This window comes from bacterium (assembly GCA_020444325.1).
GTDB lineage: Bacteria > Bacteroidota > Ignavibacteria > SZUA-365 > SZUA-365 > BM516.
In genome coordinates, this window is sequence record JAHLLD010000011.1 from 115344 (window position 1) to 167525 (window position 52182).

Sequence of the window (52182 nt, forward strand, 5' to 3'; positions counted from 1 at the left end):
AATTCGCCGTCGGAAAAATCCCGGCGTTGTTCACGAGCAGATCGAGCTTCGGAGTGAAAGAAGCAATCTCCCTGCCGATGCGACGAATTTCCTCCACGTTCTGCAGATCCCCCTGAACTGTGAACACGGTATGTCCCTCAGCACGCAGGGTATCCGCCGTTTCCTCCATCCCCGCAATCGAGGCATTGGCATGCAGTATCACATCGTACCCCTTCCCCGCCAGCGCGAAGGCGAGCTGCCGGCCAAGCCGCCTGCCCGATCCCGTGATGAATGCGATACGTGAAGAGGATGCCATCGTTGCGCTCTCAGCGTGATACATCTCTGTAGGGTAAAAAATACAGCAAATGCACACCGTACCCAATACGGCAAGACAGGATTAATGCAATTGTAATTCGGGTCAGGATTCGACGATAAATGTGCTGCCGTTCCCTTCCGCGGACGAATTCAGACTGTTGCCGCCATCAGCAAAAGCATGCCGCAGCAATGCGATTCCCCGCCAAGTGTTGCTTCGCGGATCAAGAACGAATGTCGTAAGAAAACCGGCGTTCTTTCCGTCACTGTAGAGCGTGTCCCCCACCGAAACCGCGGGGTCGCTTTCTCCGCTGTACGCGATGCTGCAGGGTTTGCGCTGTACCTTGTCGTAACTGTCCAACCTCGCGATGACCTCCTGCCCGATATAGCAGCCCTTTTCGAAATCCACCGCCTGCGCTGCTCCCGACTCGAGAGGGTTCGCGAGAAGGGACAGCTCATGTCCCACGGCCGGAACGAGGTTGTCGACGCGCCAGAGCGTGAATGCCGTGTCACCGATCACAGGTATCCCCATGGCATCTGTAAGCAGGCGCTCGGCATCTGTAAGCAGGCGCTCGGCGTCTGCGGCGGATGCAGGGTCACAGAGAATGCGGATGCAGCCCCCGCTGACGCTGGAAATATGCAGAAACTGCATATTTGTGTTTCCCAGGGACTGTTCTGCATGCGAACCCTGCGCAGGAAGATGGACACTGCCCAGTGCGTCTGCATCTCCGCATTGATAGACGGTGTACTGCAGAAGGGAGCTGCTCACATCTTCATACGTGCAGTCTTCCATGATGGTGTATTTCTCGAGCCAGGTGATGACTTCCTTCGCACGTCCTTCCGACAGCAGGAGAAGGACGTCAGCTCCCTGAACAACGACGAGCGCGGCATCGATCACCCGGCCTTTCTCATTCGTCAGCAGTGTTTCCCGAACCTGTCCCGCCTGCAGATCACCCACCGGCATCGTTGTCAGCCTGTGCAGCAGGTCAAGCGTGTCATTCCCCGTGATACGCACAGCCCCGCGGCCATGCTCTTTACAAAGAAAGGCGCCGGAACCGGTCGCCTTTACTTCGTCATGAATGCGTACAGCAGTGTCATGCGTACTCATGCCTGTTCCTTTTCCATCGCTTTGACAAAACCCGGAGCGGCCACGCCTGCATCGATCTGCAGTCCGCCGACCAGCTCCTGTATGTCCTCAACACCCTGCTCCCTGCAGAATGTTTCCATGCCGTGGATGATTTTCACCGCGGCATCGGGATCACGGAAGCTTGCAGTACCAACCTGTATGGCGGAGGCCCCGACCAGAAGGAACTCGATGGCGTCCTGCCAGGTGGTAATTCCTCCGATGCCGATGATGGGGATTTTCACCGCACTGTACACCTGAAACACCTTGGCGAGCGCTACGGGTTTAATGGCGGGACCACTGAGTCCGCCGGTAATCGTCGACAGTACGGGACGACGCGTCCGTATGTTCACGGCCATGCCGACCAGCGTATTGATAAGCGACACCGCATCCGCGCCTTCAGCCTCACAGGCCTTCGCAAAATCCGCGATATGCGTCACATTTGGCGTGAGCTTGATAATCAATGTGCGTTTCGTGCGCTTGCGAAGCTCCCGGGTGATCGTCTCGGTCATGTCGCAGCGGGTGCCGAAATTGAGTCCACCCTCTTTCACATTGGGGCACGAAACATTGATCTCGTAGGCCTCGATTCCGTCCTCATCCTCGAGCCGTTCCAGGATATCGATGTATTCGTCCGTACTGCTGGCGGCGATGTTGACGATGATTGACGTGTCGAGTTTGCGAAGGAAAGGCAGTTTGTCGGCGATGAAGGCGTCGATACCCACATTGGCGAGTCCGATGGAGTTCAGCATGCCCGCGGGCGTTTCCGCGATGCGCGTCGGAGCGTTGCCCTGCCGGGGCAGCCAGCTGACGGATTTCGTCACGATGCCGCCGAGTGCATTCACATCGGTGTAGGGCGCAGCTTCATTGCCATAGCCGAAGGTCCCGGAAGCGACGAGGACCCGGTTCTTCAGATGCATGCTGCCGAGGGAGTATGAGGTATTCATGCGTGATGATGCTCGTGGAATATGATATCGTTGGAATCGAAACATGGTCCGTCAGTGCAGACAAGCGAATACTTTCGTTCGCCTTCATGCTTTTCTATCGGACAACCCTGGCAGATGCCGATGCCGCAAGCCATTTCAGACTCCAGGGACAGTTCGCAGGGCAGCTGCTTCTCACGTGCATATTCCTGCGTCGCCTTCAGCATGGGATTGGGACCGCAGGCGAAAATCATCGGCCGATCGATCTCGTGCGCTGAGAGATACTCGTCAAGACATGCGATGACGGTACCGTGATGGCCCTCGCTCCCGTCATCGGTCGCGACCTCGAGATTGGTGAGTCCGTCACGAACGACGCGCGCCGTCGTACGGGCTCCGAGAAATGTGATGACGGGGATTTCCCGCCGCTGCAGCTCAGCCGTCAGATACGGAAATGGCGCGACACCAATGCCGCCAGCCACAATAATCGCGGTTCCGAAGTCTTTTTCGTATCCGAAGGTGTTGCCAAGGGGACCGACGACGCCGATATGATCACCCACGCGTTTTTGCGCAAGAATGTGCGTGCCCTTTCCGAGCAGCGAAAACAGAATTTCACATTCTTCACCTTCAACGCGGGAAATGCTGTAGGGACGGCGCAGCAGTGGCTCCACCGCTTCGCTTGTAAGGATGTTCATGAACTGACCGGGCTTGAGCCGGGCGGCCAGTTCCGGACTGTGGAAGCGCAGGGCATAGGTTTCTTCGGCTACCTGTGCGATCGATGTCACTTCCAGGTCGGCATTGATCAGGGACATGCTATTTTCTCTCGATAGGGACAGGTGGGGTAAGCCGGCGAAGCGTGTCGCCGGGCAGATTCTGCGGATCGATACTGTCGGGGTTGGGGCGCACGGATGGACGCGATTTCGGTGTCTGTTCTTCGCCGGATTCCTCTCCACCATCTTCGTCAGGCGGTGTGCTGCCCGGGAGGCGCAGCGGGAAGTCCTTATCCTTGGTCGGATCGACCTGCTTTTCTTCCGTGCGTACGGAGTCACGGCGCAGACGCAATTCCTCATCAAGTAACGGATTCTGATAGCGGCGCTCGATGCGCTTGCGCTCTTCCTCGGCCTTGCGCTTGCGCTCCGCTTCACGCGCAGCGTCAATTTTTTCCTGCTCCGCCCGGCGCTTGGCACCTTCTATAGCCTCAAGGATTTCATGGCCACGCTTGGAATACGGTGAATTCGGATGCTCTTTCACCATCTCCTTGTACATGGCGAGCGCCTCCTCACCTCGGTTCTCCTCGTACAGCATGGCGATGGCGAGCTGCGCACGCAGGGCGATCTCGGAATTCGGATAATCCGCCATGACCTGTTTCATCATGGCAATGCCCTGTTGACGATTTCCATTCTCCAGCACATCTGCAGCAGCGTCGTACGCTTCCTGCGCGATGGCGGTGGAATCTTTCGGCAGCGGCATGCCGCGCAGCTCCATGATGCTGTGTGCGTAGGGACTGGTGGGATAATTCCCGACGAGTTGATCCTCGAATTGCCGTGCTCCTTCTTCGTTCCCCGTGTTGCGCTCAATCGCTGCCATCGTATACAGCGCCTGGGGCCGCAGGGAATCACTGAGGTTCCCGTCAAAAGCTTTCTGATAGTACCATCGGGCGGAATCGACATTCTCGATGCGGTCGTACATCTGCCATCCCATTTCCATCTGCAGCGAGGCGATGACACGCCGGAGGGAATCCGGGTTGACTTTGGTCAGGTCGACGCGCCGGTACTCCGGTCCCGCCGCCTTCATCGCACCCTGCGTGTTCTGCAATCCCGCAGCCATGGCCGCCTGCTGTTTTTCCAGCTCCATTTCCCAGGGATTGACCCGGCCGGTATTACGGCCATGGGGACGGCGACGGCGGAAACGCTCCGCCATGCGCTGCTCATCGGTCATGTTTTTTTCATCCACGCCTTCGGCGATCTTTTTCTCGCGATCCAGCGAATCGGCGATGACCTTGAGACTGTCGCGCACTCGCAGCGAATCCGGATTCAGAGCAAAAAACAGCGTGGTGTCTTTCATCGAAATCTGGTTACGCAGCTTGCGGTAATCGCCAAAGATTTTCTCCTTCACTTCCCCTTTTCGAGCGGATTCCACACCCGGGAACGCGAGTTTCGCCTGACTGTAATTCTCGTAAGCATTGTCATAATCTTCGACATCATACTCGTAGATCCGACCCATTTCGTAGAAGGCGTCCGCCGCCTCGGCGGTGCCGGAGAACGTGGTATCCACGAACGTATACTGCTCGAGAGCAGCATCAAAGGCATCGGCAGCGAGACTGTCGTCGACGTCGAGGTAGCGCTCGTGGTACGCATAGTACAGGTGGGCGATCTCGAGCTGAATTTTCGCGTCATAGTCGAGGTATTGCGGATTCTCGAGCATATTGATCAGCGTATTGCTCGCATCGTCGAGGTCACCGCTCATGCGTGTGAGCTTCGCGTAATTCAGCTCTGCGATGAACGCCAGATCCGTCGACGGGTCGAGCCTGAAAATATCACTGTATGCTTTGGCCGCCTTTTCGGTCTCTCCGAGCCGCTCATACTCACGGGCGAGCGAGAGCTGTACCTGGAGAAGTTCATCGCGGTCCGCCGCAAACGTCACGGCTTCTTCGTAATCCGCGACAGCCTGGGCGCGATTCCCCTGCAGCAGATGCATTTTCCCGAGTTCATAGTAGGCGAGGGAAGCGACATCGGCCTCTTCCTCCTCGATCGCAACTTCCACGGCCCTGTTCAGTGTGATTTCCGCCTTTTCGTAATCCTCCAGCATGGTATACGACATCCCCAGCCAGAGAATGGCTTCCGGAACGAGGTCGCTGTCGGGATACCTGTCAAGCAGTTCCTGGAACTTCCGTTCGGCACGCAGCGGCTCTTTTTTATAGTAGTAGCTCTTCCCGATAAGCAGCAGCGAGTTGTCTACCCACTTGCTCTTGGGATAGTTGATCAGGATGCGGGAGCATTTTTCGATCACTTTGTCGAGAAGCACGATGGCGGAGGAAGGCACGCTGCCCTGCTCCATGGCCATGTCTCGTTGGATCTGCTTGCGCTGTGCCTCCGGCATCCCTTCGGGGATTTCGACCTGCGTCGCCTGTGCCGCATGCTGCGGATCAATCGAGCGCTCATTGCGGCGCTGCTTGATCTCGTCCTCAGCCTGCTCGAAAGTCCGGATCGCATTGTAATAGGTGTTGAAATACCCCGTTGCGTTCTGCCAGCGCGTATCGACAAAATCCCACACTGCGCAGCCCTGGAAAAACAGCACAGTGAGAAGGAGCAGTGGTATGAATCGAGCGTGTGATTTCACGTATGGACAATCAGTATTTTCAACATCGTCGCAACGGAAAAATTAGCCGCCGTACGCGCAGAAAAACAAGTCAGAACAAAATACGGCATTCCCGAAGCCCTGACAACCGTCAGCCTGCCGTTCCCGGGACGTGGTCTGCTCGAACGGGGCGAACTCAGGGCTGGTTGAGAATCCTCTGATAGAATTCCTCGTACAGCGGCACAATTTTGTTTTTCTCAAACACTTCCACCGCTCGTCTGCGGGCGGCCTGGGAGAATGCCCGGTACTTGGCGTCGTTCGTGAACAGTTCAATGGCATACCGCGCCATGCGGTCAGTATCGCCGATTTCCGCGATATACCCGGTTTCCGCATGGAGATTGACCTCGGGGATACCACCGATACTGGTGGAAATCACCGGCAGACCGCAGCTCATCGCCTCGAGGGCGGAGAGGCCAAAGCTTTCGGACTGGCTGGGAAGGATGAACAGATCAGAGGCGGCGAGGATGTCCACGAGTGCATCCTGTTTCCCGAGAAAACGCACGTCATCGAGGATATGCAACTCCCGGCACAGGGTTTCTGCCTCCGAACGGTCGGGACCATCGCCGATGAGCAGCAGCTTTGCCGGCAGTTGCTCGCGCACGCGCGCGAATGTCCGAATGACGTCAGGCACCCGCTTCACCGCCCGGAAGTTCGAGGTGTGCACCATGACTTTTTCCCCGTTCGGTGCAAACAGCTCACGGTACTTGCAGGCTTCCCGTGGCGCGTACACATCCGTATCGATGAAGTTCGGAATCGTTTCGATTTCCTTGTCGAGCTGATAGGTCGCCAGCGTTTTGTCCCGCAGAAAACGGGAGACCGCGGTCACCCCGTCGCTGTTTTCCAGCGTGAAACGCATCAGCGGCAGGAACGTGGGTTCGAGTCCCACGAGCGTCGAATCCGTCCCATGCAGCGTGGTTACCGTCTTGATATTGTTCTGACCCAGGATCTGGCGCGCCAGGTAGGCGCTTACTGCGTGAGGGATGGCGTAATGCATGTGCAGGATGTCGAGCTGCTGGTACTGCGTGACTTCCACGAGCTTGCTCGTGAGCGCGAGCGTATACATATCGAATTCAAACAGCGGATACTTGGCCATCTCCACGTCGTGGAAATACACACGGTCGTGGAAATGTTCGAGCCGGAAGGGCCTGTCATAGGTGACGAAATGAACCTCATGTCCCCTGTCCGCCAGTGCAAGCCCCAGTTCCGTTGCGACGACGCCGCTGCCACCGAAAGTGGGATAACAGGTAATGCCTATTTTCATGGCTGGGAGAGCTCCCCTGTATTGCGTAACTTCGTTCAGATGATTGTGTGTTTCACCATGCGCCGCCAATGAAACAGACCACGCCGCCAGAGAATGTACCGCAACGCGATGAATCGCATCGCGAGGATGACAGCTATCGGACCATTGCCGAACGCAGGGAAACTGAAATCAAAATACTGGGTTCGCGTTTCTTATCCTATGCCATTCCTGCCGACTCGGGTGAGGACTTCATCGCAGCGCTCGAAGCACTGCGGAAGGAGCATTACAACGCCACGCATCACTGTTTCGGCTACCGCGTGGGATATGAGGGGGATGACTTCCGCTACAGTGATGACGGGGAACCCAGTGGCACCGCGGGCAAGCGCATTCTCGGCGCGATAGACCGGAAAGAATTGACCGATTGCGGTATCGTGGTCGTGCGCTATTTCGGAGGAACGAAGCTCGGGGTCGGGGGACTCGCCCGCGCGTACACCGACGCCGCCGATGAGGTGCTGAATGCCTGCCGCATCGAAACGCGCTATCATCTCGCGCAGCTCACACTCACCTTCCCGTACGACATGACCAGCCAGGTGCATCACGTGCTCGAGATGCATGGAGTGGATGTCCTCGACCGCCGCTACCTCGAAGCGACGTCGTATGATATCGCTGTGCGCCTGTCGCTGCGCGATCGCCTGCTGAACGATCTCGATGATTTCACCCAGCGCAGTACGGTAGTCAAAACCACCTGATTCCCGTTCCCGGGACCCCTCCCTATTCCTCCCGTTCCACCACAAATCCTTCAAGGTACTGCTCATCTATCCCGTCGATGAAGCGCGACGGTTTACTGAGTATCGTGCCGGTGGCACGATCATAGATATTCGTTGGATACGTCAGGTAGAGACGCTGCTTTGCACGTGTGCAGGCAACGTAGAACAGGCGACGTTCCTCCTCCATCGACTCCATGCTCTCCGCTGCGGCGCTGACCGGGAAGCGCCCGTCGACCAGGTACATGACGAACACGCTGTTCCATTCGAGTCCTTTCGCTGAATGTATCGTCGACAGCGTCACGTACTCATCCTCATTCCCATCAGGCAGCAGATCCTCCACGCTTTCGTTCGGCGGTTCCAGCGCCATGTCGGTGAGCATGATGTTGAGCTGGCCGTACCGCTCGGCGATGGTCTGGAACATCTCGAGATCCTTGAGACGCTTCGGATGATCGTCGTAGCGGGACTTCAGGATGGGCGTGTAATACCGCAGAAGACGCTCGACTTTATCGCCGGGGGCGACATTCGGATTTGCGATGTCACGCAGCACATCGAGCATGACGGGAATTTCCTTCCCACGAACAAGCTGTTGCACGCGATCGTCCGCAGACTCGCGCAGCGGATTCATACCCCCCATGATGGCATCGGTCACCCGCTCGGCCGACACCGGTCCCACGCCGTCACAGAGCAGCAGAACCCGCGTCCAGCTAATGATGTCTTTCGGATTCTCAACGATGCGGAGATATGCCAGCATATCCTTGATATGCGCGGTCTCCATCAGCTTGAGTCCACCGAATTTCACATAGGGAATATTCGCGCGTGCGAGTTCGATTTCCAGGTCAAAACTGTGATATCCCGCCCGGAACAGCACCGCGATTTCCTTGAGCGCAACACCCTCTTCCCGCAGGTCCAGAATCTGCTGCGCGATAAAACGCGATTGCGTGTTCTCCCCTTCCATGGCAATCAGCGCCGGTGTCATCCCTTCGTCCCGCCGCGTATACAGCTCCTTGCTGTATTTCTCCGCGGCCAGGCGGATAATTTCGTTGGTGAAATTCAGGATGGGTTGCGTACTGCGGTAATTTTCCTCGAGCGTGATGACTTTCGTGTCGTCGAATTCTTTCGGGAAATCCATGATGTTCCGGAAGTTCGCACCCCGGAAGGAATAGATGCTCTGCGAATCGTCGCCGACGACCATCACGTTTCCATGCTCCGCGGAAAGCTGTCGAACGATGCGCGCCTGCAGGCGATTGGTATCCTGGTATTCGTCGACCATGATATAGCGGTATGTTTCGCTGAGCTTGCGCCGTATGCCCTCATGCTTTTCCATCAGCGTGACGAGATTGACCAGGAGGTCATCATAATCCATCACGTTGTTCTGCCGCTTGTAGGCAACATAGGCCTGCGCAAGTTTTTCGATATCCTCGATCTGCTCCGAGAACTGGGGAAAGTCTTTCGCGATCACGAGATCAATAGGCGTCAGCGTATTCACCGATGCGCTGTACATGCGAAGCAGCGTCTGTTTTTTCGGAAAGCGCTTCTGGCGGGATGAGAGTCCGAGACGCGTGCGCAACACATTGATGACATCCTCCGAGTCCCCCTGATCCAGAATGGTGAATTCACTGCTGTAACCGACCTCACCCGCGTAGCGGCGCAGGATGCTGTTCGCGAAGGAATGGAAGGTACCGCCGGAGACCCGCTCGGTGCGTTCGTCGAGCAGCAGAGATGCACGCCGCAGCATCTCCCGCGCGGCCTTGCGTGTAAACGTGAGCAGCAGCAGGGATTCCGGCCGCACGCCCTGTTCGATGAGCCGCGCCACGCGATAGGTGAGTGTGCGTGTTTTGCCGGTGCCCGCACCCGCGACGACGAGGGCGGGACCCTCGAGATGCGTAGCTGCGTCATACTGTGCTTCGTTGAGCTCATCGCGATAGCGAATACGAAAGCGATGCTCGTCGGATGTGATGAGCGAAAGGGAAGATTTCCTGAGCGATATTTTTTTGCTGCGTTCGGCCATTACGCCTGCCCCGCTTTCGCTCCCCCGTCATTTCCGTAGCGAAGGATGAAATCCCGTACAACCGGATCGTCCGAAGCCTGGAATTCCTTTGGCGTTCCCGTGAAATACATGCGTCCCTCATGCATCATGGCCACACGATGCACGATGTTGTAGACGCTGAACATGTCGTGGGTGACAACGATGGACGTCGCGTTGAGTTGTTCGGTAATGCGCGCGATCAGCGCATCGATCTGATTCGACATCACCGGATCGAGTCCTGTCGTCGGCTCGTCGTACAGGAGGTAGTCCGGGTCCGTCGCCAGTGCGCGCGCGAGTCCCACACGCTTGCGCATGCCGCCGGACAACTCGGAGGGCTTTTTGTTTTCGATGCCGGGGAGTCCGACCACGGCCAGCTTCTCCGCCACGATGCGCTGAAGCTCCGGTTCCGGGTAGTCGTAGTTTTCCACGAGTCCCAGGGCCACATTCTCCGCAACAGTCATCGAATCGAAAAGCGCCGCCCCCTGGAACAGGAAACCGAAACGTCCCCGGAGCGCGTAGAGATCATCCTCCTTCAGCCTGTGCACATCCTTTCCATCAATAAGCACCTCTCCCTCATCCGGCGTGAGCAGGCCGATAATATGCTTGAGCAGCACACTCTTCCCACAGCCGCTCTGTCCGATAATGGCGAGCGTCTCTCCGGTACCGATGGTGAGATCCACCCCCCTCAGCACATGCAAATCCCCGTTGAATGACTTGTGCAGATTCCGAATTTCTATCATGCCGCTAATATAGGCAGATTCCGGATAACAGATGACAGATCGCAGATTGCAGATTGCAAAGCAGACAGGAGCAGGGATTGCTTCCCATGATGTGTACCCGGATTTCTGCCATATATGAGGAAGCAATCCCTGATACACGGAATACCTTGTTTCCGGAAGCAATCCCTGATACACGGGATCATGGTGGCTGGCCAAGTATGGAAAGATGGAAAAATCGAAAAATGGAAATATGAGATCTACGGTATGTTTCCATCATTCGATCATTCCATCTTTCCATGCTTCGCCGATCGATGAGTGCTCAGCCGTCAACCGAACATCGTTCCACACACGGGGTGCAACTTGCGCGGGATGCTGTCGTATGCGTGGAGGAGTGCGGCAAGCGGCCGCGTTTTTTTGCAACAGACACCGGAGTTTCTCAGATGAAACTACTCAGCACACTTCTGCTGATTTCCGTTCTCTCACTGCCTGCTACTGCACAGCAGCAGAACACGTTTTTCGGATCTGACGTCGATCATGGTGGCTATGGTGCGGCGACAGCGAGACTGACTTCCATAAAGAATGCGGATGCCCTGCTGGTCGGCGGCTACGGCGGCTGGCTGATCGATCATCGCCTGATGCTCGGCGCAGGCGGATACGGGCTTGTCAACGAATTGCGTGCGCGTCCCGAGGCGGAGGCGCGGTACAGTTACGACGGCGAGCCGCTGTACCTGAATATGGGATACGGTGGCTTCATCATGGAGTACACCATTGCGCCAAACGACCTGATTCATTTCAACGTCCAGGCACTCATCGGCGGCGGCGCCGTGCACTACCGCGAGCACTGGTACGTCGGTTACGAACACCACAGCAATTCGTGGGATGATGATGAGGATTACGGTCCCTCCGATATCTTCTTCGTGATCGAGCCTGCAGCCAATGTGGAATTCAACATGACCTCCTGGTTTCGCATGGACATCGGCGCCAGCTACCGGCATGTCTCCGGCATTGATGTGCTCGAGGGGATGAAAAACGAGGACCTTCGAGGACTCTCAGGGAATCTCACCCTCAAGTTCGGTGCCTTCTAGCGCGCTCGCTCATCGTCCGTCTTGCGGCGGGACGCTGAGCAATGATGGAAAAATCAAAACATGAAAAGATGGAAACATGCGGCGCCCCTCATGTTTCCATTTTTTTATCCTTCCATTTTTCCATCCCGCTATTGGTGAAATCGCCGGAGTGATTTATCTTTTTCCCATGCCGTGAATAATGTCACGAATCCATCCAACGACAGGACAAGGAGAGACGCATGGGATCGAAAACCGTCCATTTCCCGCTGTTTCGTATACCGCTATTCGTTGTCTGCATCGCTGCGCTGCTGGCCGCATGCAGTGAGAACAACACCACCGCGCCCGGCGGTGGAGATTCAGGGATGATTACGCACGGCGACTGGACACAGGTTCTCAACGAGCAGGTCGGGAGTTCCGGCGGTACGGTCTCAGTCACCGACGCGGCAACGGCGCTTCAGGGAATGACGCTCACTGTCCCTAAAGGTGCGACCTCTTCGGGGATGTCCATTCGTATCGAGACAGCCGAGATCTCAGCCCATGAATTCGGAGAGCATTTCCATCCTGCCACCCCGCTGATTTCGGTTGACAATGGTGAGGTGTTCGCGGATATCCCGATGACATTGCATATTCCCCTGCCTGATCTTCAGGGTGCGTTTCCCATGGCGTTCTACTACAATCGTGTGGAGGGGACGCTGGAAGCGATTACGCCAGTGGGACGCGGGGACGACTACCTCGATGTGGCCGTGCGGCATTTCTCCGAGATCGTCGTGTCCACAACGCAGATTGAACTGCTGCGCGAAGGCGGAGGCTTCCACAGCCTCTTCGATCCCGCAGTCAATGGCTGGTCCTTCGTCAACTACGGTACCTGGCCGGAGTTCGGTGGCATCTGTGCGGGCATGAGCATCGGTGCAGCACAGTTCTTCAGGGATTTCACATCCTCCCCTGCCATTCGCGATCACTTCGACAATGACGGGTACTGGTTCCAGACGCCCAAGATCTGGCAGGATGATGCGACGGGACTGCAATACTGCACCGAACTGCAAAAACGTTTCGTGACTGACAGCAGGATATGGACGCTTGATGGTAAGTCCCCTCTCGATCCGATATGGCAGCGCAGCGAGGAAGATCATTTCTGGAGTCTCTGCTATGCACTGCTCGTGATCAACCAGCCGCAGTTCCTCTTCCTCTCGGTACGCAACGACGCAAACGCCCCGGCACATGCCATCATTGCGTATGCGTATGAGATCAACGGCAATACGGGCAGGCTACTCGTATACGATCCGAATTACCCGGGCAAGGAAGGTGTGATCACGTTCGACTTTTCTACGGGCAAGTTCCTGCCCTATACGTCCGCCGCCAACGCCGGCGCGCTCGAAGACGGCGACACCTTCGCATACGACGAAATCATTTTCATTCCACTCTCCACGGTCTGCGAACAGAAAGAGCTTGAAGAAATCTGGCAGAAGGTACAGTCCGGTACAATTGGTGATGGAATTTTTCCGGAATACGATCTGTACGCAGTACCAATCGACGACGAAAACCTGCAACGGGTCAGGTTTCTTGATGGTACGACGGGAAAAACGACCTACATTCCCTACCGTGATTTCCGTGTCGAAATCGAGGCCGCCGACAAATCGCTCGATTATGAGCTGGTGGCCTGGGTTGATCTGCCGGACATCGGTGAGGTTGAAAAACGCGATCCCCCGGGAGAGCTGCGTATTGAACACACGGATCGTGTGAATCTCGTCGGCATACAGGTCAACGTTGCACCGGGAGGAGACGAGGCGCCCGCATGGGCAGGTTTCCAGTGGTTCAAAATCCGCATGCAATCCCTCTGGATCGAACCTGCCGACACCAGTGTCGCACTTGGACAGGAACTCGAACTGGTGGCGCGCAGTAACGGCGCTGCTCCCGCACAGGCGCGTTTTGAGTGGGATTTCGGGGATGGGAACTCGCAGACCGTCAATGGCGACAGCGTTGTGACGCACGTGTACGAGCAGGCGGGAGAATATGATGTACAGGTACGCCTCTTCGATGGAAACGAAAGCACGCCCATTGAAAGTGCATACGCCACCGTACAGGTGACGGAGTTTCGCAGCGTTGGTATTTTCCTCCAGGGAATGGACAGCACACCACCCAGCACCATCAAAGTCACTGGTGGCGTTGATCTCCCAAGCATTGTCATCTCCAACAAAACCGGGAATGCACCCGTACTGACCTGGGAGGAACGGTCGTTTGAAGTCGACTACAGCTATACCGTCTCCGGCATCGATTTCAACACACGCATTTCCGGTCGTGTGGCGGAGGACGGAAAATCCTTCGAGACCATCACGGCCATCTCCACGGGCGTCGGCTTCGGTGGTGCCTACAATTCGACGATTGCCATGACGGTCGCTGATTTCCCCATTGAAGGAAACGGGGCAAGTGGTCCCGCCGGTGGCGAGCTGCGCGGACTCGCCGCCAAACCAAAGCTGACCAACGTCACACACCGCCAGGTCTCCACCGACGCGCAGGGCAACACCACCGTCACGGAGCTCGAATCCATCAACTGGAACAGCGACCAGACCCGCCTCTCGGTGTACCTGTACCGGTAAGATTCCAGATTGCAGATTTCAGATTGCAGATTGAAATTCCAGCAGCTCATCGTCCCCACGTCGTTTCGTGGGGACGATGGTGTTTGTCATCTGCAATTTGAAATCTGGCATCTGCCATCTATTTGGTTCCGGCACCCCATTGTCTTAATTTTGCTGAGACATACCTTTTTCGATTCAACGTACCATCCTGAAACGCCCCCATGTACGAATTCCAGTTCAAACCTTTTGAGGACATGACACCCGAAGATTATGCAACCGTCGGGTTCAAGTCCGGTCTCGAAGTACATCAGCAGCTGCTGACGAAGAGCAAGCTTTTCTGCCGCTGTCCAGCCGGTCACTACTCCAGGGAGTATCACGCGGAGATTCTCCGCCACATGCGTCCCACCCTCTCCGAGTTGGGCGAATATGACGGCACGGCGCTGATGGAATTCAAAACGAAAAAAGAAATCATCTACCGCGTCAACCGGGAAACCGTCTGCACGTATGAAATGGACGACACACCGCCGTTCATGATGGACGACGAGGCGCTCGATATCGCGCTCGAGATCTCCATGCTGTCGGGACTCACCCTGGTCGACGAAGTGCATATCGCCCGCAAGCAGTATCTCGACGGGAGTATCCCGACGGGCTTCCAGCGCACGGCGATCTGCGGTGTGCACGGCAAGATCCCATACGGCGACCGCGACATCTCGATGATTCAGCTCGGTATCGAGGAAGATTCCTGCCGGGAAATCAGCGATGTCGGACACCGGCGCATCTATAACACGGACCGCCTGGGCATGCCGCTCATCGAGCTGGTCACCGGACCGGATATGCGCACCCCACAGGAAGTCGCCGAGGTGGGACAGATTCTGCGTAAAATGATGCGCACGACGGGACGCGTCCGCCGCGGCATCGGGGCCACACGCGCCGATACCAACGTCAGCGTCACCGGCGGCACGCGCATCGAGATCAAAGGCGTCCCGAAAATCGGGATGATGCCCCTGCTCACTTTCAACGAGGCCCAGAGGCAGTGGAATCTCCTGCGTCTGCGTGAAGAACTCAAGCAGCGCGGTATTACAGAGGAAACCTTCACGTATACCTCCGAGGATATCACGCGCGTCGTGAAGAAAACACGCTTCATGCCGATTGCCAACGCCATCAAGACGGGACATGTGGTTGCCGGCGTCAAACTGCCGGGCTGGGTGGATCTGCTGCGCTGGCAGACGCAGGACAACACGGTGTTCTCACGCGAGCTTTCTGATCGGGTCCGCGTCATCGCCTGTCTGACCGTGCTTCCGAACATCATTCACAGCGACAGCATGAGCGAAACACTGTCCGGCGCCGAATGGAAGGAAGCCAAGCGCATGCTCGACTGTGGAACTGACGATACGATTGTCATCGTGTGGGGCGGCAAAGAAGATGTCGAGACGGCCATCAAGGAAATCGCCATCCGTGCGAAGGAAGTCACCATCGGCATTCCTTCCGAAACGCGTCAGGCCCTGCGTGACGGTACCACCGGCTTTGAACGCATTCTGCCGGGTCCCCAGCGCATGTATCCCGACACCGATCTTCCGCCCATCGGCATTCTCCCGGAACGCCTCGAGCGGCTTCGCGAGCGCATGCCCGTGCAGTACTGGGATCGCCTCCGTCAATTCAACAAACTCGGCGTCCCGAAGGATGCGGTTGAAGGACTCGCGATCTCGCCCCTTGCCCCGGTGTTTGACACGGCAGTTGAGGAATTCGGGTTCTCGCCCATGGAAGCAGCCATCATGCTGTGGCGCTATCCCCGCCGCCTCCTGCGCGAAGGCTACACCTATGACGAATTCGATCATGCGAAGCTGCGCGCTCTTCTCACAGCGGTGAAGGACGGGCGTATCACACGCGATGGTGTGCTGCAGTATCTCCGCATGATCGCGGAAGGCAGTTTCGACGAAACGCAGATTCCGCCCCGACTGGAACGTAAAGACCTCATCTCCTTCGTGGAGAAGGCAAAACAGCAGGTGCGCTACTCCGCGCTGTTTGACGAAAAGAACATTCCCAATCTCACACTGGACAAGGTTATGGATGAAGTCCGCGGCCGCATTCCAGGCGCAGTTGTCGCCGAGGAAGTCGAGGCGTATTTCGCGAAGGAGGTGCAGGCATGAGCGACAGCGAAACCTACAAAGGCTACAAGGGCGCGGCGCTCGAGGCACTGAAGAAATTCGGAATCCGTGTCTGGAGTGACGCCCGCATCAAAACTGATGAAGATCAGTTCGAGGGTATCGTCCTTCCCCGCTCTGAAACAGCGGACGGCGATCACATCGTTATCAAAATGATCACCGGCTACAATGTCGGCATCCGTGCCGATCGCGTTGTCGGCGCCGAAGAACTCGGTTACAAGGAAGCCCATTACAAAATTCCTGAAAAAGCCTTCCCTTACGATCCGAAGAAAAACCGCGTGGTGCTCTTCGGCACGGGCGGCACCATCGCCAGTCGGCTCGATTACCGTACCGGCGCAGTGATCCCGGCATTCACCCCTGGTGAACTCTATGGCTCCGTTCCCGAACTGGCCGACATCTGCAACCTCGAGACTGAAAAGCTGTTCGGCGTCTTCTCCGAGAACATGGGTCCCGAAGAGTACATGACACTCGCGACGCGCATTGGAGAAGAGATCGACAAAGGGGTGCGCGGCATTGTCGTGGGTCATGGCACCGACACCATGCATCACACCGCGGCGGCCCTGTCCTTCATGGTGCAGGACTCCCCTGTTCCCATCGTTATGGTCGGATCGCAGCGCTCGAGTGATCGTCCCTCATCCGACGCGGCTCTCAATCTGATTCACAGTGTAAAGACGGCGGCAGACTGCGACATCGCGGAAGTCATGGTCTGCATGTTCGGTCCAACCTCCGACGAATACGGATTGCTGCACCGCGGCACCCGGGTGCGCAAGATGCACTCCTCATACCGTTCCACCTTCCGTACCCTGTCCGACATTCCCCTGGCCATGGTCGACCGCGACAAGTTCTCTTATCTTCGCGACGACTACAATCACCGTCGGCACGACAAGGACGTCAAAATCAAGGCCGTGTTCGAGGAAAAAATCGGCATACTCTATTATTACCCGAACATGCAGCCCGACATGATGGATATGATGGTCGAGCGCGGGTACAAAGGCATCATCATCGCAGGTACCGGACTCGGGCACGTCAACAAGCCGCTCTATCCCGCGTTGAAACGCGCACAGGAAGCTGGTGTTGCGGTGTACATGACCGTGCAGACGCTCTGGGGCTATGCGCAGATGTACGTCTATGAAACCGGACGCGAGATGATGGGACTGGGCGTCATTCCCCTGCAGAATATGCTGCCGGAAGTCGCCTATATCAAACTCGGCTGGGCGCTGGGACAGAGCGACGACCTCGAGGTCGTGCGCGACATCATGCTCACCCCGGTCAACGGCGAAATCACCACCCGCGAACCGTACAACGGATACCTCGTCTTCCAGGGCGGCATTCCCGAGGTGGATGAATTCGTAAGTGAAATCCGGCGGTAACGTGTAATCAGCTGCATTCGCTCAAAGGGAACACCCGGCTTCGTCCCTTTGGGATTGCGCCGCGGCAGGCTGGATTCTCACGGCGATATTATTGCGTCCCTCGATGTAATCGGGGGACGTTCTGTATTTTCTCCTTGACAGAAGGATATTACCAATTTATATTATCCTTAGTAAAAGGAGAATGCAATGCGCGAACTTCTGCATCAGATGATTGTTGATTCTCTGGGGATGAAGCTGCAGCCTTCCACGAGAAGAGATGTGGTGCTTCCCAGGGTGGAAAACAAAGCTCATGCGATCATAGGGATGCGTCGCAGTGGCAAGACAACCTTCCTCATGCAATGTCTTTCCGAACGACTTGCTGCAGGTGTGCCGAGGGAGGCTCTGTTGTATCTGAATTTCGAGGATGAACGACTGACGGGACTTCAATCAAATGACCTGCAATGGATTTTGGAGGACTATTACCGTCTGCTTCCGCAGTGGCGTGATCAGAGAACGGTCACCTTTTTCCTGGATGAGATTCAACTCGTCGGCGGGTGGGAGCGTTTTGTCCGCCGCCTGATGGATACAGAGCGCATCGGCGTTTTCCTCTCAGGCTCCTCATCCCGCCTCCTCAGTCAGGAACTGGCGAGCAGTATGCGCGGCAGAGCGCTTCAGACGGTAGTTCTTCCCTTCAGCTTCCGTGAAGCACTCAGGCATCAGGGAATGGAGCCCTCCCGAAAATGGAAACGGCTGACTAAGGCCGAACGCTCTGTAATCGACGCTCACCTGCATGCATATCTGAAAGAAGGGGGTTTCCCGGAGGCGCAGGGACTTGAAACACGAGACCGGCGCCTTCTTCTGCGCAGCTATGTCGATGTTGCCGTTCTGCGCGACGTGCTTGAGCGGCACGGGATATCAAATCCAACCTCGCTGCGATGGCTGCAGCGTCAGCTCCTATCATCCCCTGCCGGCACGTTCAGCATACAGAAACACTATGACACGCTTCGCTCGCAGGGCATTGCCGTTGCGAAAGATACTGTGCATGCCTATCTCGAGTATCTGGAAGACGCCTTTCTCGTGCGGATTGTGTCGATGCATACGGGGTCAGAACGACAACGCATGGTCAATCCCCGGAAAGCGTATCCTATCGATCCGGGTCTCATCGAAGTCTACGAACGTACCCCTGTTCCGAATACAGGGCACGCATTGGAGACCGTCATCATGCTCGAACTCGAACGTCGCGGGTGCGAAATCGGCTACATCCGCACAAAGGAGGGATATGAGGTTGATTTCCATGCCTCTTTCCCGGATGGCACCTTTGCACTCATTCAGGTCGCGAGCAGTATCGCAGAGACATCAACGTATGATCGGGAAGTACGTGCACTTGAAAGCGCTGCCCGACTCCATCCCCATGCCACCCCGCTTCTCATCACACTCGATACCATCCCACCAAACCCGTCACTTCCCCCGGACATTCAATGGCGCTGCGCGGCGGATTGGCTCCTCAATTCGTCCTTTTAATAAGTACAATTATTTAATATATCGTACTTTATGCAAGGAGAATAGTGCGCACGAAGTTCAGACTTCCCCGGGTCCTTCAAAAAACTACCAGCCTTCAACCGTGAAGGGCAGGTGGGATTTTTCAGCTTCATATTGTGATTTGAAGAGCGTCATGAGGTTTTCGTCTTTTTCCAGTTTCGCCCAGAGGCGTGTGCGGATATCCTCATGTGAGACGCCTTCTTTCTGCAGGGCGACAAGGTCGGTATAGAACCAGGTGTGCACCGGTTCGAGCACCTTGTCGGCAGTATTCTCAATCACGCGCGGCGAAGCTGCTACTCCAACAGACTTTGCAGTTTTTCCGCCGTCAGGCGGGTTGGATGTCCGGTCCACAGTACCACGCGGTCGGCGCTGAGTACGAAGGTGCGCGGAATCACATGCACCCCGAAGACCTTGTGCGTCGTGCCCTGCTCGGTATCAACGCCCACGGCGGCACGCATGGGATGCTTCTTGAGGGTCTTCGCTGCAGTACTTGCGCGCTCCTGGGAGATGGCGACGAACTGCACCCGATCCCCGAATTCCTTCTGGAGTTCGTTGAGATGCGGAACGGCGTGCATGCAGGGCTTGCACCAGGTTGCCCAGAATTCCAGGAGCACGGGCTTCCCGTGAAATGCCTCACCGCTCTCCGGTGCGTTCGCCACCCACGACCCGATATAGATACCACGTACCGTATCTCCCACCGCCGGCATCTTTCGCTGCGCTGCTGCGTGGCCATCCACCGACACGCGAATCTGCGCCGACGCATTCCCCATCAGTATCAGTGCTGCGATGAAAAGATGGAAAAATGGAACGATGGAAACATGTTTCCGAGATGTCATATTTCGTTTTTTCAATCTTTTCATTTTTCCATTCTCAGCAATCAGGGATTGCTTCCACAAAGCCTGTAAACATCCGGGGACATGACAGGGGAAGCAATCCCTGCTCCTCTCCAGTTTGCAATCTGCAATCTGCAATCTGCAATCTGCAATCTCCAATCTGTAATCTGCAATCAGCTACTCCCGCGTGAGGCGTTGGTATTTGATGCGATGGGGCTGGTCGGCATCGATGCCGAGACGCTCCTTGCGGTGCTGTTCGTAGAGCTTGTAGTTGCCATCGAACCAGACGACCTGACTGTCGCCTTCGAAGGCGAGGATATGCGTGGCGATGCGATCGAGGAACCAGCGATCATGGGATACGACCACGGCGCAGCCCGCAAAGTTCTGCAGGGCGATTTCAAGGGCGCGCAGCGTATTGATGTCGAGATCGTTGGTCGGCTCATCGAGGAGAAGAACGTTGGCGCCTTCGCGCAGCGTTTTGGCGAGATGAACGCGGTTGCGCTCACCACCCGAAAGCATGTCTGTCTGCTTCTGCTGATCGGAGCCGCTGAAGTTGAAACGGGCGACATAGGTACGGGAATTCACTTCCCTGTCGCCCAGCTTCATGGTCTCTTCCCCGCCGGAAATTTCTTCCCAGATTGTTTTGCCGGGATCGAGGGGACGCTTCTGATCGACGTATCCGAGCTGCACGGTTTTCCCAATGTTGATCGAGCCGTTGTCCGCTTCCTCCTGTCCGGTGATCATGCGGAACAGCGTGGTTTTTCCGGCGCCATTGGGACCGATAACTCCGACTATCCCACCCGGGGGAAGTGAAAAATTCAGGTTTTCAAAAAGAATTTTATCGCCGTATGCCTTGGTGAGTCCCTCTGCTTCCACGACAATATCACCCAGCCGGTGTCCGGTGGGAATGAAAATTTCAATTTCCTCACGCGCACGCTCATGCTCCTCGTCCAGCAGCTTCTCGTACGCAGAAATACGTGCCTTGCTTTTCGCGTGGCGTCCCTTCGGATTCATCCGCACCCATTCGAGTTCCTCGGCCAGCGCGCGCTGCCGTTTGCTCTCCTGCTTCTCCTCGGTGGCGAGACGCGCCTGCTTCTGCTCGAGCCACGCCGAATAATTGCCCTTGAAAGGAATGCCCTCGCCGCGATCGAGCTCAAGAATCCATCCGGCAACATTGTCCAGGAAATACCTGTCATGGGTCACGGCGATGACGGTACCTTCATAGCGAGCGAGATGCTGTTCGAGCCATGCGACGGATTCCGCATCGAGATGGTTCGTTGGTTCATCGAGAAGAAGTACATCCGGCTTCATCAGCAGCAGACGGCAGAGCGCCACGCGACGCAATTCTCCACCGGAGAGAACGCTGATCTGCGTTTCGGGCGGGGGACAGCGCAGGGCATCCATGGCCATTTCCAGGCGGCTGTCGAGATCCCATGCGTCGAGCTGTTCGATGCGTTCCTGCAGTTTCCCCTGCTTGTCGAGCAGTGCGTCATAGTCCGCATCAGGTTCCGTGAAGGCAGCGCTGACCTCTTCGTACTGCCTCAGCAGGTCCACCGTTTCCTGCACCCCCTCTTCGACGATGTCGCGCACCGTGCTTTCGGGATCCAGCTGCGGTTCCTGCGGCAGCAGACCAAAGCTGATATCCTTGTTCGCGGTGACCTCACCGAGGATGTCGTCATCGAGTCCGGCAATGATGCGCAGCAGGGTCGACTTCCCGGCGCCATTGAGTCCGAGCACCCCGATTTTCGCTCCATAAAAAAACGACAGCGATATATCCTTCAGCACTGTCCTGTTGGGCTTGTGAATCTTGCTCACACGCACCATGGAAAAGATGATCTTGTTGTCCATTCTAATCTCGGATTTCAGATTTCAGATTTCAGATGACAAATCAGACAGGAGCAGGGATTGCTTCCTTTCGTGTTTTCAGGAATGCCTGGCTTCATGCCGGAAGCAATCCCTGATTTCAGATGGCAGATGGCAGAAATCTGCAATCTGCAATTTGCAATCTGCCATTTGTTAGTTGCTCCAGGGAATAGGCAGCTCGAGGCGGTGGAGTTTGGCTTCGACCTCTTCGCGTTCCATGTTGCGCTTGATTTCCTCACCACGGGGTGGAAGGATTTCGTGTTCGATAGCGATGTCGATCGCTTTTTCCAGATCGCCCGCTGCGACGGCGGAAACGATGCTCAGGTCGAGGCTGGTCATTTCCATGCCATTGAACTGATAGTCCATGAAGGCTTCCCAGGCGACGGGACACCAGCGCTTGACAATCTCATTGCCGATCACTTCGGCGTAGGCGCGGATTTCATACTGTGCATGCGATTCCATGCGCAGATAAAGGAAATGCAGGAGATTGTGGAGATCAATTTTCCAGTACGCCTCGGTATATGTCGCCAGGGGCAGATCCTTGCGGGCCTGTTCACGGGCTACGCCTGCTTCGATGCGCTCATTGTAGATACTGCGCGCAAGTTCATGCAGTTGGGTTTCCTGTTCGGTGAAATGCGCACCCTGCGCTGCGTCCACGGCACCTTCACTCCCCTGCCTGTTCGTCGTGGCCTGTATGCGCCATTCACCGGGCAGCGTTCGCTGTGCGGCGTCAATAGCCAGTGAATACCGCGTCGAATACTCATTGACATTGGCGGTGCGGTGACGGATCCACTGCCTCCAGGCGTCCATCGGAACGCGCACATGCAGCTTGATCTCGCACATCTCGAGTGGCGTCGTATGATGATGCCTCAGCAGATAGCGGATGAGCCCGCGGTCCTGCCGCAATTTCTTTGTGCCTTTTCCGTAGGAGACCCGGGCGGCCTGCACAATACTGCTGTCGTCGCCCATATAATCAACGACACGCACGAAGCCGTCGTCGAGTACCTTGAAAGGATGTCCGAGAATTGCATCGAGTTCGGGAACAACGGGGCGTTCCAGGTGTTCAAATTCCTGCACGTGATATCCTGTTTATTTCTTTTGCAGATGTCCAGAACCAAAAAATACGGATTCCGCAGGCGGGAGAAAAACGACCTCCCGGGAAATTTGGGGATGTCGATGCGCAGAAGTACATTTCAACATGTTTCACATTTCGTGGCAAGTCATGCGCTTTACAATATTCTCCTTCCTCTTTCTCTTTGCTCTGTCCCTCACGGCTTTCGCGCAGAACTCCGACGGGGTATCCGCTGCCGGTGATGTCTATGGCGGTTCCGACTCCCAGGCCGTCGAGATGAATGACGAATGGGCCATTTATGGCGAGCCGATGCCCGACGTTATGGAAAAATTCACGCTTTCGGAGCTGTCCAAGCAGAAAGACCCCGTCATCGGTGTGGAAATGCAGGTCACCGGTACCGCCGGCAAGATGTGCGGCAGCGATGAATGCTTCTTCATGCTTGAGGATGGCGGCAGTTCTGCCAAGGTTATTCGTATTGATCCTGCATCGAACATGCCCGAGGATCTCACGGGACGCAAGGTGACGGTGTTTGGTATGCTCGAGCCCATCGAGGATGCCGGAGAACCCAATGACGGTATGGAAAGGCAGGACGCTCCGAAAACCTACCGCATCATGATGCGCTCCCTCAAGGTGTATTTCTAAGTTCCCTGAACGGGAACACCCTATCAAGGGGAACGCTGATCACACTGATTTGTACGGATTTTCGCGGAGATGCGAGAGAGCGCTCGCAATAATCTCCGTGGAAATCCGTATGACCCGTGAAAATCCGTGTTCCCATTGATACAGACCATGCCTTCCACACTTACGCACATTCTTGTTATACGCTTCAGCTCCATCGGTGACATCATTCTCGTGACACCGATGCTGCGCGCACTGAAAACGCGGTTTCCGGACTGTGTACTTCATGTGGCAGTGCGGAGAGAATTCAATGAATTGCTCAGGCGCAATCCGTACATCGACCGCCTGATCAGCGTGGACACATCGACAGGGAATCGAAGCCTCCGCGCATTGAACCTGGAATTGACATCCGAACGTTACGATGCGGTCTTTGATCTGCAGAACAATTTTCGTTCGCGTATTCTGCGAAATGGACTTTCACGAAGCATACATGTCGTTGACAAGCGGCAATGGAAACGTCTCCTGCTTGTAAAGCTGGGTGTCAATCGCTATCCCCGCTATACCCCCGTACCCGAACGCTATATCGAAACCGCATTGCGATACGAGGTGAAGCCTGATGTGGAGGGTCCTGAGCTGCATCTGGATGAGGATACCAGGGGCAAGGCACGGCTCAAGCTGCGTGCCGCAGGACGAAAGGATGGCGTGCGTCTGGTCGGCATTGCGCCGGGCGCGAAGCATTTCACCAAACGGTGGCCGCTGCCTTCGTTCAGGAGACTGACGGAAAAGCTTCTCGACCTGGGATACACAGTTGCCGTACTCGGTGGGACTGATGAATACGAAACCGGCGAGCAGCTGCGAATACTGCGACCAGATCGCATACTGAACTGCGCGGGCAAACTCACCCTGCTTGAAACGGCCGCTGCGATTGAACAGTGCCGGACGGTTTTCGTCAACGACAGCGGACTCATGCACATGGCAACCGCGGTAGGCACGCCGGTCATTGCACTGTTCGGAAGCACCGTCCGTGAATTCGGCTTCTTCCCTTATCAGAGTGAAGCCGCAGTGGTGGAGGCCGCAGGGCTCGGCTGTCGTCCCTGCACGCATATTGGACGCGCGGCGTGCCCGAAAGGTCACTTCGCCTGCATGCGACTTATTACGGCAGAGGACGTGCTTCAGAGCTGGGAAATGATGCAAACCAGTGGTGTCAGAAAGGACGCGGCGCCGGACCTGACCTCTGACGATATTGGGACATGAATCGCCGTAGTTTCATCCCTGAGGCGATTTTGCTACATTGATGAATCCACTGCGACTGTGTAATACAGCACAGACATAGCACCATCAGTAACGGAGTTTTTTCCCATGAAAATCAGGAAAGAAGACGCCCTCGATTATCATAGTCGTGGACGCAAGGGCAAAATTGAAGTTATCACGACAAAGCCCTGTGTAACGCAGCGTGATCTTTCCCTGGCCTATACGCCGGGCGTTGCCGAACCCTGCAGGGAGATCGAGAAGGACGAATCCAAAGTGTTCGAGTACACAGCCAAGGGTAATCTTGTCGCTGTCATCTCGAACGGCACCGCAGTACTCGGCCTCGGGGATATCGGCCCGATGGGCGGGAAACCGGTCATGGAAGGCAAGGGCGTTCTCTTTAAAACCTTCGCAGACATCGACGTCTTTGACATCGAGCTCGACAGCAAGGACATCAAGGAAATCATCCGGACCTGCCAGGTGCTTGAGCCCACGTTCGGTGGCATCAATCTTGAGGACATCAAGGGTCCCGACTGCTTCTATATCGAGGAAGAACTCAAGAAGACAATGAATATCCCGGTCTTCCACGATGACCAGCACGGAACCGCCATCATCAGTGGCGCCGCTTTGCTCAACGCTGTCGAACTTACCGGAAAAAAACTGGAAGATCTGCGCGTCGTCTATAATGGCGCAGGTGCGTCAGGCATCGCCTGTGCGAAATTCCATATCAGCCTCGGTGTAAAAAAAGAAAACGTCATCATGTGTGATTCCACTGGCGTGATTTACAAGGGCCGCACCGATCGCATGAATGAGTTCAAGGAGGATATGGCCAATGACACCGACGCGCGGACACTCGCCGAGGCCATGAAGGGAGCCGATGTGTTCTTCGGCCTCTCCAAGGGTGGTGTCGTCGACCAGGATATGGTACGATCGATGGCTGATGACCCGATTATCTTCGCCATGGCCAATCCCGATCCGGAAATCACGTATGAAGATGCTACAGAGGCACGTAAGGATGTCATCATGGCAACGGGACGTTCGGATTATCCGAATCAGGTCAACAACGTCCTTGGCTTCCCCTTCATCTTCCGCGGAGCACTCGACGTCTATGCCACGGCAATCAACGAGGATATGAAACAGGCTGCCGCGCATGCACTCGCACAGCTGGCGCGTGAAGAAGTGCCAGACAGCGTCATGCGTGCCTACGGCGTCAAAGAGATGACCTTCGGCCGCGAATACATCATTCCCAAGCCCTTCGACCCTCGCGTCCTCACCTGGGTCGCACCTGCCGTCGCGAAGGCAGCGATGGATACGGGCGTCGCCCGCAGGCCGATTGAAAACTTCGACGAATATCGTATGAATCTCGATATCCGCATGGGCCGGACGCAGGAAGTTATTGCGCGCATGTATAACAAGGCAGCCGGCGATCCAAAGCGTATCGTGCTCGCAGAAGGCGAAGAGCATCGCGTCATCAAGGCCGCGCAGGTGGCGTTGGATGAAGGTATCGTGAAGCCGATTCTGTTGGGACAGGAAGACGAGATTCGCCGCGTGGCTGAAGAGCATGCCATCGACCTCGAGGGTATTGAAATCGTCAACCCTCTCACCTTTGGAAAATTCGACGAGTACGTGCAGGAATTCTATCGCCTGCGTCAGCGCAAGGGACTCACGCAGTATACCGCGCGGCGCATCATGCTGAATCGCCGGAACTACTTCGGCGCCATGATGGTGCACATGGGTGATGCAGACGGCCTGATCTCAGGTTATACCTCGCATTACCCCGATACCATTCGTCCGGCACTGGAAATCATCGGACATGACAAACGGTACAAGAAGGTATCCGGTCTCTACATGCTCGCTACCAAGAAAGAGCCGTATTTCCTGGCCGATACCACGGTAAACATTGATCCTTCAGCTGAGGATATCGCGGATATCACACTGCAGGCAGCGGACCTCGCCGAGAAGTTCGATGTCACGCCACGCGTCGCCCTCCTCTCCTATTCCAACTTCGGAAGTAATCGCGAAGCCTCCGCAATGAAAATGCGTGCTGCTCTGGATATCGTGCGCGAACGCCGTCCCGACCTGATGGTCGATGGTGAAATGCAGGCAGATACCGCGGTCGTTCCTGATATCATTGAAGAGGACTTCCCCTTCTCCACCCTGAAGGGTGGTGCGAATGTGCTGATCTTCCCCGATCTCAATGCTGGAAATATCGCCTACAAGTTGCTGAGCCGACTGGGTGGGTTGCTTCCTATCGGACCGATTCTCAATGGCATGTGTAAATCCGTGCACGTGCTGCAGCGTGGTGCCGAGGTAAAGGAAATCGTCGACATGATCGCCATTTCCGTCGTCGACGCCATCAGCCACAAAGATAAAATCTGCTGATCGCTGCTGATCGCTGCTGTCAGCGGTCCGTGCGATCCCGGAAAAGCAAATCCCCTCCTCCGCGCAATGCGGAGGAGGGGATTTTCATTTGGCGTTGAGTGCTAACGACTGCCAGTACGCAGGCAGACTTACCAGTCGGTACGCGTGCTTCCGAAGACATTGAGCACACCATTGACATGCTTGTCCTTGTCAATGATCTTGCCGTTTGCATCGACGACGTCACCATGGCAATTGCTGCAGTTCGTATTCGCAATGTGCGGGGCGTTCGGGAGCGGATTGCCTTCACCCTGACCGTGACAGCTGCCACAGGCCGCCTGATTGGCGCCCTTCCATTCCACCGTCACGTTGTTTCCGTTGGTGAAATTTCCGTGGCAATAGGTGTTGGCGCAGGTGCCGTTTGCAGCGTCGTACATCGGCTCACCCGACATCCCCTTGGTTTCCGTAGCGGCGAGTGCATTCATGAAATGCACTTCTGCCTCACCCGGTGTATCGGAATCGATGTGGATGGGATCGTCGAAGTTCGCCGGGAGCGTATGGCAGTCCGAGCATGCGATCGTGGTGTTGCTCGTCATGCCGCCTTCGAGATGTGTCGCATGCGTGCTGTACCACTGCGGATATATGGTCTTGGTCTGCGTATCTCCATGACAGACATAGCAGGCTTCCGGTCCACCATCCGCGGCAACGTGACAGCCACTGGCGTTGCAGCTCTGTCCCGTGACACCACCGTTGTAATCCGGAGCATGGCAATCACGACATCCGCTGATATCCCAACCGAGATTCACCATGATGTCGTGCGCATGAAAGTTTTCAGATCCCATGAGAGCATACCCTGCCCCGTGCGCACCATAGAGGCGCGGATAGGTGGGCAGATCCTCGTCATCCTTCAGCTCACTTGTGCAGGCTGAAAGAACGAGGACGGTTGTCAGCGCGAACAGGAAGATGTTACGATACTGTTTCATTGGTCACCTCCTTGCATGACGCCTTCGTGGCAACCGGCACATACCGGATCGCCGCCGTCGACGTTATGACATGTCACGCAGCTTTCGATATCCATCCGGGCCAGCTTGGCGTGACGATTCATGGCAGAACCGCCGCCAACTGTCGCGAATCCAGCGAGCTGATGCGATTGAGGCACGATACGGATTCCTGTCGCATCGTAGCCATTCTGGTGACAGGGTGTACAGAAAGATTCCGGTTCATGACAGGTCTCGCAGCGAGTGGATTTCGCACGCGCATCAAAACCATGCGTGTACCGGTAGGTCAGTGAGTGCACCTTTTGCACCGTCAGCAGGTTTTCATCGTCGATTTTTTCCCCGCGGGGAGAGCCGACAATGTAGAACTCATCTGCGCTGACACCATGCGGAACGTCGTTTGTCGGTGTGTGACATTCCTGGCAGAAGCTTTCCGAGTGACAGACCGCACAATCGCGGCTCGCTTCACCATTCATTGCAAACTTGCCATGTTCCTGGGTGAAATTCGGAACGCGGTGATTCTGCGGATGGAGTCCGGCAAGCGTGGTGTGACAGGCTTCGCACTGGTTGGTTGCAGACATGACCATGGGTTCGTCAGCAGCGCTCCTGATAATCGGCGCGCTGGCGTCCGCATTGTTGTGGCAGCGGGCACAGACGTCCATGGAGGGAATGCCGGTGTCTTCATCAGCGACGATCGCGCCGTGACAGGTCCCGCATTCCTGCTCCATACCAGAGACATGCATTTTGTGCGAGAAGTACAGTTTCCGATCATTCACCGGCATGGGATAGACAGAAAGATCGGCACTGCCGTCAAGCGACCAGTAGCTGCGGACATCATCTTCATCATGGCAATCGGCACAGACCGAAGGCGTCGGCAGCAGATTGTCGGTTGCGAGGTCGCTCTCTGCCGCATCGCCATGACAGGCATCACATTCCGCCATCTCGGCGTGCAGCGAGTGTGAGAACATCACACCGCCACCGTCGGCCTGGGCGCCGCGCGGTGAAGTCAGGAGAAATACCATTCCGACAAAGGCGGAAAGGACAAGGGCGGTAAGAATAATCATTTTTTTCATGCCGCCTCCTATCGTCCGAGTCCGAATGGATTGGAGAACCAGTAGTTCACACGGGCAAATGCGCGCATGTCCTTCTGGTATATCTTGTTGGTCATGTACTGTCCCTGAATATCAATAGACACTGTTTTCACCGGGCGAACGGTCGCACCGGCGACACCCACCCATGTCGAAGTCTTGTCGAGATCGTCTGCGAGTGCGTAACTGCTGTAGACGGCACCGACATGCGGCACGAGCATGCCTTTGAACAAGGGGTAGGTGAAGTGCAGGTTGAATCCATCCAGATCGCCGTCAAAACTGACATCCTTCGTGTACATGATTGACGCGTACTTGTTTGCCGCGCCGAGAGCGACGCGGAACGCGTTCTCGTCGTCATACATGACGGTCGAAAATCGTCCGAGGAGCGTCAGGCGGGGATGGATTTCATAATCGATGCCGAGTACTGCTTCCTGGTTCGCCTCAAACTCAAGCAGGCGGAAATAGGAATTGTACGCGAGCACCGGTTCACGATGGGCGAAGTTGACCGAGACGCCCAGGTTGTGCATCAGCTGGTATGAAGCAGCAATTTCCGCGCGCGAGGCTTTTTCGAAATTGAAATCGTAATCGAAGCGGCCATACAGCCAGAGATTTCCGTTGCTGTGCGCGATATTGATACTTCCATACTGGTTGGCCCGTGTGCCGTAATCGATCAGCACCGGTTCGAGCTCCATCTGTTCACTCGGACGCCAGGACATGAAAGGCGTTGTCTCACGATGCCTGTTCATGTAACTGAGTCCGATCTTGGTGTTCTCGATCAGGTAGAGCAGCACCTGGCCGCCAAGCTGCCAGTTGTTCTCCACATGATCGAAGAAATAATACTCGAGATCCTGTCCCGGCCGGGTGAGTCCACCAGCATACGCCAGTACTTCGACTCCGTCTGAAGGACGAACCCTGACGGTCGCACCGTCAATGGTGCCATAACTGACACCGGCGAACAGGGAATGGCGGCCGATCTTCACGTCGGCCATGTCAGCGATATTCCTGACACGAAGATAGGCATTGAAAAGCCTGAAGCGAGGGTCACCCTCGACCTCGTCTCCGAGATCTGTCGAGCCCTGCATGTACGTATGGAAGGAAATGTCCTTGTTGCCGAAATTCAGCTGCACGTTCTCATATGCACGCATATGAGTAGTCGATTCACCGTTGTTCAGCTGTCGTTCCCATCCATACGCCGAAGTCACGAATCGTCCGTTCAGCGTCTGTGCCTGCAGACCCGCTGTCAGAACGAAGGTGAGCAGAAGCAACCTTATAGCATGTTTCATAGGCGCTTTCCTCAGCTCAAAATGGTTGAAATGAAACAGCACCGTGCTCCTCCTCGAAAGGAGCTGCACGGTGCTGCTAAGATTGATTTATAACGATCGCAAGTTGTGTGTCACGTCAGAAATCCGGCTTTCTGGCGGTTTCCGCGTGTGCGTACTTCCGGACCCGAAGATTACTTGGAATGATCGATTTTTTTCATCTGGGCGGCGAAATCGAACTTCTTGAAGGTCGGGCTCTTGTCATTGTGGCAGGTCACGCAGAGCTTCTTGGCATCATCGCCCTTGTGAACCTCGAGACCCATCGACTTCATTGCGCCTTCCTTGTCCTTGGCATGCTTGCTCTTGTACGCACTTGCAGCGCCATGGCAGGCTTCGCAGCCCACGCCTTCGGTCTTGTCAAACTTCTTGTCAAACTTTGCGCCCTTGACATTCATGCCGGTGACGTGGCAGCTGAGGCACTCGTCGGTTTCTGCAGCCTTGGTCTTGAATCCCTTCTCTGCCGCGATCTTGTCGGCTTCGGCGGTCTTCAGAGCGTCGAATGCCTTGGCATGGGGACCCTTTTCCCAGGTCTTGTATGCGGTGCCGCCCATCTTGGCGTTGCTGTGGCAGGCCTTGCACTTCTTGGAACCGATGTACTCGTTACCACCCTGGAAGGTGAAAGCGCTCAATACGGTGACGGCAAGGGCAACTGCGATAAAGGTGACTGCGTTTTTCATAAACACCTCGAAATTTTGGGTTTGTGCGAGATCTATGTGTTTGGCTCAATTGCTGGTTTCAGCGGTTTCGCTGGTTTCAGCGGTTTTGCTGGTTTCAGCTGTATTGCCCTGAAACATGCTACGGGTGTTCTACCACCGCAACCGAGATCCTGTTCCCGGTATTTCCGGTAAAGGATATTAATACTTGCTGGTATCAAATATACACACTTTGTGGCCAGTGTGCAACTACCAGTGTCATCGCAGAAAAATATTGACGGACTGCTGGGCATAAGAGACCAACGGACCGAAATAGAGACCAAATACGATGTTTGGAACAATAAACAAAATGGTGATAACAATCACAAGCGGACTGAAGGTAATCGGACTCTCATCTCCGTCAGCGGGCTCCCGCAGGTACATGTTGCGGAAGACGCGCGCGTAATAATACAGGGAGATTGCGCTGTTGAGGACACCGATAATGGCGAGCCAGATGAAGTTGGCTTCCACAACCGCCGAGAACAGCATCCACTTCCCGATAAAGCCTGCCATAGGCGGAAGTCCCGTCAACGAGACCAGGAAAATGGAGAGTCCCACGCCGATGATGGGTGCACGTTTACCGAGTCCGCGGTATGCGTCGATGTGCTCACTGCCGATACGATCCGCAATCGACATTACGACATAGAATGCACCGAGGTTCATGAAGAAGTAGACAATGAAGTACATGAGCATGGCCGCAAGACCGAGGTCGCTCATGACGACGAGTCCCATCAGCAGGTATCCCGCATGTGCGATGCTCGAGTAAGCGAGCATACGTTTGAGATTGTCCTGCCAGACGGCGACGAGATTGCCGAGTGTCATCGTCAGTACGGAAATGACTGCGATGATGGCGTTCCATTCAAAATGAGGCATGCTCGCCCATTTTCCGACGTCTACCATCGAATCGAAGAAGGTCACGTAGAAAAAGCGTGTCATCACAGCGAAACCGGCCGCCTTGCTGGCCACTGCGAGATAAGCGGTCACACTGATCGGCGCGCCTTCGTACACATCCGGCGTCCAGAAGTGGAATGGCACAGCGGAGATCTTATAGCCGAAACCGGCGAGGATCATGACAACGGCGAGAAGCAGCGTCAGCATATTCGATCCCTCGAGAAGTCCGCTGGCGAAATACGCCTGCAGACTGTAGATATCGAGGCTGCCGGTCAAGCCGTAGAGCAATGAAAAGCCGTACAGCATCACGCCCGAAGCGGCGCCTCCAAAGATGACGTATTTCAGAGCCGCTTCGCCTGAGCGTTTGCGCTTTTTGCTGAAGCCTGCGAGGATGTAGGATGAAATACTGACCAGTTCGATGGAGAGATAAATCATCAGCAGATGCGAGGCGCTCGTCATAAGGAGCATACCGAAGGTGAGGGCTGCGATGAAGCAGAAGAATTCACCGATGGTTTCCTGTTTGCGCACCTCCGCTGACTGCATCGAGAATACGACGACGATGATACCGGCCGCGAGGATCAAGTATTTGAAAAACATCGCGAACGGGTCGATCGTAATCATGGTCCCGAACAGCAGGCGCGGGGTGACATCCTGAAACGGCAGCTGCAGAATGGTGATGATGAGTCCGAGCAGGACCACCATGCCGGTGATCATCCCCGTACTCTCCTTCCCTTTCCTTCCAGTCACGAATTCCACGATCATCGAGATGACGAACACCAGCGAGAGCGTGATTTCCGGCCAGAACGACGGGATGCTATCAAGGGTAATTTCAATCATGCGTCAAGCACTCTTGCGTTAATCGTTCAGTAAAGTGATTAGAATGCACTGATCATGACCTGACCGGCACTTCCGTTCACGAGATCGACCAGATGTCCGAGCGAGGTCGACATCCAGTTCAGCGCGGGAGACGGATACAATCCCAGCGCGAGGATAATCACAGCCAGCGGAATGAGCGTGAACAGCTCGCGTCCGTTGACATCAGTGAGTACTGGTTCCCATTTCTCAGGCAGCGTTCCCATGAACACCCGCTGGAAGGTCCAGAGCATATAGCCGGCGCCCAGGACGATTCCGAGTGTCGAGAGAATGGTCCAGAGCTTGCTGACCTGGAACGCGCCGAGGAAGACAAAAGCTTCGCTGACGAAGCCGCTCATCGAGGGGAGTCCGATCGCCGCAAAGAAGGCGATCACCGTCAGGAAGGAATACACGGGCATCTTGTTGTAGACGCCGCCAAACTCGTTGAGTCCACGGGTATGCGCACGGTCATAGAGCACGCCGACAAGGAGGAAGAGCATTGCCGTGATCGTACCGTGGTTGAACATCTGGAATACGGCTCCTGTCATGCCCTGCACGTTGAGGGCCGCCATACCGAGCAGCACGTATCCCATGTGAGACACCGAGGAGTACGCGATGAGTTTCTTGAAATCCGTCTGCGCCATGGCGCAGAGAGCTCCGTAGACGATGTTCACGAAACCGAGCACCATCATGGGGATCTGGAAATACAGTGTCATTTCCGGGAAAATCGGGAAGCTGATGCGCAGCAGCCCGTACGTTCCCATTTTCAGCAGTACGCCGGCCAGGATAACGGAGATGGCCGTCGGCGCTTCCACGTGTGCATCAGGCAGCCAGGTATGGAAGGGGAAAATCGGCACCTTGATGGCAAAACCGATAAACAGACCGATGAAGGCCAGCATACGCGCTGTACTTCCGACTGTCGCGAAAATTCCCTGTGTCACATTGGCGGGATCCATCATCGCGATCATGTTGAACGTATGCAGCCCCGTTCCGGGATCGACGGTGCTGAAATACAGTCCGATCATGACAAGCAGCAGCAGCACGGAACCGGCAAGGGTATAGAGGAAGAACTTGATGGCCGCGTACTCGCGACGTGGGCCGCCCCAGATTCCGATAAGGAAATACATCGGCAGCAGCATCACTTCCCAGAAAACGTAGAACAGGAAGAGGTCAAGCGAGCAGAAGACGCCCATCATACCAGCATCGAGCAGAAGGAACATGGCGAAATAGCCCTTCAGCGATTTCTTAACGCTGAAACTCGCGAACGTCGCCAGGAAGGTGATAAGCGCCGTCAGCAGGACCATCGGCATGGAGAGACCGTCAATGCCCATGAAATAATCAATGCGGATGGCGCCGAACCAGGGAGTTTCCGGGATGACAATCCAGGGAATCCGCTCGACGAATTGCATGGTGGCAATTTCATTGATACCGGCTTTTGTTGTGTCGAACGTCATCCAGATCAGGATAGCCAGAAGCACCTGCAGACCGGTGACGATCACAGCAGTGGTCTGAATGACCCGCGTCTTGTCCTTGGGAAGGAGAAGGACGACGATCATGCCGAGAATCGGCAGGAAGGTGATCAGGGTGAGAATCGGGAATTGCATCAATCCTCCGGATGTATGCTGTTATTCATATCGATCGCTGTATTATTTAAAGGCCCAAAACAGAATCACGACACCCGCGAGTACCAACGCGATGTATGCCTGAATCTTGCCTGATTGCGTTTTCTTGAGAAGAATGCCGAAGAAACCGGCGGCGTATGCGACACCGTTTACGGCGCCATCGACAACCCACTTGTCGAAAAGACCACTGATATGTGCCTGCAGACGTGTCACGCTCGCCACACCGTTCACCGCACCGTCGACAATATGCGCATCGAACCAGTGCATCATGCGGGCAACGAAATGCACCCCGGGCACGACAACCCATTTTTCATAGATCTCGTCGAAATACCATTTGTTCATCAGGAAGGTGTGCAGCGGACGAATTTTCTCGACCACCTTGTCGGGGTCAATCACCTTTTTCCTGTACACCAGGAAGGCGATCGCAATTCCTGAGAAGGCCAGCAGCAGGGATGTAATCATGGCCGGGATGTGCACGGAATGTGTCGCGTGCGTGAGCGACTCCTGTCCTGCATGCCGGTAAGTTGCGGCCGGTGCTGCAGCCAGCTCCTCTTCCCCGGTCTCCGGATGCACTGCCTCCTCATGCGTCATGTCCCCCTCTGCATGCATGGGACCCTCGGCGTGATGGAATCCGTACCAGTGCTCTCCGGTCACCGTGACAGGGGTCGGGACTTCACGAACGAACCAGCCGGAAGGACCGGAGAAGGGATTGACCGAATAAAAGATGAAGATCGAGAGTGATGCAAGCACGATCAGTGGGAGCTTCATGTTCATCGGTGACTCATGCATATGCGCGAAGATATCCGGCCGCTTCGATTCACCGAGGAAGGTAAGGATGACAACTCTGAACATGTAAAACGCTGTCAGGGCGGCGACGAAGAAACCGATCCACGGTACGAGTACCGCGATCTCGCCCTGCATGCCGCCGAACGCCCAGGCACCGGCCAGAATTTCGTCCTTGCTCAGAAAGCCGGAGAAAAGCGGCACACCCGATATGGCCAGCGTGGCAACGAGGAACGTTGCGAAAGTCACGGGCATTTTCTTCGCAAGCCCGCCCATGTTCCGGATGTCCTGCGCATCACTGTGATGATCGTCGATGTGATGGAGTCCATCATGCATGGCGTGAATGACGGATCCTGATCCGAGGAAGAGACAGGCCTTGAACATTGCATGCGTAACGAGATGGAAGAAGCCCGCCGTGTAGGCGCCCACTCCCATCGCCAGTATCATATATCCGAGCTGGCTCACCGTTGAATACGCGAGCACTTTCTTGATGTCGTTCTGCACCATGGCGATCGTCGCGGCGACGAAGGCGGTTATGGTACCGATGATGGCGATGACGAACAGGGCTCCACCTGAAAGCATGGGAAACACTCTCGCGACGAGGTACACGCCTGCCGCAACCATGGTTGCTGCATGGATGAGTGCGGACACCGGTGTCGGACCCTCCATCGCATCGGGCAGCCAGGTATGCAGAGGGAACTGCGCGCTCTTTCCGATCGCTCCCATGAAGATGAGAATACCGGCAGCAGTCAGCCAGGCTTCGGAGCCGAATGGCATATGCCCCGCGGAGATCGCAGCGAAAATCTCGTCGAAACGAAACGTCCCGTAATTGGTGAACAGGATCATGATACCCGTCCACATACCAATATCGCCGACGCGGTTGACAAGGAAGGCCTTGGTCGCGGCATATCCGGGTGCGGGCTTCTCATACCAGAAACCGATGAGAAGATAGGAGCTGAGTCCGACCAGTTCCCAGGCCGCGTACATCATCAGGAGATTGTTCGTAATCACGATCCCGAGCATGGAGAAGGCGAAGATCCCGAGGTAGGCAAAAAAGCGATGATATTTGGGATCGCCTTTCATGTAGCCTATCGAGAACAGATGCACCAGTGCGGTGATAAGTGTCACCACGACCAGCATGATCGCCACCACACGGTCAACCATGAAGCCGAGGTCGATGCGCAATGGAATCTCATGTCCCATGAGCGTGACGGTGCTGCCGAAGTCTACCCATGTGAAGACCTTCTGCATCGGTTCCTGCGGGAAACCGGGAATTGCCGGCGCTTCAGGCAGTCCGAGCACACCGAACAGCACTACGAGGGCGAGACCCAGGTTGATGAACATCAGGCCTGTGGCGATGGTATCCCCCTTCCGCGGCAGCTTCTTTCCAAACGCCAGAAGCAGCGTGAAGGAAAAGAGCGGCAGAAGGAGAATAATGATTGCGAGTGTTATCAGAGTATCCGCTGTCATAGCTCGATTCGCATTCCTGTGATTATCGCGTGTCGCGTACTTCTATGATTCATTCGACGGAGAGAATCTTGAATTCAATACGTCTGTTGCGGGCCCGTCCGGCTGGAGTCGCGTTGTTGTCACGGGGTTCGGATTCCCCGTACCCTTTGATTTCCAGCCTTGAAGGATCGATGCCCTTCCCTGTCAAAAACGTTTTTACCGACTCGGCGCGGAGCTGTGAGAGCTCCCTGTTCGCTGCGGTGGAGCCGCGGCTGTCGGTGTGCCCGCCGATCTCGACGCGCAGAGCGGGATGGTCCTGCAGCGTCTGCAATGCGGAGGCAAGAATTTCCTGGGCTTCCGAGGTCAGCGTTGCAGAGGCTTCTTCGAATTCCACACCCTCAAGCACGAGCTTCGCTCCGACCTCGAGAGGCTCCGTTGTCAGTGGTTTTGCATCGGGACATCCGTCTTCATCCCTGTAGCCGTTGACCGTTTCCGGTTCTCCGGGACACCGGTCATCGCCGTCCGCGATGCCGTCTCCGTCGGAATCCTGCCCGAAGGGATCGGAACCGCTGTTGATTTCCGAGCCATCGTCCCGGCCGTCTCCGTCACTGTCGGCCCTCAGGGGATCCGTTTTGTAGGTTTTAATTTCCGCTCCGTCCCTGAGTCCGTCACCATCACTGTCTTCTGATGCGGGATCGGTCTTCAAACGCACTTCTTCAGCATCCTCGAGTCCGTCACCGTCCGTATCGCGCAGACGGGGATCACTGTGATACTGTTTGACCTCATCGAGATCACTGATGCCATCCGAGTCCGAATCCATACGGAGCGGATCGGAATTGTACTGGTGCACTTCTTCCCCATCCGTCAGACCATCCTTGTCAGAATCGGTGTCAAACGGATCGGTACCGTGCGCAAATTCTTCACCTTCGGTCAGACCATCACCATCGGTATCGGGCTTACGCGGGTCGGTGTTCTTGGCGACCTCTTCCGCATCCGTCAAACGATCGTCGTCCGTATCCGTTTTCAGGGGATCAGTACCGTAAATCTCGTATTCCTCATCGTCGGTGAGGCCATCGCCGTCGGTGTCGGGGTTGAGCGGATCGGTCCCGATACTCTCTTCGAACGAATCGCTCATGCCGTCACCGTCACGATCGCTGTGACCGAACAGGTACACCTGCACACCGATGGTGAAGCTTCCCCACGAATCCGCATTTTCCGTCGATTCAGTTCTGTCGACGCGTCCCGCCGCATTGAAGTTTTCCTGCACCACTTTGCCAAAACCGTCCATCATGTCTTTCCCGTCTCCAAGCAGAAAACGGTAAGTCAGATCGGCGTTCAGTGCGACCTGTTCGGTGAGGATCAGATCGAGTCCCATTCCCACAGGAACGATGGGCAGTGTGTTGGCGCCGTCAGGCAGATTCGAATCGTCGGTCACGAGTCCGCCAGGCGTATCCACGGTAAACGGCTCTTCGCCGAACGTGACGTTGAGCAGCGGATTGCCATCGGAGAGCGTGGTACTCGCGTTGTTGTTCTCATAGCGCATCATGCCGGCGCCGACGGACAGGTAGGGATTGATTTTCCGCTGCGGGAAGAGATTGACAATCAGGCGGCCTTCGACGAACCACAGCTTGTCCGTCTCCATGACCTGGTTGCGGAATCGCTGATCATCGGCCACGCTGCTGAAATCTTCTGGGTATTCGAGAAGCCCGACCAGTTTGGGATCGCGGTAAAACTGGCGGATATACGCGTCTTTGAATTCATCGCGCAGACGCCTGTTGTATGTGTAGTTCCCCATACCGCCGTCAAGCTGGACTGCGAGTTCCGGCAGAAGGAAATACTTGGCATGTCCCTGCCCGATGGCAGCGAAATGCTGATCGGTGAATTCACCGAAATACTTCGACAGTCCCCCACCCGCTCCGATCACCAGCATGTTGCGGGGATTCCAGGTATACGTGACCTTCTGCGCATGCAGGGATGCAGCCATGGCAATAACCATGGCACCGGCGAAGAGAAGAACGAAAAAGAGTCGACGATATGTGACCTGACGCACTGTCATTCTTTCAGGCTGCTGATACGATCAGCTTCCACCGTATTGTTGGTTTTGTAAATGTGAAGAACGATGGCGAGGGCAACCGCGGCTTCGGCGGCGGCGAGGATGATCACGAACAGTGTAAACACATGTCCATCAAGATTCAGGGCCGCACTTTTAAAGCGGCTGAAGGCCACCAGGTTGATGTTCGCCGAATTCAGGATGAGTTCGATTCCCATCAGCATGAGTACGGCATTACGACGGATCGACAATGCGAGTACGCCGAGTCCGAACAGGAGGGCGCTGACGACGAGATAGTGAGTCAGTCCTATTTCCATCATGTTACTGTGCCTCCTTTCGGGCGATGAGCGCCGCGCCCATGACGGCGACGAGCAGCAGGACGCCCGCAACTTCAAAGGGCAGGATGAAGGTCGTCATGAGCAGTTCACCGAGTTCGAGGGTTGTGCCGTCGATCGTCTGCATCGTGTTGACCGTATGCCAGTTCGTATCCCGCAGCAACTGCACCAGGGTTCCCATCACGGCACCGGCGACGAGAAGGGCCGGCAGCGTTTTCATCGTCCCGCGCTGCAGTTCCACATCCGTGGCCTTGCGCGTCAGCATGACACCGAAAACCAGAAGGATGAGAATACCGCCGATGTACACCATGATCTGTGCAACCGCAATAAAGTCGGCACTGAGCAGGACGTAGAGTCCGGCAACACCCATGAATGTGAAGAGCAGTGAAAACGCCGCGTAGATGACGCTGCGGGAAAACACGACCACGAGGGCCGAGCCCACGGTCAGGGCCGCAAATACATAAAAGAGAATCGTAATTTCCATTGGCTCACGCTAGATGGTTATGGTTTGCCAGCGCGGTCATGCGCCGCGACAGCCACCGATTATCCGTTCTCCGTTGTTTCATTGTTGTCTCCGGCCGCCTTGTCCTCATCAGCCTTCGGCTCTTCAGCCTTCGGCTCTTCAGCCTTCGGCTCTGCCGCCTTCGGCTCTGCCGCCTTCGGCTCTGCCGCCTTCGGCTCTTCAGCCTTTTCAGCAGCGGCTTTCTCGGCTGCAGCCTTTTTCTTGGCTTCCATCATCGCCTTTTTCTTGGCTTCGGCCTCAGCCTTTGCCTTTTCGGCGTTGGCGGTTTTTTCCGCGGCTTCCTCATCGGAGAGCGTCGCGTATTTATAGATGAGATCATCCCGGTTATACTCGGAAAACTCGAAGACATCGGTCATGAAAATGCAGTCTGTCGGACAGGGAAAGACACAGAGTCCGCAGTAGCAGCATTTGCCGATGTCGATATCGAATTTGGTGACCCAGAGTTTCTTGGCCTTCCCCTGCGAGGTCTGGCCGAGATCTTCGGTCGGGAGTGATTTCGCCGTTTCGATGGTGATGCAGTTTACCGGACAGGCTTTCGCGCACTGGTCACAGCCAATGCAATCGTCCATGTTCACATAGAGCCGGTTGCGCACCCGGTCAGGCAGTTCGCGCTTGACATCGGGGTACTGGATGGTCACCGATTTCGTGAACAGGTGCTTCCAGGTAATGTGCATGCCCACCATGGCGGTGGCGATGCCGTCGTAGATATCTTTGAAATAGCCGCTCATAAGCTGTCTTTCTTCCGCTCGTATTATTTGAGAACCACCACGAGGAATCCGACGATGAGTGCGATGCCGAAGGAAAACGGAATCAGCACTTTCCAGCACATGTACATGAGCTGGTCGACGCGGAGACGCGGCAGCGTCCAGCGAAGCCAGATGATGACAAAGACGAAGAACAATCCCTTCAGGGCCAGCCAGCCAAATTGTTCGAGAGCCACCAGCCACTGTGCGTCGAAGGCGTCTCCGAGATACACGCCGAAAGGACTGTTCCATCCACCGAAGAAGAGAATCGCAGTCACGGCGGAGACGAGGAACATGTTGGCATATTCGGACATGAAGAACATGGCGAATTTCATGCCGCTGTACTCGGTGTGGTAGCCTGACACGAGTTCGGATTCCGCTTCCGGAATGTCGAACGGTGTACGGTTGGTTTCAGCCAGCGCGGTGATATAGTACATCACGAATGCCGCCAGGAAGAAGGGAAGGAAAATCAGGTTGGCCCATGACGCTGCAAGCACCTCCCCGCTCGCGAGCTGCACATCCGCTTTCGGTCCGCCGAAAACGAACCAGTTCCAGATGGGACCCGACTGCGCGGTGATGATGTCCTGCATGTTGAGACTGCCGACGAAGATGACGATGATGACGAGCATCATGGCGGCAGGGACCTCATAGCTGACGATCTGCGCGACCGATCGCATGGCGCCGAAAAGACTGTACTTGTTGTGCGACGCCCAGCCGGCCATCATGATGGCCGCAACGTTCAGCGAGCCGATGGCGATCAGGTAGAAGGCACCGAGATTCATATCGGAGCCGACATACTGCGAACTGAACGGAACTACCGCGAACGCGGCGTACGCCGCCATGAAGGAGAGGAAGGGCGCGAGATTGAAAAGAAACTTGTCCGCTTCCTTCGGGGTGATGTCTTCCTTCTGCAGCAGCTTGAACACGTCGGCGATGGGCTGAATGATGCCGTAGGGACCGGTGCGCATGGGACCGAGACGGTCCTGCATCCATGCGGAGATCTTGACCTCGCCGAGAATGGCGAGCAGCGCGTACAGCAGGATGAAAACCAGCGGCAGTGCGCAGTACAGCACCAGGGTCAGGAGATTGTCGCCGAGAAAAGATTGAAGCAAGGATTCCATAAATGTTCCGAGCTGAATGTGCCTTGTTATCTGTCGATTTCACCGAGAACGATATCCACGCTGCCGAGGATGGCTACGAGGTCAGCGACGAGCTGACCGCGGGATATCTCGTCGATCACACTGAGGTTGACGAAGCTGGGTCCGCGTACCTTGACGCGGAAGGGATTCCCGGAACCGTCGGAAATCACGTAGTAACCGAGTTCGCCGCGAGGATTCTCCACGCGCGTGTAGATTTCACCTTTCGGGGGACGCACGCGCTTGGGAATGGCTTCACCGATGTCCCCTTCAGGGATGTTCTCAAGCGCCTGCTCAATGATCTTGCAGCTTTCTTCCATCTCCCAGACACGCACCATGTGACGGTCCCAGCAATCGCCGAGCGTCCCGGCCTCGCCGGTGCCGGTGCAGACCTTCCAGTCGAAACGGTCGTAGATGGAGTACGGATCATCGCGGCGAAGATCGAAATCCACGCCCGACCCGCGAAGCATCGGACCCGAGCAGCCATAGCTGACGGCCACGTCCACCGGCAGCACACCGACATTCGCCGTGCGCTCGATGAAAATCTTGTTGAAGTTGAGAAGGTTGTTGACTTCCGTGATGGTGGGACGGAATTTCTTGATGAAATCCGCGACTTCCTTCTCGAATCCTTCATGCACGTCATGCGAGAGTCCGCCGACCCACATATAATTGTAGAGCAGACGCGCTCCGCAGGTTTTCTCGAAAATATCGAGAATGTATTCACGGTCACGGAAGCAGTAGAGGAACGGCGTAAATGCGCCGATATCCATGCCAAAGGTACCGATGGCCACGAGATGCGATGCGATACGCTGCAGCTCGGCCATGATGACGCGGATGTACTCAACGCGCTCCGGCACCTCGATGCCCATCAGTCTTTCCACTGCCAGGGCAAAACCGTGATTATTGTTCATCGCCGCGAGATAATCCATGCGGTCGGTGTACGGGATGACCTGCGGATATGTCATCGCTTCGGCATGCTTCTCGAAACAGCGGTGCAGATAGCCGAGATGCGGGATCACCTTGACAATGACTTCTCCGTCGAGCACCAGCTCGAGGCGCAGCACACCGTGGGTGGACGGATGCTGGGGTCCCATATTGAGAACCAGTTCGTCGGTTTTGAGGCGACCGGCTTCGATGTCGGCCCGCAGATCTTCTAACATTTCACTCATAGAAGAAATATCCTGATCAGTAAGGAACTTTCATGCCGTTGTAAAACTCGGGGACTTCATAATCCTTGCGCAGTGGGTACCCTTCCCAGTCATACGGGAGCAGGATGCGCCGCAGGTCACGGTGTCCGTCAAAAATGATCCCGATGAGATCATACGCCTCGCGCTCATGCCAATCGGCAATGCGCCAGACCTTTTCCACAGTGGGAACATGCGGATCATCGGCCTGCACGATAACCTTGATGGTTACCTTGTGTTCGAGCTTGATCGAATGCAGATGATACACGGCCAGCAGTGTACCGTCTGCCCCGTCAACGCCGCTCAGACACATCAGCGAGTCGAACAGCAGCTTCTCATCATCGCGCAGCTGCAGAGCGACTTCCCGGATGCTCTCGCGGGGCACAATGATGCAGGGCACTTCCTCATCGAGCTGCAGCGCGACATCGTTGAACAATGCCGAGAGATATTCAAATATTTCCTTGGTTTCCATGGCCATGGCTCTGTGGAAAATTAACGTGTCGGAATGAATCGGGTCAGGAAAGGCATGATGAGACCGGCTTACGCTTTCTCACCGACAGGAGCGCCTTTTTCCTTGACCAGAGTGAAATCGCGTACTTTCTCCTGCAGTCGCATCCAGCCCTCGAGCAACGCTTCGGGACGCGGGGGACAACCGGGAATGTACACGTCGACCGGAACCACACGATCCACGCCCTTGAGCACGTGGTACCCGTGTTCCCAGTAAGGTCCGCCGCAGTTGGAGCAGCTGCCCATGGAAACCACGTAACGGGGTTCGGCCATCTGTTCGTAGAGGCGCTTGACGCGCGTAGCCATTTTGAGGGTGACGGTACCGGCAACGATCATCACGTCACACTGACGGGGACTCGGACGCGGGAGCACGCCGAAACGCATGATGTCATTGTGCGAGGCACTTGCCGCCATCATCTCGATGGCACAGCAGGCCAGACCGAAGGACATCTGCCAGAGCGAGCAGAGCCGCGCCCAGTTCAATACCCCTTCGACCGATGTGATAACAATGTTGCCGTCGTCGAATTGCTTGTCGAGAAGACCCATGAATACTCCTTTCGCTCTCAGTCAGCCTGTGTCGCGGGTTCGTCGGTAGGAAGGGTGTCACCCCCCGCCGCAGGGGCGCGACGGAGTGTCCCCCTGTCAACCAGTGCATCCAGGGAAGGGACCTGCGGCTGCGGACGCACCCACTCGAGATCGCCCTTGCCCCACAGATAGAAATCCGCGAGGAAAAGGATCACGATGAAGATGGCGCCGGCGAGGTACGCGAACATCCCTATCTTCTGGAAGATCACTGCCCAGGGAAACAGCACGACCAGTTCGACATCAAAGAGAATGAAAATAAGGGCAACGACGTAGAATCGAATATTGAATCGCATCCACTGAGGTCCGATAGGATCCTCTCCGCACTCGTATGGAAGCGTTTTCTCGTCGGTGGGATTGTGCGGTCTGAGAAGTTTCGCCACAAGCAGGCCGCCTGCTACGAAAACCAGCCCCAGGATGATGAAAACCAGGGCTTTACCAAATTCTGTCAGCATTTGTCAATATCAGTAGTTGCTAAAGACAAAGTATCTTGGATAAACTATGAAAAAACAATAAAACATCAAACAATACCGAGTATTAAATCTCATTCCCTGATTCTCGTTTCATTCGGGAATCTCTCTCCTGCCGCCCTGGGCTGCGACCCGTTGAACGGCGGATACTCGTCAACGAGATAGAGCATGTACGCATCCAGGCGGGATGTGTAGATAAACCAGCCGTACAGCCATTCGAACTGCCAGCGTGCAAGCTTCCCGGCGAACAGCACGGTCCAGAATGCGAGGAAACTCACGATGCTCGAAACGAAGATGTAGCCAATGGAAAAAAACAGGTGCGGAAAGAGAATCAGCAGCCGGAAAAACACGGTGAGACGGGAAAGACGGTCGGGATAATCAACATGGACACGAACAGGATACTGACCGGCCTCGCCTTTGAACGGCGGGTAGATGTCGGACAGGAGTAACCAGTACGCGTTCAGGCGGCTGCGGTAGCGGAGATAACCCGTCAGGAATTCCCACAGCGCCTGCGGGTGCCTTCCGGTAAAAATGATGGCCCAGAAAGAAATGAACTGCAGCAACCCTGCGGCCATCCCATAGAAATAGGCCCAGAAGAGATGTGGAAGCAGCAGAATGGGACGAAAAATCAGCAGCAGCCGGGATGAGGTAGCGGGACGATCGACGGAAAAAAGGGCTGGGTACATGTGCAGGCAGACTCCAACTCTGTCGTGGATGAACAGCTCCGCAATCATGTTACGAAACTCGTTCGCCAGAACAAACATTGCTTTTTCCTCCCCCCTGCTTTAACTTCCCGCCTCCGTAATTACTGCCCTGAAGCATGAAGAAAATCGAAGCCATCATCCGCCCCTTCAAACTCGACGACGTCCGTGATGGACTGCAGGAAATAGGCATCTACGGCATGACCATCTCCGAGGTCCGCGGTTTCGGCAGACAGAAAGGACATACCGAAACCTATCGCGGCGCCGAATACCAGATCGACACCCTCCCGAAACTGAAAATTGAAATCGTCGTCGCCGACCACATGACCGATCCCGTGATCGACACCATCATCAAGCATGCCGCAACGGGACAGGTGGGCGACGGGAAAATTTTCGTCCTCCCCGTCGAAGACGCCATCCGCATCCGCACAGAAGAAAGCGGCGACGGCGCGCTCTGACGCTTCGGGTGCTTCGCACCCTCCGCGTATGGAAAAATGGAATGATTGAAGTATGGAAACATACCCGTCAAACGTGGATTTTTCCATTTTTCAATCATTCCATCTATCTATGACGAATAATGTACACAGAAAAGATGATGCAAGCGGAGACTGTACAAATGGGGAGATCGTGGCAGGGGGAAATAAAAAAGAGCCAACTGAAGCTGAGGAGGGAGAGACTAAAGTTGGCTCTTGGAAACAGTGAATGCGGAGTCAATATACATAAGCAGTTTCCTTAAAGCAAGGGTTTAGCTAAATTTTTCTTATCTATTGCTATCAAAGGGGTTAACGGGAATTGAGCTGTTTGAGTGCAAGTTTTATCAGTTCAGATGTACTCTCGGGGGCATTTTCACCTGATCGCTGCAGGGCCGCGATGGCTTTTTCCGCGGTGGCACGGGGATAACCGAGTGCCTGGAGTGCCATAAGCGCTTCTTCGCGTGCGACTGCAGTTTTATCCCCTGTTTTCAGGGCTTCGGAGCTGCTTTCGCGCATGAAACTGTCGCGCAGTTCAACCACGATACGTTCTGCGGTTTTGCGTCCGATACCCGGAATGCGCGTCAATGCGGCGACGTCGCCGTTAATGACACGTTCACGCAGAGCGTCTGGCGCAGCACCGGAGAGAATATTCAAGGCCATGCGGGCGCCGATACCTGAAATGCTCTGCAGCTTGCGAAAAAGCGCGCGCTCCATCTCGGTGGCGAAACCGTAGAGCTGCATTGCGTCTTCCCGCACGTGCAGATGAGTGAGAAGCTGTACCTCCTGCCCTGTCGCCGGCAGTTTTTCATACGTGGAGAGAGGGATGTGGACCTCATACCCCACACCGGCCACTTCGATAATGGCGGAAACGGCTTCTTTTGCAGCCAGCGTGCCGTGCAGAAAGGCGATCATGGCCTTTTCCTCGCAGTCATTTCCAGAACTCTCCGGTCATGTTGAGAACTGTATGGTCGGTACCCGCACGAAAGAGTCATTTCCGAATCCTGTCGGGATGTTCCTTGAGATAGCTTTCCCAACTGCGCACACGGGCACGGGGAGTAGACAGCTGCATGCCGTGGGTGATGGCAATGGCCAGTCCGTCGGCTTCATCCGACTTTTTGAAATCTTCCCGCAGTCCTAAAATGGTTTTCACCATGTATTCCACCTGCTGCTTTGCGGCGGCACCGCTTCCGGTGACAGCGCGCTTGACTTCTCGTGGAGAATACTCCGCAATACCGAGCTGCCGGTGCACGGCGGCGAGAATGGCAACACCGCGTACCTGGCCAAGTTTCAGTGTTGCCTGGATGTTTTTTCCATAGAATGCCGTCTCAATGCAGAATTCGTCGGGATGCTCCCTGTCGATGACTTCAATGAGTCCGTCATACACCTTGCGCAGCCGCACGGCAACGCTGTCTGAGGGTTTCATCGTAATGATACCTGAAGTCAGGCGATGGAATTTGTTTCCACTGCTTTCAATCAAGCCATACCCGGTGATCAGCGATCCCGGGTCCACACCCAGGATAAGCATCATCAGCCCTGCTGCAGTGATTCGAGCACGTCGGCATCGATATCGAAGTCGGCGTAGACATTCTGCACATCGTCATGATCTTCGAGCACTTCCAGCAGACGGATGACGCCTTCGGCGTCCTTGCCGTCCACCTTCAACGTGTTCTGCGGCACCATCTGCACTTCGGCCTCCTCGACCTCGATGCTGTTTTCCTCAAGCGCTTTTTTGACGTCCTCGAGACTGGAAGATTCGGTGACGATTTCGAAGTGATCCTCCTCCGTGCTCATGTCTTCCGCACCGGCCTCGATGGCGATCAGCATGAGCTCTTCTTCTTCGTATTTCTTCGGGATGGTGACGATGCCCTTGCGGTCGAACTTCCATCCCACGGCGCCGGCCTCGGCGAGGTTGCCGTTATTCTTCGAGAAGAGGTGGCGGATTTCCGCGACTGTGCGGTTCTTGTTATCGGTGATGGTCTCGATGAGGAATGCCACGCCACCCGGACCGTATCCCTCATACGTGATTTCTTCATAGTTGACGCCTTCGACTTCACCGGTTCCGCGCTGGATGGCGCGTTTGATGTTGTCGTTGGGCATGTTGGCGCCTTTGGCCTTGTCAACAGCAAGCCGAAGCCGGGGATTGGCGTCAATATCACCGCCGCCGTCACGGGCGGCAATCGTTATTTCCTTGATGAGGCGGCCGAAAAGCTTGCCGCGTGCGGCATCCTTGGCGCCCTTCGCCCGTTTGATGGTCGACCATTTGGAATGACCAGACATCGTAACCTCCAGAACAATGAGTATGTGTTAATCTTCCTGAAAACTCTTGATTTGCGCGAGGATTTCCTGCTGGGTGCGTTCTTCGTTGGTGGTACGCACATCCTTGAGCTTCAGCTGCGGGAAGACATTCCCGTTCCAGCTGTTTTCCTCGATGGTAAACAGAATGTCCGCGCGGGCGCCGTCATCCGCCACCTCAGGGAGACGGGATCCGAGACCGAACCCGATGCAGTCGAATACCACACCGTCCTGACGCACCTTCATCTTCAGATGATCGCGTCCGACGATGCGCGGACTCCCGAACACCTCGACATCATGCGAGAAGAAGACCGGCCGCAGGTTGCCCGGACCAAAGGGTGCGAACTGCTTGAGGATGCGGAAAAACCGCGGGGTAATATCCGGCAGTCTGATCTGCGCATCCGCGACGATTTCATGCGTGAGCATTTCCTCGTCGAGCATTTCCTCGGCGACCTTCATGAAGCAGTCACGGAACTCCGGGATTTTCTCAATTTCGAGTGCCAGTCCGGCAGCATACTTGTGTCCGCCGAACTGCAGGAGCAGATGCTCGCAGCGACTCAGCGCTTCATAGATGTTGAAGTTCATGATGCTGCGCGCCGAGCCTTTCGCGACACCGTCGATGGTCGTGAGCAGCACGGTGGGACGATAGAATTTCTCAACAAGACGGGAAGCCACGATGCCGATGACACCGGGATGCCAGTCGCCGTTGTGGAGTACGATGGGACGTTCTTCATCACCCGCGAGAAAATCTTCCGCCACCTGTGCGGCATGATTGAACGTTTCCTCGTCAATCACCCGACGGTTGCGGTTCTCCTCTTCGAGGATCAGAGCACATTCGCGTGCGCGGACATCCTCATCACAGGTGAGAAGCTCCACGGCCCGTGTGGCGTCGCCCAGCCTGCCCACCGCGTTGATGCGCGGCGCCATGACGAAGACGATCTGCTGCGCGGTGAGATCGCCGTATCGCAGGTTTGATGAATCCATCAGCGCCTTGATGCCGGCGCGGGGATTGTCGTTGATAATCTTCAATCCGTAGTGCACGAGGATCCGATTTTCCCCGACCATCGGGACGATATCGGCTGCCGCGGCGATTGCGACGAAATCGAGATACTCGTACGGCACTTCCCGCATCGAGTAGTATTCGGCCAGTCCCTGAATCAGTTTGAACCCCACACCTGCACCCGAAAGATATTTGAACGGGTAGAGATCGCCCGGCTTGAGCGGATCGAGCACGGCATGCGCATCGGGAATTTCGGCCCCGGGTTCATGATGATCGCAGATGATGACGTCAATATTACGTGTCTTCGCGTACTCGACCTGTGACACGGCGGTAATGCCGCAGTCAATGGAAATGAGCAGCGTGGTTCCGATACCGTCGGCGTAGTCAATACCTGCCTCCGAGATGCCGTATCCCTCGCTCATGCGATCAGGGATGTACACCTCCGCGTCGCATCCGATGCGACGGAGAAAGAGGTAGAGCAGGCTGGCACTGTTGGTCCCGTCAACGTCATAGTCCCCGTATACGAGAACTTTTTCCTTCTTGTCCTTCGCAGCAACGATACGCGACACTGCCTTTTCCATGTCGTGCATGAGAAAAGGGTTATGAAGCTGATCGAGTGCGGGACGAAAGAAGGCCTTCGCGGAATCGTAGTCCTCGATTCCGCGGCTGATCAGGATCGAAGAGATGACTTGAGGTACATGAATCTCCTCAACAAGCCGACGCACCTTGGCAGGATCCCCGGGGGCCCTGATGCTCCATTTTGCGTCCATGAGTGAATCCTTTTTGTAATTTGTACTATAAACATTTTCTTACTCTTTTTTCAAATTTCTGGGGTTGAAACAAGGGACTCACGTCCATCTGTAAGCCGAATTCTGTCTGTTCCACTTCGCGCGAAGCATTGAGCGCAAAGCGCTCTTCGCGATGCACGGCGGTGGAAGAGGCAGTCATCTATCTGGATCCGGCATTGCTGCAGGATTCAAGCGACCTACCCGAGTACCGGTCCCTGCAAGGCGGGGACACTGCGCGGGCAACACAGTTCGGAAGACGGTACTCCTACGCGGTCTTGCTCCGGGTGGGGTTTGCCAGGCCAGACTGTCTCCAGTCTGCCGGTGCGCTCTTACCGCACCATTTCACCCTTACCTTTTCCTACGCCGAAGCGTGGGGACTGGCGGTGTGTTTTCTGCTGCACTTTCCGTCGCCTTTCGACGCCCGGACGTTATCCGGCACCCAGCCCTGCGGAGTTCGGACTTTCCTCCCCTGCCTTGCGGCAAAGGCGACTGCCCGATGGACATGAGCCCGCTTGTTATATGCTCGTTTCTTGAGCGATTTCTTCTGAGACGAGAATGCGGCCGCAATGCTCGCAGATGAAGAGACGATCGTTCTTCTTCACCTCGAGGATCATCTGGGGCGGCACGACATTGTAGCAGCCGCTGCAGGATTCACGGCGGATCGGCGCTACGGCCTTTCCCTTCGCCTCGCGGATGCGCGTATACAGTTCAAGATCTTTTTCGAGCAGACCCTTCAACGCCTCTTCGCGGTTGGCCTCAAGGGTCATTTCTTCTTCATTCGTGGCCTCGAGAATCTCTTTCAGCTCTTCGTGCTTGACCTCGAGCTCCTTGACCAATTCTTCATGACGGGTCTCGAACTCGGTCTTGCTGGTCTTCAGCTCGTCCGCGCGCTGCATGGTCTGTTCGATCTCCGCTTCATGGCTGGCGATGGTGTTCTCCGCCGTTTCCATCTCGCGGGTGAGCGCGTCGTATTCCTTGTTATTGGTCACTTCGAGCTGCTGACCTTTGTACTTGTCGATTTTGGCGATAAGCTCGAGGGATTCCTTCTCCATCTGGCTGCGCTCGACAGCACCTTTTTTCAGGGCTTCGTCGCATTCCTCGATGCGCTGTTCTACCATTTTCAACTCGGCTTCCATGGCGTTGACGGTTTCCGGGAGGTCACCGCGCAACTCGCGCAGCTCATCGAGTTCCGTGTCGAGCAATTGAAGCAGGTACAGCGATTGAAGTGTGCTTTTCAAGAGATCTCCTTTAGTTCTTCCGTGCTAAACAAACCGGATGGGGTTGGTCTCGGTCTGTGTGCGTAAAATATCAATTTTTTGCTTGTCTTGGAAAGACCCGCGCTCAAGTTCTTCTGCGCAGAGGTCGATAAAAAGCTTTTCCGTCTCATGATGGCCTGCATCAACGAGCAGGATGTCATGCTGATAGTCCAAAAATGTGTGATGCGTCAGGTCACCTGTAACCAGTGCATCGGCGCCAGCGGACACTGCTGCGCGCACGTATGAGGATCCGGCTCCGCTGGACACGGCGACGCGTCTGATGCGTCGGGTACCGTCGAAGGGACTGCAGCGCAATTGCGTACACCCGAGTACCTGCTTGACACGCTGCAGAAATGCATCCGTATCCATTTCCTCCTCGAGCTCACCGACAACACCAATGCCATGATGCGGAAGCGCTTCCTCGAGCTTCGAGAGCAGTATGCGTGTACTCTCCCCTCCCGTCTCACGCACCGCCGCACGAAGTGCCGGAATGCGCCAGGTGGGAAGGATAATGTTCAGTTCATCATTCCTGACCGAAGGCAGAACTTCAAATCCTTCCAGATCACCGAGCGCGGCCCGGAGTGCACTGTCACGATCCGCGCCAGCCATGCCTATAATCCTCGCGAGGCGGCTCTCCTCCCGAACACCATCAAGGCGCGCAGTATTGTTGAGCCTGAATTTGCCTGCCAGCGCAGTATTCAATCCATCATGAGCGGCATCTGCGTTCGTATGCATGGCGATGACATTGATATCCGCCCGCAGCAATGAGGCATACATGCTGCCGGGATATCCATCGGTACGGAGGGATTTCAGGGGATGAAAAATGACGGGATGATGCGCCACGATAAGGTTTGCTCCCCTGCGCTTCGCCTCCTCGACGACGGCAGGAGTGATATCGAGACAGACGAGGACAGAGGTCACCGCAGCCTCGGCGGAACCGACGAGGAGACCAATGTTATCCCGCTCCCAGGCCAGGGTGGCGGGTGCCCACGCATACAATGCGGATAATATGTTCTGAACTCGGACCATAAAAAAAGTGCACCTCAACGATGCACTTATTTCCTGGAATCCGTGTCTTTTGTGATATGTGTGTTGCTGCCTGTTTTCTCGTGCAATTCCATACTGCGTGACTCGGATTATCTAGACAATCTAGTGGAGCTGAAGGGAATCGAACCCTCGACCTCTACAATGCGAATGTAGCGCTCTCCCAACTGAGCTACAGCCCCAGTCGAAGAACAAATATACTCTGAATAAGGGGATAGATGCAAGACGGATTGCAGATTCCAGATTCCAGATTCCAGATTCCAGATTCCAGATTCCAGATTCCAGATT

Annotated in this window: 44 protein-coding genes, 1 tRNA gene, 1 other RNA gene and 1 pseudogene (1 of these 47 cut by a window edge); 10 read left to right on the top strand and 37 right to left on the bottom strand. The window is 55.6% G+C overall.

Annotated elements, in window-relative coordinates; all coding sequences use genetic code 11:
• The 6 genes from KQI65_14010 to bshA form a co-directional block, all read right to left on the bottom strand.
• A protein-coding gene (locus KQI65_14010) for an SDR family oxidoreductase (protein ID MCB2205855.1) crosses the window boundary here: on the bottom strand, positions 1 to 295 show its 5' end (the start). It extends 431 nt beyond the left edge of the window; the window shows 295 of its 726 coding nt (coding positions 1-295); the start codon lies at positions 293 to 295; its stop codon lies off the left edge, out of view.
• A gap of 102 nt (positions 296 to 397) precedes the next feature.
• Entirely contained in the window at positions 398 to 1399 is a 1002-nt protein-coding gene (locus KQI65_14015; protein ID MCB2205856.1) for a hypothetical protein, read from the bottom strand.
• A complete protein-coding gene (locus tag KQI65_14020) occupies positions 1396 to 2358 on the bottom strand; it encodes a dihydroorotate dehydrogenase (GenBank protein MCB2205857.1) in 963 nt (320 codons plus the stop codon). The genes KQI65_14015 and KQI65_14020 overlap by 4 nt, the downstream gene beginning before the upstream one ends.
• The gene (locus KQI65_14025) at positions 2355 to 3143 is read right to left on the bottom strand and encodes a dihydroorotate dehydrogenase electron transfer subunit (GenBank protein ID MCB2205858.1); all 789 of its coding nucleotides are present in this window, start codon (positions 3141 to 3143) and stop codon (positions 2355 to 2357) included. The genes KQI65_14020 and KQI65_14025 overlap by 4 nt, the downstream gene beginning before the upstream one ends.
• Before the next feature lies 1 nt (position 3144).
• On the bottom strand, positions 3145 to 5670 hold the full coding sequence (locus tag KQI65_14030; protein ID MCB2205859.1) for a tetratricopeptide repeat protein: 2526 nt from the start codon (positions 5668 to 5670) through the stop codon (positions 3145 to 3147).
• 154 nt (positions 5671 to 5824) lie between these two features.
• Positions 5825 to 6949, bottom strand: coding sequence for an N-acetyl-alpha-D-glucosaminyl L-malate synthase BshA (gene bshA / locus KQI65_14035; protein MCB2205860.1), 1125 nt, complete (start codon positions 6947 to 6949; stop codon positions 5825 to 5827).
• Between the two features lie 68 nt (positions 6950 to 7017).
• On the opposite strand from bshA, the gene KQI65_14040 reads away from it, so the two are divergent.
• Entirely contained in the window at positions 7018 to 7677 is a 660-nt protein-coding gene (locus KQI65_14040) for a YigZ family protein (GenBank protein MCB2205861.1), read from the top strand.
• Between the two features lie 22 nt (positions 7678 to 7699).
• On the opposite strand, the gene KQI65_14045 is transcribed toward KQI65_14040, so the two are convergent.
• Together KQI65_14045 and KQI65_14050 are read right to left on the bottom strand one after the other, a co-directional pair.
• Positions 7700 to 9703 carry an ATP-dependent helicase gene (locus tag KQI65_14045; GenBank protein ID MCB2205862.1) on the bottom strand — a complete coding sequence of 668 codons (2004 nt, stop codon included), beginning with the start codon at positions 9701 to 9703 and terminating at the stop codon, positions 7700 to 7702.
• The gene (locus tag KQI65_14050) at positions 9703 to 10461 is read right to left on the bottom strand and encodes an ABC transporter ATP-binding protein (GenBank protein ID MCB2205863.1); all 759 of its coding nucleotides are present in this window, start codon (positions 10459 to 10461) and stop codon (positions 9703 to 9705) included. Before KQI65_14050 ends, KQI65_14045 begins: the two co-directional genes overlap by 1 nt.
• Positions 10462 to 10880: 419 nt before the next feature.
• Between KQI65_14050 and KQI65_14055 the strand changes: the two genes are divergently transcribed.
• From KQI65_14055 to KQI65_14075, 5 genes are all read left to right on the top strand, one after another.
• A complete protein-coding gene (locus tag KQI65_14055) occupies positions 10881 to 11525 on the top strand; it encodes a hypothetical protein (GenBank protein ID MCB2205864.1) in 645 nt (214 codons plus the stop codon).
• A 218-nt stretch (positions 11526 to 11743) separates the two neighbouring features.
• Positions 11744 to 14098 carry a PKD domain-containing protein gene (locus KQI65_14060; GenBank protein ID MCB2205865.1) on the top strand — a complete coding sequence of 785 codons (2355 nt, stop codon included), beginning with the start codon at positions 11744 to 11746 and terminating at the stop codon, positions 14096 to 14098.
• A gap of 200 nt (positions 14099 to 14298) precedes the next feature.
• Positions 14299 to 16224, top strand: a complete 1926-nt coding sequence (gene gatE / locus KQI65_14065; protein MCB2205866.1) for a Glu-tRNA(Gln) amidotransferase subunit GatE — start codon at positions 14299 to 14301, stop codon at positions 16222 to 16224.
• Positions 16221 to 17609 carry a Glu-tRNA(Gln) amidotransferase subunit GatD gene (gene gatD, locus KQI65_14070; GenBank protein MCB2205867.1) on the top strand — a complete coding sequence of 463 codons (1389 nt, stop codon included), beginning with the start codon at positions 16221 to 16223 and terminating at the stop codon, positions 17607 to 17609. Before gatE ends, gatD begins: the two co-directional genes overlap by 4 nt.
• Before the next feature lie 186 nt (positions 17610 to 17795).
• Entirely contained in the window at positions 17796 to 19109 is a 1314-nt protein-coding gene (locus KQI65_14075; GenBank protein ID MCB2205868.1) for an ATP-binding protein, read from the top strand.
• A gap of 84 nt (positions 19110 to 19193) precedes the next feature.
• On the opposite strand, the gene KQI65_14080 is transcribed toward KQI65_14075, so the two are convergent.
• The 4 genes from KQI65_14080 to thyX form a co-directional block, all read right to left on the bottom strand.
• Complete coding sequence (locus tag KQI65_14080; GenBank protein ID MCB2205869.1) at positions 19194 to 19406, bottom strand: hypothetical protein; 213 nt, start codon at positions 19404 to 19406, stop codon at positions 19194 to 19196.
• 14 nt (positions 19407 to 19420) lie between these two features.
• Positions 19421 to 19963, bottom strand: coding sequence for a TlpA family protein disulfide reductase (locus tag KQI65_14085; protein MCB2205870.1), 543 nt, complete (start codon positions 19961 to 19963; stop codon positions 19421 to 19423).
• Between the two features lie 174 nt (positions 19964 to 20137).
• A complete protein-coding gene (gene ettA / locus KQI65_14090) occupies positions 20138 to 21808 on the bottom strand; it encodes an energy-dependent translational throttle protein EttA (protein ID MCB2205871.1) in 1671 nt (556 codons plus the stop codon).
• A gap of 168 nt (positions 21809 to 21976) precedes the next feature.
• Positions 21977 to 22900, bottom strand: coding sequence for an FAD-dependent thymidylate synthase (thyX, locus tag KQI65_14095; GenBank protein ID MCB2205872.1), 924 nt, complete (start codon positions 22898 to 22900; stop codon positions 21977 to 21979).
• Positions 22901 to 23045: 145 nt separating this feature from the next.
• Here thyX and KQI65_14100 point away from each other — a divergent pair, with 145 nt between their 5' ends.
• The 3 genes from KQI65_14100 (at position 23046) to KQI65_14110 (ending at position 27143) form a co-directional block, all read left to right on the top strand.
• On the top strand, positions 23046 to 23537 hold the full coding sequence (locus KQI65_14100) for a hypothetical protein (GenBank protein MCB2205873.1): 492 nt from the start codon (positions 23046 to 23048) through the stop codon (positions 23535 to 23537).
• 147 nt (positions 23538 to 23684) lie between these two features.
• Entirely contained in the window at positions 23685 to 24767 is a 1083-nt protein-coding gene (waaF, locus tag KQI65_14105) for a lipopolysaccharide heptosyltransferase II (protein ID MCB2205874.1), read from the top strand.
• A gap of 105 nt (positions 24768 to 24872) precedes the next feature.
• Positions 24873 to 27143 carry an NADP-dependent malic enzyme gene (locus KQI65_14110; GenBank protein ID MCB2205875.1) on the top strand — a complete coding sequence of 757 codons (2271 nt, stop codon included), beginning with the start codon at positions 24873 to 24875 and terminating at the stop codon, positions 27141 to 27143.
• Positions 27144 to 27271: 128 nt separating this feature from the next.
• Here the strand turns inward: KQI65_14110 and KQI65_14115 are convergent, their stop codons facing one another.
• From KQI65_14115 to KQI65_14195, 17 genes and pseudogenes are all read right to left on the bottom strand, one after another.
• Complete coding sequence (locus KQI65_14115; protein MCB2205876.1) at positions 27272 to 28102, bottom strand: CxxxxCH/CxxCH domain-containing protein; 831 nt, start codon at positions 28100 to 28102, stop codon at positions 27272 to 27274.
• On the bottom strand, positions 28099 to 29187 hold the full coding sequence (locus tag KQI65_14120) for a cytochrome c family protein (protein MCB2205877.1): 1089 nt from the start codon (positions 29185 to 29187) through the stop codon (positions 28099 to 28101). Before KQI65_14120 ends, KQI65_14115 begins: the two co-directional genes overlap by 4 nt.
• An 8-nt stretch (positions 29188 to 29195) precedes the next feature.
• Positions 29196 to 30485 carry a hypothetical protein gene (locus KQI65_14125; protein MCB2205878.1) on the bottom strand — a complete coding sequence of 430 codons (1290 nt, stop codon included), beginning with the start codon at positions 30483 to 30485 and terminating at the stop codon, positions 29196 to 29198.
• A 170-nt stretch (positions 30486 to 30655) separates the two neighbouring features.
• Positions 30656 to 31198, bottom strand: coding sequence for a cytochrome c family protein (locus KQI65_14130; protein MCB2205879.1), 543 nt, complete (start codon positions 31196 to 31198; stop codon positions 30656 to 30658).
• Positions 31199 to 31432: 234 nt separating this feature from the next.
• A complete protein-coding gene (locus tag KQI65_14135; GenBank protein MCB2205880.1) occupies positions 31433 to 32941 on the bottom strand; it encodes an NADH-quinone oxidoreductase subunit N in 1509 nt (502 codons plus the stop codon).
• Between the two features lie 38 nt (positions 32942 to 32979).
• Positions 32980 to 34548, bottom strand: a complete 1569-nt coding sequence (locus KQI65_14140; protein ID MCB2205881.1) for an NADH-quinone oxidoreductase subunit M — start codon at positions 34546 to 34548, stop codon at positions 32980 to 32982.
• Between the two features lie 54 nt (positions 34549 to 34602).
• Positions 34603 to 36831, bottom strand: a complete 2229-nt coding sequence (gene nuoL, locus KQI65_14145) for an NADH-quinone oxidoreductase subunit L (GenBank protein MCB2205882.1) — start codon at positions 36829 to 36831, stop codon at positions 34603 to 34605.
• 49 nt (positions 36832 to 36880) lie between these two features.
• A complete protein-coding gene (locus KQI65_14150; protein ID MCB2205883.1) occupies positions 36881 to 38860 on the bottom strand; it encodes an OmpA family protein in 1980 nt (659 codons plus the stop codon).
• A gap of 2 nt (positions 38861 to 38862) precedes the next feature.
• A complete protein-coding gene (gene nuoK / locus KQI65_14155; protein MCB2205884.1) occupies positions 38863 to 39180 on the bottom strand; it encodes an NADH-quinone oxidoreductase subunit NuoK in 318 nt (105 codons plus the stop codon).
• Position 39181: 1 nt separating this feature from the next.
• Positions 39182 to 39679 carry an NADH-quinone oxidoreductase subunit J gene (locus KQI65_14160; GenBank protein ID MCB2205885.1) on the bottom strand — a complete coding sequence of 166 codons (498 nt, stop codon included), beginning with the start codon at positions 39677 to 39679 and terminating at the stop codon, positions 39182 to 39184.
• Positions 39680 to 39915: 236 nt separating this feature from the next.
• Positions 39916 to 40446 (bottom strand): annotated as a pseudogene (locus KQI65_14165) (NADH-quinone oxidoreductase subunit I).
• Positions 40447 to 40469: 23 nt separating this feature from the next.
• Positions 40470 to 41582, bottom strand: coding sequence for an NADH-quinone oxidoreductase subunit H (locus tag KQI65_14170; protein MCB2205886.1), 1113 nt, complete (start codon positions 41580 to 41582; stop codon positions 40470 to 40472).
• Positions 41583 to 41608: 26 nt separating this feature from the next.
• Positions 41609 to 42757: an NADH-quinone oxidoreductase subunit D gene (locus KQI65_14175; GenBank protein MCB2205887.1), complete on the bottom strand. Its 1149-nt coding sequence runs from the start codon at positions 42755 to 42757 to the stop codon at positions 41609 to 41611.
• A 25-nt stretch (positions 42758 to 42782) separates the two neighbouring features.
• Positions 42783 to 43253 carry an NADH-quinone oxidoreductase subunit C gene (locus KQI65_14180; protein MCB2205888.1) on the bottom strand — a complete coding sequence of 157 codons (471 nt, stop codon included), beginning with the start codon at positions 43251 to 43253 and terminating at the stop codon, positions 42783 to 42785.
• A gap of 68 nt (positions 43254 to 43321) precedes the next feature.
• Entirely contained in the window at positions 43322 to 43834 is a 513-nt protein-coding gene (gene nuoB, locus KQI65_14185; GenBank protein ID MCB2205889.1) for an NADH-quinone oxidoreductase subunit NuoB, read from the bottom strand.
• Positions 43835 to 43851: 17 nt separating this feature from the next.
• A complete protein-coding gene (locus KQI65_14190; protein MCB2205890.1) occupies positions 43852 to 44325 on the bottom strand; it encodes an NADH-quinone oxidoreductase subunit A in 474 nt (157 codons plus the stop codon).
• Positions 44326 to 44414: 89 nt separating this feature from the next.
• Positions 44415 to 45104 (bottom strand): DUF4389 domain-containing protein, encoded by a 690-nt coding sequence (locus KQI65_14195; GenBank protein ID MCB2205891.1) that lies wholly within the window; start codon positions 45102 to 45104, stop codon positions 44415 to 44417.
• Positions 45105 to 45160: 56 nt separating this feature from the next.
• On the opposite strand from KQI65_14195, the gene KQI65_14200 reads away from it, so the two are divergent.
• The gene (locus tag KQI65_14200; protein ID MCB2205892.1) at positions 45161 to 45499 is read left to right on the top strand and encodes a P-II family nitrogen regulator; all 339 of its coding nucleotides are present in this window, start codon (positions 45161 to 45163) and stop codon (positions 45497 to 45499) included.
• A gap of 324 nt (positions 45500 to 45823) precedes the next feature.
• Here KQI65_14200 and ruvA read toward each other — a convergent pair whose 3' ends face one another.
• The 8 genes from ruvA to KQI65_14240 form a co-directional block, all read right to left on the bottom strand.
• Complete coding sequence (ruvA, locus tag KQI65_14205; GenBank protein ID MCB2205893.1) at positions 45824 to 46426, bottom strand: Holliday junction branch migration protein RuvA; 603 nt, start codon at positions 46424 to 46426, stop codon at positions 45824 to 45826.
• Between the two features lie 76 nt (positions 46427 to 46502).
• On the bottom strand, positions 46503 to 47039 hold the full coding sequence (gene ruvC / locus KQI65_14210) for a crossover junction endodeoxyribonuclease RuvC (GenBank protein ID MCB2205894.1): 537 nt from the start codon (positions 47037 to 47039) through the stop codon (positions 46503 to 46505).
• Positions 47040 to 47041: 2 nt separating this feature from the next.
• Positions 47042 to 47791, bottom strand: coding sequence for a YebC/PmpR family DNA-binding transcriptional regulator (locus KQI65_14215; GenBank protein MCB2205895.1), 750 nt, complete (start codon positions 47789 to 47791; stop codon positions 47042 to 47044).
• A gap of 27 nt (positions 47792 to 47818) precedes the next feature.
• Positions 47819 to 49576 (bottom strand): single-stranded-DNA-specific exonuclease RecJ, encoded by a 1758-nt coding sequence (gene recJ, locus KQI65_14220; GenBank protein ID MCB2205896.1) that lies wholly within the window; start codon positions 49574 to 49576, stop codon positions 47819 to 47821.
• Positions 49577 to 49651: 75 nt separating this feature from the next.
• Positions 49652 to 50099: RNase P RNA component class A (rnpB, locus tag KQI65_14225), an RNA gene on the bottom strand.
• 10 nt (positions 50100 to 50109) lie between these two features.
• Positions 50110 to 50832: a hypothetical protein gene (locus KQI65_14230; GenBank protein MCB2205897.1), complete on the bottom strand. Its 723-nt coding sequence runs from the start codon at positions 50830 to 50832 to the stop codon at positions 50110 to 50112.
• A 24-nt stretch (positions 50833 to 50856) separates the two neighbouring features.
• Positions 50857 to 51849: a Nif3-like dinuclear metal center hexameric protein gene (locus KQI65_14235; protein ID MCB2205898.1), complete on the bottom strand. Its 993-nt coding sequence runs from the start codon at positions 51847 to 51849 to the stop codon at positions 50857 to 50859.
• A gap of 154 nt (positions 51850 to 52003) precedes the next feature.
• Positions 52004 to 52076, bottom strand: a tRNA-Ala gene (locus KQI65_14240).
• Positions 52077 to 52182 lie beyond the last annotated feature (106 nt).

What these genes read in the sequence shown, in the direction of transcription:
- KQI65_14215 (MCB2205895.1), bottom strand. Translation starts at nt 47,791, where the DNA reads ATGTCTGGTCATTCCAAATGGTCGACCATCAAACGGGCGAAGGGCGCC.
- KQI65_14075 (MCB2205868.1), top strand. Translation starts at nt 17,796, where the DNA reads ATGCGCGAACTTCTGCATCAGATGATTGTTGATTCTCTGGGGATGAAG.
- KQI65_14120 (MCB2205877.1), bottom strand. Translation starts at nt 29,187, where the DNA reads ATGAAAAAAATGATTATTCTTACCGCCCTTGTCCTTTCCGCCTTTGTC.
- KQI65_14130 (MCB2205879.1), bottom strand. Translation starts at nt 31,198, where the DNA reads ATGAAAAACGCAGTCACCTTTATCGCAGTTGCCCTTGCCGTCACCGTA.
- ruvA (MCB2205893.1), bottom strand. Translation starts at nt 46,426, where the DNA reads ATGATCGCCTTTCTGCACGGCACGCTGGCTGCAAAAGAAGCCGTTTCC.
- KQI65_14025 (MCB2205858.1), bottom strand. Translation starts at nt 3,143, where the DNA reads ATGTCCCTGATCAATGCCGACCTGGAAGTGACATCGATCGCACAGGTA.
- nuoL (MCB2205882.1), bottom strand. Translation starts at nt 36,831, where the DNA reads ATGACAGCGGATACTCTGATAACACTCGCAATCATTATTCTCCTTCTG.
- bshA (MCB2205860.1), bottom strand. Translation starts at nt 6,949, where the DNA reads ATGAAAATAGGCATTACCTGTTATCCCACTTTCGGTGGCAGCGGCGTC.
- KQI65_14015 (MCB2205856.1), bottom strand. Translation starts at nt 1,399, where the DNA reads ATGAGTACGCATGACACTGCTGTACGCATTCATGACGAAGTAAAGGCG.
- KQI65_14050 (MCB2205863.1), bottom strand. Translation starts at nt 10,461, where the DNA reads ATGATAGAAATTCGGAATCTGCACAAGTCATTCAACGGGGATTTGCAT.
- nuoK (MCB2205884.1), bottom strand. Translation starts at nt 39,180, where the DNA reads ATGATGGAAATAGGACTGACTCACTATCTCGTCGTCAGCGCCCTCCTG.
- KQI65_14055 (MCB2205864.1), top strand. Translation starts at nt 10,881, where the DNA reads ATGAAACTACTCAGCACACTTCTGCTGATTTCCGTTCTCTCACTGCCT.
- recJ (MCB2205896.1), bottom strand. Translation starts at nt 49,576, where the DNA reads ATGGACGCAAAATGGAGCATCAGGGCCCCCGGGGATCCTGCCAAGGTG.
- KQI65_14115 (MCB2205876.1), bottom strand. Translation starts at nt 28,102, where the DNA reads ATGAAACAGTATCGTAACATCTTCCTGTTCGCGCTGACAACCGTCCTC.
- KQI65_14045 (MCB2205862.1), bottom strand. Translation starts at nt 9,703, where the DNA reads ATGGCCGAACGCAGCAAAAAAATATCGCTCAGGAAATCTTCCCTTTCG.
- KQI65_14135 (MCB2205880.1), bottom strand. Translation starts at nt 32,941, where the DNA reads ATGATTGAAATTACCCTTGATAGCATCCCGTCGTTCTGGCCGGAAATC.
- KQI65_14020 (MCB2205857.1), bottom strand. Translation starts at nt 2,358, where the DNA reads ATGAATACCTCATACTCCCTCGGCAGCATGCATCTGAAGAACCGGGTC.
- KQI65_14195 (MCB2205891.1), bottom strand. Translation starts at nt 45,104, where the DNA reads ATGTTTGTTCTGGCGAACGAGTTTCGTAACATGATTGCGGAGCTGTTC.
- KQI65_14040 (MCB2205861.1), top strand. Translation starts at nt 7,018, where the DNA reads ATGAAACAGACCACGCCGCCAGAGAATGTACCGCAACGCGATGAATCG.
- waaF (MCB2205874.1), top strand. Translation starts at nt 23,685, where the DNA reads ATGCCTTCCACACTTACGCACATTCTTGTTATACGCTTCAGCTCCATC.
- KQI65_14085 (MCB2205870.1), bottom strand. Translation starts at nt 19,963, where the DNA reads ATGACATCTCGGAAACATGTTTCCATCGTTCCATTTTTCCATCTTTTC.
- gatE (MCB2205866.1), top strand. Translation starts at nt 14,299, where the DNA reads ATGTACGAATTCCAGTTCAAACCTTTTGAGGACATGACACCCGAAGAT.
- KQI65_14190 (MCB2205890.1), bottom strand. Translation starts at nt 44,325, where the DNA reads ATGCTGACAGAATTTGGTAAAGCCCTGGTTTTCATCATCCTGGGGCTG.
- KQI65_14170 (MCB2205886.1), bottom strand. Translation starts at nt 41,582, where the DNA reads ATGGAATCCTTGCTTCAATCTTTTCTCGGCGACAATCTCCTGACCCTG.
- KQI65_14180 (MCB2205888.1), bottom strand. Translation starts at nt 43,253, where the DNA reads ATGGAAACCAAGGAAATATTTGAATATCTCTCGGCATTGTTCAACGAT.
- gatD (MCB2205867.1), top strand. Translation starts at nt 16,221, where the DNA reads ATGAGCGACAGCGAAACCTACAAAGGCTACAAGGGCGCGGCGCTCGAG.
- KQI65_14200 (MCB2205892.1), top strand. Translation starts at nt 45,161, where the DNA reads ATGAAGAAAATCGAAGCCATCATCCGCCCCTTCAAACTCGACGACGTC.
- KQI65_14110 (MCB2205875.1), top strand. Translation starts at nt 24,873, where the DNA reads ATGAAAATCAGGAAAGAAGACGCCCTCGATTATCATAGTCGTGGACGC.
- KQI65_14125 (MCB2205878.1), bottom strand. Translation starts at nt 30,485, where the DNA reads ATGAAACATGCTATAAGGTTGCTTCTGCTCACCTTCGTTCTGACAGCG.
- KQI65_14060 (MCB2205865.1), top strand. Translation starts at nt 11,744, where the DNA reads ATGGGATCGAAAACCGTCCATTTCCCGCTGTTTCGTATACCGCTATTC.
- ettA (MCB2205871.1), bottom strand. Translation starts at nt 21,808, where the DNA reads ATGGACAACAAGATCATCTTTTCCATGGTGCGTGTGAGCAAGATTCAC.
- KQI65_14100 (MCB2205873.1), top strand. Translation starts at nt 23,046, where the DNA reads ATGCGCTTTACAATATTCTCCTTCCTCTTTCTCTTTGCTCTGTCCCTC.
- nuoB (MCB2205889.1), bottom strand. Translation starts at nt 43,834, where the DNA reads ATGGGTCTTCTCGACAAGCAATTCGACGACGGCAACATTGTTATCACA.
- KQI65_14175 (MCB2205887.1), bottom strand. Translation starts at nt 42,757, where the DNA reads ATGTTAGAAGATCTGCGGGCCGACATCGAAGCCGGTCGCCTCAAAACC.
- ruvC (MCB2205894.1), bottom strand. Translation starts at nt 47,039, where the DNA reads ATGCTTATCCTGGGTGTGGACCCGGGATCGCTGATCACCGGGTATGGC.
- KQI65_14160 (MCB2205885.1), bottom strand. Translation starts at nt 39,679, where the DNA reads ATGGAAATTACGATTCTCTTTTATGTATTTGCGGCCCTGACCGTGGGC.